The 57671-nt window shown below is 40.7% G+C and carries 65 protein-coding genes, 2 tRNA genes and 1 other annotated feature (2 of these 68 running past the window's edge); of the genes, 13 read left to right on the top strand and 54 right to left on the bottom strand.

The genetic code is table 11. From position 1 onward, the window contains the following. The 3 genes from FFM66_RS03780 to FFM66_RS03770 all read right to left on the bottom strand — a co-directional run. A protein-coding gene (locus FFM66_RS03780) for a dihydrofolate reductase family protein (protein ID WP_137605026.1) crosses the window boundary here: on the bottom strand, positions 1-337 show its 5' end (the start). The gene continues 389 nt to the left of window position 1, outside the view; 337 of the gene's 726 nt are visible here — the first part of the coding sequence; it begins with the start codon at positions 335-337; its stop codon lies off the left edge, out of view. A gap of 180 nt (positions 338-517) precedes the next feature. Continuing rightward, positions 518-1492, bottom strand: coding sequence for an AraC family transcriptional regulator (locus tag FFM66_RS03775; RefSeq protein WP_137605025.1), 975 nt, complete (start codon positions 1490-1492; stop codon positions 518-520). Between the two features lie 20 nt (positions 1493-1512). Beyond that, entirely contained in the window at positions 1513-2373 is an 861-nt protein-coding gene (locus FFM66_RS03770) for an SDR family NAD(P)-dependent oxidoreductase (RefSeq protein ID WP_202621261.1), read from the bottom strand. A 326-nt stretch (positions 2374-2699) separates the two neighbouring features. Here FFM66_RS03770 and FFM66_RS03765 point away from each other — a divergent pair, with 326 nt between their 5' ends. Further along, positions 2700-2816 (top strand): DUF4044 domain-containing protein, encoded by a 117-nt coding sequence (locus FFM66_RS03765; protein WP_069959644.1) that lies wholly within the window; start codon positions 2700-2702, stop codon positions 2814-2816. Positions 2817-2874: 58 nt separating this feature from the next. Here the strand turns inward: FFM66_RS03765 and recN are convergent, their stop codons facing one another. The 28 genes from recN to rplU all read right to left on the bottom strand — a co-directional run bounded on the left by recN (position 2875) and on the right by rplU (position 26547). Further along, positions 2875-4557: a DNA repair protein RecN gene (gene recN / locus FFM66_RS03760; protein WP_048604871.1), complete on the bottom strand. Its 1683-nt coding sequence runs from the start codon at positions 4555-4557 to the stop codon at positions 2875-2877. A 15-nt stretch (positions 4558-4572) separates the two neighbouring features. Continuing rightward, positions 4573-5022 carry an arginine repressor gene (locus FFM66_RS03755; protein WP_137605024.1) on the bottom strand — a complete coding sequence of 150 codons (450 nt, stop codon included), beginning with the start codon at positions 5020-5022 and terminating at the stop codon, positions 4573-4575. Positions 5023-5050: 28 nt separating this feature from the next. Continuing rightward, entirely contained in the window at positions 5051-5866 is an 816-nt protein-coding gene (locus FFM66_RS03750) for a TlyA family RNA methyltransferase (RefSeq protein WP_137605023.1), read from the bottom strand. Between the two features lie 14 nt (positions 5867-5880). Beyond that, positions 5881-6765, bottom strand: a complete 885-nt coding sequence (locus tag FFM66_RS03745) for a polyprenyl synthetase family protein (protein ID WP_137605022.1) — start codon at positions 6763-6765, stop codon at positions 5881-5883. Beyond that, positions 6762-6983: an exodeoxyribonuclease VII small subunit gene (locus FFM66_RS03740; protein WP_048604867.1), complete on the bottom strand. Its 222-nt coding sequence runs from the start codon at positions 6981-6983 to the stop codon at positions 6762-6764. Before FFM66_RS03740 ends, FFM66_RS03745 begins: the two co-directional genes overlap by 4 nt. Before the next feature lie 43 nt (positions 6984-7026). After that, positions 7027-8364, bottom strand: a complete 1338-nt coding sequence (gene xseA, locus FFM66_RS03735) for an exodeoxyribonuclease VII large subunit (RefSeq protein WP_137605021.1) — start codon at positions 8362-8364, stop codon at positions 7027-7029. Further along, a complete protein-coding gene (locus FFM66_RS03730) occupies positions 8365-9219 on the bottom strand; it encodes a bifunctional methylenetetrahydrofolate dehydrogenase/methenyltetrahydrofolate cyclohydrolase (RefSeq protein ID WP_048604865.1) in 855 nt (284 codons plus the stop codon). A gap of 153 nt (positions 9220-9372) precedes the next feature. Further along, positions 9373-9816, bottom strand: coding sequence for a transcription antitermination factor NusB (nusB, locus tag FFM66_RS03725; protein ID WP_048604864.1), 444 nt, complete (start codon positions 9814-9816; stop codon positions 9373-9375). Continuing rightward, entirely contained in the window at positions 9809-10234 is a 426-nt protein-coding gene (locus FFM66_RS03720; protein ID WP_048604863.1) for an Asp23/Gls24 family envelope stress response protein, read from the bottom strand. The genes nusB and FFM66_RS03720 overlap by 8 nt, the downstream gene beginning before the upstream one ends. Positions 10235-10251: 17 nt before the next feature. Next, complete coding sequence (gene efp / locus FFM66_RS03715; RefSeq protein ID WP_048604862.1) at positions 10252-10809, bottom strand: elongation factor P; 558 nt, start codon at positions 10807-10809, stop codon at positions 10252-10254. 200 nt (positions 10810-11009) lie between these two features. Further along, entirely contained in the window at positions 11010-12524 is a 1515-nt protein-coding gene (locus FFM66_RS03710; RefSeq protein WP_137605020.1) for an AcpB/EbpR/MafR family transcriptional regulator, read from the bottom strand. A 65-nt stretch (positions 12525-12589) separates the two neighbouring features. After that, positions 12590-13297 carry an LrgB family protein gene (locus tag FFM66_RS03705; RefSeq protein ID WP_137605019.1) on the bottom strand — a complete coding sequence of 236 codons (708 nt, stop codon included), beginning with the start codon at positions 13295-13297 and terminating at the stop codon, positions 12590-12592. Further along, positions 13287-13715, bottom strand: coding sequence for a CidA/LrgA family protein (locus FFM66_RS03700; protein WP_137605018.1), 429 nt, complete (start codon positions 13713-13715; stop codon positions 13287-13289). The genes FFM66_RS03705 and FFM66_RS03700 overlap by 11 nt, the downstream gene beginning before the upstream one ends. A 165-nt stretch (positions 13716-13880) precedes the next feature. Further along, positions 13881-14948, bottom strand: a complete 1068-nt coding sequence (locus FFM66_RS03695) for a M24 family metallopeptidase (RefSeq protein WP_048604858.1) — start codon at positions 14946-14948, stop codon at positions 13881-13883. Positions 14949-15083: 135 nt separating this feature from the next. Continuing rightward, complete coding sequence (locus tag FFM66_RS03690; protein WP_048604857.1) at positions 15084-15326, bottom strand: GlsB/YeaQ/YmgE family stress response membrane protein; 243 nt, start codon at positions 15324-15326, stop codon at positions 15084-15086. Positions 15327-15423: 97 nt separating this feature from the next. Next, positions 15424-15795 carry a DUF956 family protein gene (locus tag FFM66_RS03685; RefSeq protein ID WP_048604856.1) on the bottom strand — a complete coding sequence of 124 codons (372 nt, stop codon included), beginning with the start codon at positions 15793-15795 and terminating at the stop codon, positions 15424-15426. Positions 15796-15955: 160 nt separating this feature from the next. Further along, on the bottom strand, positions 15956-16867 hold the full coding sequence (locus tag FFM66_RS03680; RefSeq protein ID WP_048604855.1) for a PTS system mannose/fructose/sorbose family transporter subunit IID: 912 nt from the start codon (positions 16865-16867) through the stop codon (positions 15956-15958). A gap of 20 nt (positions 16868-16887) precedes the next feature. Continuing rightward, the gene (locus FFM66_RS03675) at positions 16888-17694 is read right to left on the bottom strand and encodes a PTS mannose/fructose/sorbose transporter subunit IIC (RefSeq protein ID WP_371851510.1); all 807 of its coding nucleotides are present in this window, start codon (positions 17692-17694) and stop codon (positions 16888-16890) included. A 40-nt stretch (positions 17695-17734) separates the two neighbouring features. Continuing rightward, positions 17735-18730, bottom strand: coding sequence for a mannose/fructose/sorbose PTS transporter subunit IIA (locus FFM66_RS03670; protein ID WP_048604854.1), 996 nt, complete (start codon positions 18728-18730; stop codon positions 17735-17737). Between the two features lie 92 nt (positions 18731-18822). Further along, positions 18823-19314: a mannose/fructose/sorbose PTS transporter subunit IIB gene (locus FFM66_RS03665; protein ID WP_171000789.1), complete on the bottom strand. Its 492-nt coding sequence runs from the start codon at positions 19312-19314 to the stop codon at positions 18823-18825. 218 nt (positions 19315-19532) lie between these two features. Next, on the bottom strand, positions 19533-22370 hold the full coding sequence (locus FFM66_RS03660; protein ID WP_137605016.1) for a sigma-54-dependent transcriptional regulator: 2838 nt from the start codon (positions 22368-22370) through the stop codon (positions 19533-19535). A gap of 258 nt (positions 22371-22628) precedes the next feature. Then, positions 22629-23231: an ECF transporter S component gene (locus FFM66_RS03655; RefSeq protein ID WP_137605015.1), complete on the bottom strand. Its 603-nt coding sequence runs from the start codon at positions 23229-23231 to the stop codon at positions 22629-22631. 478 nt (positions 23232-23709) lie between these two features. Further along, positions 23710-23782 (bottom strand) — tRNA-Glu (locus FFM66_RS03650). Between the two features lie 149 nt (positions 23783-23931). Then, a complete protein-coding gene (locus tag FFM66_RS03645; protein ID WP_137605049.1) occupies positions 23932-24477 on the bottom strand; it encodes a GNAT family N-acetyltransferase in 546 nt (181 codons plus the stop codon). A gap of 74 nt (positions 24478-24551) precedes the next feature. After that, positions 24552-25436 carry a diacylglycerol/lipid kinase family protein gene (locus FFM66_RS03640; RefSeq protein WP_048604849.1) on the bottom strand — a complete coding sequence of 295 codons (885 nt, stop codon included), beginning with the start codon at positions 25434-25436 and terminating at the stop codon, positions 24552-24554. Between the two features lie 124 nt (positions 25437-25560). Beyond that, entirely contained in the window at positions 25561-25854 is a 294-nt protein-coding gene (gene rpmA / locus FFM66_RS03635; protein ID WP_048604848.1) for a 50S ribosomal protein L27, read from the bottom strand. 12 nt (positions 25855-25866) lie between these two features. Then, positions 25867-26211 carry a ribosomal-processing cysteine protease Prp gene (locus tag FFM66_RS03630; RefSeq protein ID WP_048604847.1) on the bottom strand — a complete coding sequence of 115 codons (345 nt, stop codon included), beginning with the start codon at positions 26209-26211 and terminating at the stop codon, positions 25867-25869. Positions 26212-26238: 27 nt separating this feature from the next. Further along, a complete protein-coding gene (gene rplU / locus FFM66_RS03625; protein WP_048604846.1) occupies positions 26239-26547 on the bottom strand; it encodes a 50S ribosomal protein L21 in 309 nt (102 codons plus the stop codon). A 19-nt stretch (positions 26548-26566) separates the two neighbouring features. Beyond that, positions 26567-26638 (bottom strand) — a sequence feature (ribosomal protein L21 leader region). A 132-nt stretch (positions 26639-26770) separates the two neighbouring features. Here rplU and FFM66_RS03620 point away from each other — a divergent pair. From FFM66_RS03620 to FFM66_RS03610, 3 genes are all read left to right on the top strand, one after another. Next, positions 26771-27406, top strand: a complete 636-nt coding sequence (locus FFM66_RS03620) for a uracil-DNA glycosylase (RefSeq protein WP_137605014.1) — start codon at positions 26771-26773, stop codon at positions 27404-27406. 91 nt (positions 27407-27497) lie between these two features. Then, positions 27498-28184, top strand: a complete 687-nt coding sequence (locus FFM66_RS03615) for an O-methyltransferase (protein ID WP_137605013.1) — start codon at positions 27498-27500, stop codon at positions 28182-28184. Positions 28185-28323: 139 nt separating this feature from the next. Continuing rightward, positions 28324-28397 (top strand) — tRNA-Arg (locus FFM66_RS03610). 124 nt (positions 28398-28521) lie between these two features. On the opposite strand, the gene FFM66_RS03605 is transcribed toward FFM66_RS03610, so the two are convergent. Further along, a complete protein-coding gene (locus FFM66_RS03605; RefSeq protein WP_048604843.1) occupies positions 28522-28791 on the bottom strand; it encodes a hypothetical protein in 270 nt (89 codons plus the stop codon). A gap of 152 nt (positions 28792-28943) precedes the next feature. Continuing rightward, complete coding sequence (locus FFM66_RS03600; RefSeq protein WP_231586083.1) at positions 28944-29465, bottom strand: signal peptidase I; 522 nt, start codon at positions 29463-29465, stop codon at positions 28944-28946. A 183-nt stretch (positions 29466-29648) separates the two neighbouring features. Between FFM66_RS03600 and FFM66_RS03595 the strand changes: the two genes are divergently transcribed. Next, a complete protein-coding gene (locus FFM66_RS03595) occupies positions 29649-31478 on the top strand; it encodes an ATP-binding protein (protein WP_137605012.1) in 1830 nt (609 codons plus the stop codon). 327 nt (positions 31479-31805) lie between these two features. Then, positions 31806-33245, top strand: coding sequence for a proline--tRNA ligase (proS, locus tag FFM66_RS03590; RefSeq protein WP_137605011.1), 1440 nt, complete (start codon positions 31806-31808; stop codon positions 33243-33245). 50 nt (positions 33246-33295) lie between these two features. Here proS and lplA read toward each other — a convergent pair whose 3' ends face one another. From lplA to FFM66_RS03560, 6 genes are all read right to left on the bottom strand, one after another. After that, positions 33296-34300 carry a lipoate--protein ligase gene (gene lplA / locus FFM66_RS03585; protein WP_137605010.1) on the bottom strand — a complete coding sequence of 335 codons (1005 nt, stop codon included), beginning with the start codon at positions 34298-34300 and terminating at the stop codon, positions 33296-33298. A gap of 12 nt (positions 34301-34312) precedes the next feature. Beyond that, positions 34313-35053, bottom strand: coding sequence for an MBL fold metallo-hydrolase (locus FFM66_RS03580; RefSeq protein ID WP_048604839.1), 741 nt, complete (start codon positions 35051-35053; stop codon positions 34313-34315). 73 nt (positions 35054-35126) lie between these two features. Then, positions 35127-35915 (bottom strand): DUF975 family protein, encoded by a 789-nt coding sequence (locus tag FFM66_RS03575; RefSeq protein WP_048604838.1) that lies wholly within the window; start codon positions 35913-35915, stop codon positions 35127-35129. Between the two features lie 18 nt (positions 35916-35933). Beyond that, complete coding sequence (locus FFM66_RS03570) at positions 35934-37019, bottom strand: M42 family metallopeptidase (RefSeq protein ID WP_048604837.1); 1086 nt, start codon at positions 37017-37019, stop codon at positions 35934-35936. 125 nt (positions 37020-37144) lie between these two features. Then, complete coding sequence (locus FFM66_RS03565; protein ID WP_137605009.1) at positions 37145-39193, bottom strand: FtsX-like permease family protein; 2049 nt, start codon at positions 39191-39193, stop codon at positions 37145-37147. After that, positions 39183-39950 carry an ABC transporter ATP-binding protein gene (locus FFM66_RS03560; protein ID WP_137605008.1) on the bottom strand — a complete coding sequence of 256 codons (768 nt, stop codon included), beginning with the start codon at positions 39948-39950 and terminating at the stop codon, positions 39183-39185. The genes FFM66_RS03565 and FFM66_RS03560 overlap by 11 nt, the downstream gene beginning before the upstream one ends. Positions 39951-40231: 281 nt before the next feature. Here FFM66_RS03560 and nrdD point away from each other — a divergent pair, with 281 nt between their 5' ends. After that, the gene (gene nrdD / locus FFM66_RS03555; protein WP_048604834.1) at positions 40232-42421 is read left to right on the top strand and encodes an anaerobic ribonucleoside-triphosphate reductase; all 2190 of its coding nucleotides are present in this window, start codon (positions 40232-40234) and stop codon (positions 42419-42421) included. A 28-nt stretch (positions 42422-42449) separates the two neighbouring features. Next, entirely contained in the window at positions 42450-43052 is a 603-nt protein-coding gene (gene nrdG / locus FFM66_RS03550) for an anaerobic ribonucleoside-triphosphate reductase activating protein (RefSeq protein ID WP_048604833.1), read from the top strand. Positions 43053-43102: 50 nt separating this feature from the next. On the opposite strand, the gene dinB is transcribed toward nrdG, so the two are convergent. From dinB to dnaX, 10 genes are all read right to left on the bottom strand, one after another. After that, positions 43103-44221, bottom strand: coding sequence for a DNA polymerase IV (dinB, locus tag FFM66_RS03545; RefSeq protein ID WP_137605007.1), 1119 nt, complete (start codon positions 44219-44221; stop codon positions 43103-43105). 120 nt (positions 44222-44341) lie between these two features. Further along, positions 44342-45211 (bottom strand): 16S rRNA (cytidine(1402)-2'-O)-methyltransferase, encoded by an 870-nt coding sequence (gene rsmI, locus FFM66_RS03540; protein WP_048604831.1) that lies wholly within the window; start codon positions 45209-45211, stop codon positions 44342-44344. A 59-nt stretch (positions 45212-45270) separates the two neighbouring features. Further along, entirely contained in the window at positions 45271-45618 is a 348-nt protein-coding gene (locus FFM66_RS03535) for a DNA replication initiation control protein YabA (protein WP_171000788.1), read from the bottom strand. Between the two features lie 2 nt (positions 45619-45620). After that, entirely contained in the window at positions 45621-46439 is an 819-nt protein-coding gene (locus FFM66_RS03530; protein WP_048604829.1) for a PSP1 domain-containing protein, read from the bottom strand. A 2-nt stretch (positions 46440-46441) separates the two neighbouring features. Next, positions 46442-47389, bottom strand: coding sequence for a DNA polymerase III subunit delta' (gene holB / locus FFM66_RS03525; protein ID WP_048604828.1), 948 nt, complete (start codon positions 47387-47389; stop codon positions 46442-46444). A gap of 12 nt (positions 47390-47401) precedes the next feature. Then, a complete protein-coding gene (gene darA / locus FFM66_RS03520) occupies positions 47402-47731 on the bottom strand; it encodes a cyclic di-AMP receptor DarA (protein WP_048604827.1) in 330 nt (109 codons plus the stop codon). An 18-nt stretch (positions 47732-47749) separates the two neighbouring features. Further along, entirely contained in the window at positions 47750-48388 is a 639-nt protein-coding gene (gene tmk / locus FFM66_RS03515) for a dTMP kinase (protein ID WP_048604826.1), read from the bottom strand. Positions 48389-48435: 47 nt separating this feature from the next. Beyond that, on the bottom strand, positions 48436-49032 hold the full coding sequence (gene recR / locus FFM66_RS03510; protein ID WP_048604825.1) for a recombination mediator RecR: 597 nt from the start codon (positions 49030-49032) through the stop codon (positions 48436-48438). 24 nt (positions 49033-49056) lie between these two features. Further along, complete coding sequence (locus FFM66_RS03505) at positions 49057-49371, bottom strand: YbaB/EbfC family nucleoid-associated protein (protein WP_048604824.1); 315 nt, start codon at positions 49369-49371, stop codon at positions 49057-49059. A gap of 16 nt (positions 49372-49387) precedes the next feature. Continuing rightward, the gene (gene dnaX / locus FFM66_RS03500; protein WP_137605006.1) at positions 49388-51109 is read right to left on the bottom strand and encodes a DNA polymerase III subunit gamma/tau; all 1722 of its coding nucleotides are present in this window, start codon (positions 51107-51109) and stop codon (positions 49388-49390) included. A 185-nt stretch (positions 51110-51294) separates the two neighbouring features. Between dnaX and FFM66_RS03495 the strand changes: the two genes are divergently transcribed. Genes FFM66_RS03495 through FFM66_RS03485 form a run of 3 tightly spaced genes read left to right on the top strand, consistent with a single transcriptional unit; the run spans position 51295 to position 54459 of the window. Next, the gene (locus FFM66_RS03495) at positions 51295-52533 is read left to right on the top strand and encodes a DUF7130 family rubredoxin-like protein (RefSeq protein ID WP_137605005.1); all 1239 of its coding nucleotides are present in this window, start codon (positions 51295-51297) and stop codon (positions 52531-52533) included. 22 nt (positions 52534-52555) lie between these two features. Then, positions 52556-53662: a TFIIB-type zinc ribbon-containing protein gene (locus tag FFM66_RS03490; RefSeq protein WP_137605004.1), complete on the top strand. Its 1107-nt coding sequence runs from the start codon at positions 52556-52558 to the stop codon at positions 53660-53662. Then, a complete protein-coding gene (locus FFM66_RS03485; protein WP_048604820.1) occupies positions 53659-54459 on the top strand; it encodes a TPM domain-containing protein in 801 nt (266 codons plus the stop codon). The genes FFM66_RS03490 and FFM66_RS03485 overlap by 4 nt, the downstream gene beginning before the upstream one ends. Positions 54460-54558: 99 nt before the next feature. Here the strand turns inward: FFM66_RS03485 and FFM66_RS03480 are convergent, their stop codons facing one another. The 3 genes from FFM66_RS03480 to rpsP form a co-directional block, all read right to left on the bottom strand. After that, positions 54559-54822: a hypothetical protein gene (locus tag FFM66_RS03480; RefSeq protein ID WP_048604819.1), complete on the bottom strand. Its 264-nt coding sequence runs from the start codon at positions 54820-54822 to the stop codon at positions 54559-54561. A gap of 159 nt (positions 54823-54981) precedes the next feature. Further along, complete coding sequence (locus FFM66_RS03475; protein WP_048604818.1) at positions 54982-55230, bottom strand: KH domain-containing protein; 249 nt, start codon at positions 55228-55230, stop codon at positions 54982-54984. An 11-nt stretch (positions 55231-55241) separates the two neighbouring features. Continuing rightward, positions 55242-55517: a 30S ribosomal protein S16 gene (gene rpsP / locus FFM66_RS03470; protein ID WP_048604817.1), complete on the bottom strand. Its 276-nt coding sequence runs from the start codon at positions 55515-55517 to the stop codon at positions 55242-55244. Between the two features lie 166 nt (positions 55518-55683). Here rpsP and FFM66_RS03465 point away from each other — a divergent pair, with 166 nt between their 5' ends. Next, positions 55684-56238 carry an NADPH-dependent FMN reductase gene (locus tag FFM66_RS03465; RefSeq protein ID WP_137605003.1) on the top strand — a complete coding sequence of 185 codons (555 nt, stop codon included), beginning with the start codon at positions 55684-55686 and terminating at the stop codon, positions 56236-56238. 52 nt (positions 56239-56290) lie between these two features. Here the strand turns inward: FFM66_RS03465 and FFM66_RS03460 are convergent, their stop codons facing one another. Both FFM66_RS03460 and FFM66_RS03455 read right to left on the bottom strand, forming a co-directional pair. Continuing rightward, positions 56291-56812: a dihydrofolate reductase family protein gene (locus tag FFM66_RS03460; protein WP_137605002.1), complete on the bottom strand. Its 522-nt coding sequence runs from the start codon at positions 56810-56812 to the stop codon at positions 56291-56293. A gap of 10 nt (positions 56813-56822) precedes the next feature. Then, positions 56823-57410, bottom strand: coding sequence for a DNA-3-methyladenine glycosylase I (locus tag FFM66_RS03455; RefSeq protein ID WP_048604814.1), 588 nt, complete (start codon positions 57408-57410; stop codon positions 56823-56825). 130 nt (positions 57411-57540) lie between these two features. On the opposite strand from FFM66_RS03455, the gene FFM66_RS03450 reads away from it, so the two are divergent. Then, positions 57541-57671 carry the 5' end (the start) of a GntR family transcriptional regulator gene (locus tag FFM66_RS03450; RefSeq protein WP_137605001.1) on the top strand. The gene runs 250 nt beyond the window's last position, so the window shows 131 of its 381 coding nt (coding positions 1-131); the start codon lies at positions 57541-57543; the stop codon falls past the right edge of the window.

Here is a 57671-nt window from a genome sequence, read left to right as displayed (position 1 = left end):
GCTTGCCTAAATGCTCGAAATGACTTGTTCCCCAGTTGCATCTGCCTTTTCTGTCAAAACTGACAAAATAATGCTGATTAGGGTCTTTGATGATATAGTCCTCATAGTCTACTTCTGTGTCGCTATACTTTGAAAAATCTATTTCGGCACTGCCAACTATTTTTAACGTTTCTTCATTTGTCGCTCTACCAGTCGCCATTGCTGTTCCAAATTCAAAGAGTGCCTGATAATAATAGGGAAACACAGATGTTTCAACAAGCGGTTCCTTTTCAAAATTTCCGCTGATTTTCCCATCTATCGATGTTACCATGTGACAAATTACGTTGCTTCTTTCCATAAAAAAATTCTCCTTTGATTCGTTATTATATCAATCTCGTGTTAAAAAAGACAAAATCTAGTGAGCGCTATCAGTTCACAGCTTACACCATGTTTTGTCTTCATCTTCAAACGAGAGTGGTATTGAAGTAATTCTCACAATATGATAAACAGAGGTGTAGCAGAACTTTCTTCATACTAGTTATGAAGAAAGTCTCGCCTTATATTCCGTAACCGTCTTTCCCGTCCACTTCTTAAACGCACGAGAAAATGATGCTTGATCTTTATAGCCCACCAAATAAGATATTTCTTCCGTCGCAAGTTCATCCACATGAATATAATTGACGGCTAAAAGCTCTTGCACCTTCTGGACAAGTTGCGCGTAGGTGGTTCCCTGTTCTCCTAATTTTCGCTGCATGGTACGAACGCTGACTCCCAAAGATTTTGCAACTTCTTCTCGGGAAAACCAGTCACTCGGAATAGCAGAAAACAACGTCTTCTCTACAAGATTGATAAACATATTCTCCTCTGAAAGTTCTGCAAGCCGCCTTTTTAATTCCGGTTCCAAATATTCCCACATAACATTATTGTGGGTAATATAAGGCCGAACAACCTCATCCAATCGAAAGGTGACCGCATTTGTTGCAGACATCTCAGGAGTAATACCCAAATATTCCGTCAGCTCTTCACTATATGGATACGGACTTTTTACTTTCAATGGCTTTATATCTTTTCCGGTGCCGGTGCGGATTAGACTGACCAACACAAGCTGTTCATTAATGAGAGAAAAGCGGGGCATGGACGAATTTGGGAGATCAAAGCTCAAATGAATAGTTATTGTCTTTTCGTCCTCCTGTATATCGATCTCAAGAGGACAAATCAGTCGCTTATACCGAGCAAATCGGTGAAATCCCTCCAATGCATTTTTTGCACACAGAGCAACAAAAATGGGTGGCATAAAGGTTTGGATATTTTTCACTTCACTGAAGGCCAAGATTTGCTCATCTGTAATTTCACTATCCAGTTCAAACAAAAATTTACTATAATCTGTTGGAGAGAGTTCAACTTCCTCTTTCCATAGAAGATTAGGAATTTCGGCTCTCTGCAAAATATCATCCAAGGAAAGGCCGATACCTTTAACAAATTCTTGAAATTGCTTTGTAAGCGTAATCTTCATTTTATCAACCCTTCTTTAGTCTATAACGATGGATACTTCACGCCAGCCATCTTTTCACTCTGTTCCCAAAGCGAACGGGCTGTCTTTTCATCATAAGCCAATTTATGTGCTTTAGCGATCTTTCGCTTGTAGTAATATTCTCCTGGCTGCCAATCTTTTCCCGGTGTAGTAGTTGCAAGCCATACCGCTGTATCCGCTCCTTGTTCCGGTGGAATCATTGCCAATATTTTTTGTGCAAACTTATGTCGCTGTGCAAAACGATACATTCCACGCATCAAACCATTGGCTTCCTTCGCAAAACTTGTAAGAACGTTGCCCGGATAAAAGGCAACCATAGACATTCCCGTTTTACCATAACGCCTGTTAAATTCTTTGGTAAAGAGTATATTTTCTAGCTTCGCATTTCCGTAAGCACTGGAATTGCTGTACCTTTTCTCCATATTAAGGTCCTCAATGTCAAGTCGGCTGAGACCGCTATTGCCAACACTTGAGGTATTCACGATAGTTGCTTTGCTTGCAGCAAGCGTATCAAAAAGTATGTTCGTTAATAGAAAGTGTGCCAGATGATTGATTTGAAAAGTTTTTTCATATCCGTCCACCGTTACAACCCGGTCACCATAAACGCCACCAGCGTTGTTAAATAACACATCAATTTGTGGAAAATCAGTACGTAGCTTCTTGCCCAGTTCCCGCACCTCATCAAGTTTTGTAAAATCTGCGACATAATACGGTGCTTTTAGTTCTGTACCGACCGCTTTTGTTTTTTCAGGAGAGCGTCCAATGATGACAACATTGGCGCCTTTTTCTTTTAACTGGCGAGCCAATGCCTTACCGATTCCATCACTTGCCCCCGTAATAATGACTGTTTTATTTTTCATCATACAGTTTCCTCTCTTTCAATTACTATTTAAAGTTTACCAAACAACAGATACAATATGAATGATAATACGCGTCGTTATTTTAGCATTTCGTGCCATTTTGCAAATTTATTTGTGTGTCACCTTCAACTTCAGCTGCTCCTTTATTCCCATCTCAACTCTACTCAGCTTATCACTAGCTGTCCTATCATCAGGTTCAAGAAGATCTTCCCGAATGAAACAAATTTATTAAAAAAAAGAAAACTTTGTAAACTTTTTCAATTGTTACTTGAAGAAAGAGACGTTTGATTGTAAACTTTGAATAGCAATGATAAAAAAGGGTGGATCGTATGAACGAAAAAAAATCAACCAGCACGTTTTCCAAAGTTACAAAAGTCGTTATCTGGACTATGTTGATTCTAACAGTAGGTTCCGTATTTTTAACAGCCATTTTCAGCATTATGTAAAAAAATAGACAAAGAGAGTAGAACAAATTTTTTGTTCTACTCTCTTTCTTTTTATGGATTAACCAGCTGCTCTAGCCATCTCCAATAATTCTTTGGCATGTTGAATCGTTAATTCAGTGATTTCAGCACCTGCCAACATCCGCGCAATTTCATCCACACGTTCCTGCTCATTTAACTGTTTGACTTGCGTGATTGTACGTCCCTTTTGGATTTTTTTTACAATGTAGTATTGATAATCCGCACTTGCAGCGACCTGCGGTAAATGAGTGATACACAAAACCTGTGAATTGCGAGCAATTTTAGAGATTTTTTGTGCGATTGCTTGCGCTACTCGCCCACTTACCCCTGTATCTACTTCGTCAAAAATAATACTGGTAATTCCTTGTGATTTTGAAAAAATCGTTTTCAATGCCAACAAAATCCGTGAGAGTTCTCCTCCTGAAGCAACTTTTACCAAGGGTTTTAGCGGTTCTCCAGGATTTGTCGTCAAGAAAAATTCTACGTCATCAAAGCCGTCCTCTTTCAGCACTTTCTTTCCAGAATTAAAAACAACCTCAAATTGGCTGTTTTCCATGTAAAGATCTCTCAACTCTTGTAGAATTTCTTTCTCCAAGCGATGGGCAATCATTTTTCGCTGTGTATGGACTTTTTCAGCCAACTGCCAGACAAACGCTTCTTTTTGTTGCAATTCTTGCGCCATTTTATCCAAGGCTTCTTCAGAAAAATCCGCTTCTGTTAATTCTTCCGTAATTTTCTCTGCGTAAGCCAATATTGCGGGAATCGTCTCCCCATATTTTCTTTTTAACTGACGAATCAAATCCAATCGCTGTTCGACACTTTCCAAACGTTCTTCATCAAGCTCTAGACTATCCACCTGCCGTGAGATTTCGCCAGCGGCATCCTGCAAAAGATAATAGGCTGTTTGAATATTTTCACTAATTGCTTCATAGTCCGAGTCCAAATGAGCGATGCCTTGCATCTCACTCAGAGCAACACCGACACCATCTAAACTAGGTGCGCCTTCCGCTGCCAAGGCTTCATAGCCATGAGCCAATGCATCCACGATTTTTTGGTAATTGCTTAATTTGTCCCGTTCATCCGTCAACTGCTCTTCTTCCTCCGGTTGCAGTTGTGCCTGCTGAATCTCTTCTTGCTGAAACCGCAGCATATCCATCCGCTGCACAAACGATTGTTCATTCATTTGTATTTTGCGAATTTGCTGTTCCAACTTGCGATAGCTCAAGTAGTTTTCCCGATAGTCAGCCAACAATTCTTTGTACTTTCCATCTCCAAATTCATCGATCAAAGAAAGATGTTGTTCCGGCTGTAATAATTCTTGGTGTTCATTTTGCCCTTGGATATCCACAAGATAGGCACCGACCCGGCGTAAATTTGCCAGAGTAATCGTTCGACCATTGACTCGACAAATATTTTTCCCCGTGATTGCCATGTCTCGTTGAATTATCAATAGGTTTTCTTCCGTTTCGATTCCTAATTCCTCCATTAATGCAGAAAAATCGGGACGAATGGGCATTTCAAACAAGCCCTCCAACAGACATTTGTCGCTGCCCTGCCGAATATAATCACTAGACCCGCGGCCACCTGCCAATAATCCCAACGCATCAATAATGATTGATTTACCAGCACCAGTTTCCCCAGTCAAGGCAGTCATTCCTTTATAGAAACTCAGTTGCAATTCCGAAATAATTGCAAAATTCTTGATCGTTAGCTCCAGTAACATCTGCTGCCTCCTAGATTATAAATAATGCAAAAAATCACGGCGAATCATTGCAGCGTCTTCTTCTGTGCGGGTGATCATCAACACATTATCATCATCATTCAACGTAGCGAACAACTGCTCTTTAAACCGGCGATCAATCAAATTTGCCGCTGCCGATGCATTGCCGGGCAAGGTTCTCAGAATAACGAATTTTTCCATCTGATCCACGGCAACAAAAGCATCTTTTAAAATTTTGGCCAGTTTGGCACCCACGTCTTCCACCGTTTCTGCCGGCAAACTGTAACGGTAGCCACCATCTGGAGAAGGCACTTTAATCAGTTTCAATTCCTTGATATCCCGGGAAATCGTTGCTTGAGTGACGATGACATCCCGCTCTTTAAGCAGTTCAACAAATTCTTCTTGCTTTTGAATATTTTTTTCACTTAATAAGCGGGTAAGCAAACGGTGTCGGTCTTTTTTTCTCATCCTTATGTACTCCTCTCATTTTTTTCGACTATTTATCTAACTGCTGATGGGCTTCTTTTACTAGCTGGGAAATATCGATAGATTCCGCGATAGTTCCCAATTCATCGCTTTTTCTTAAGTGGATGATAAACTCGATGTTTCCTTCTCCACCCGTAATCGGCGAAAAGCTGAGACCTTTGACATCATAGTTTTCATTTCTTGCAAAAGCCACAATCTCTTCGACTACTTGTTGATGGGTTTTTGGATCACGAACAATCCCGTGTTTTCCAACGGCTCCTTTTCCGGCCTCAAATTGTGGTTTGATCAAGGCCATAACATCCCCATTTTCAGCTAAAATTTCATGCAACGGCGGCAGCATTAATCGTAAAGAAATAAAGGAAACATCGATTGTTGCGGCTTCCGGTCTGCCTTCACTGAAATCTTCCGGTTTTGCATACCGAAAATTGGTTCGTTCCATCACGACTACCCGTTCATCCTGCCGGATCTTCCAAGCTAGTTGATTGTAGCCGACATCTAGCGCATAGCTCATTTTAGCCCCGTTTTGCAAAGCAACATCGGTAAATCCACCCGTTGATGCTCCAATATCCAAGACAATTTTATCTCGCAATGTAAAATCAAAAATCTTCAACGCCTTCTCCAACTTCAATCCACCACGGGAGACATACGGCAACTTCCGGCCTTTAACTTGCAGCTGTGTACTCTCTGCAATTTTTTCTCCTGGTTTATCCAGACGTTCATTTTTTTCAGTATACACTTGACCAGCCATGATGCCTCGTTTTGCCTGTTCACGTGTTTCAAACAGACCTTGCTGATGTGCCAAAACATCTACCCGTTCTTTTTTCATTTGGTTCCTCTTTCTTATAGTCGAAATTGCTCAATCAGTTCCGCAAATAGTTGCGGCTGAAAATCGGCTGAATTTTGTAATTCTTTTATTTCTTCTTGCCCATACATTAACGTTTCTGATAATGCTTGCCGGGCCCCGTCGATTCCTAATAAAGAAGGATAGGTGCTTTTTTCTAAAATCGTGTCACGATTAGGATTTTTCCCAAGAACTTCGGCTGTTGCAGTCGCATCCAACAAATCATCTCGAATCTGAAAAGCTAACCCCAAATGTTTAGCAAAGCGTTGAATAGACAGAATCATGGATTCCGGTTGCTCAGCTAAGATTCCGCCGCTAATCATTGCAAAAGTCATTAAATCACCGGTTTTATGTTGATGAATCTTTGCAATCTCAGCCAACGGCAGATGCTGACCCTCTGCTTGAACATCCGCTGCTTGTCCGGCGACCATTCCTTGCGTTCCAGCCGCTTTTGCCAATTGCTGAATCAGCAAAAGCTTCGGACTTGCTTTGATATTTGCCAGACTCAGCAAATGAAAAGCCTCTGTCAGCAAACCGTCACCCGCCAACACAGCCGTTGCTTCATCAAATTTCACATGATTTGTAGGCATGCCTCGGCGTAAATCATCATTATCCATTGCCGGCAAATCGTCATGAATCAGCGAATATGTGTGCAGCATTTCCAATGCGGCCGCAGCTTGATACGCACCTTGTTCGATTTCTTTCCCAAAAGAAGCAATCGTAGCCAGAAGTATCAGCGGGCGCAAACGCTTGCCCCCAGCCTGAACGGAATACATCATGCTTGCTTTCAAGCGGTCATTGATGACATGTTCATCGATAAATCGTAGAATCTCGGCTTCGACCGCCGGCAAATGCTCACGGCGAATGGCTTCTAGATTTTTCATTCTGCCGCCTCTTCAAATGGTTTTTCTTCGTTGTTTTCTGACATCATTTTTGTTAATGTTTTTTCAGCCTTCGTCAAAGTATCCTGGCACTGCTTACTTAATACCATTCCTTTTTGAAATGCTTGTAACGCTTCTTCAAGGGGAACATCTCCTTGCTCCAAGCGGGTAACGATTTGTTCTAATTCTTGTAATGACTCTTCAAATGTTGGATTCGCCATGATTCTCCTCCTCGTTCCATCTACTGAAAATTTCTACGCGTGTTCATTTTTTGCTGTCTTTTAATTCGATTACTTGAACTTTTGCCTGTCCATCTTGATAATGGATCAGCAATTCATCTTTTGGCCGCAATCCGGCAACCGACTTTACAACTGTTTCGTCTTTCGTGGTGTAGCTGTAACCTCGACCCATGATTTTTAATGGACTCAATAAATCCAAAGACTGGATGGCTTGTTGCATTTGTTGTTGTTTTTCTTCTATTAATTGTCGACTTTGCTTAATCAGCCGTTCATTCAAATAGTTCGTTTGCTGTTGCGCAGCTTGAACTCTCGCTAAAGGAATTAGTTGCTGCAGGCGGTGAATCGACTGGGTGGCTTGTCGCTCTTTTTCAAATAGCAGCTGCTGCATTTGCTGTCTCATCCGTTGATTCAGTTGGTCCAAACGAATCGATTGTGCTTCATACAACCGCTCTGGCTGACGAAAGACATAAGAATTCAGGGCTCGTTGATAGCGTTCATTTTTTTTCTGCAATTGGAAAATAAATGCCTGTTCCAAACGTGCTTTTCGTTCTCGAATTTTTACCACTTCTTCATTTAAGACCGGTACGGCCAATTCTGCCGCCGCAGTTGGGGTCGCAGCACGAACATCAGCAACCAAATCAGCAATGGTTGTATCTGTTTCATGCCCAACAGAAGAAATAATCGGTGTTTTTGCGGCAAAAATTGCCCGTGCTACCCGTTCTTCATTGAAGGGCCACAAATCTTCGATGGAACCTCCGCCTCGCCCAATGATCATTGTATCAAAATCACCGGCTGCTTCCACCCGCTGAATATTTTTTACAACATCATCCGCAGCTTTATCCCCTTGAACAACGGTCGGAAATAAAACAATTTGGGCAATTGGATACCGACGGCGAACCGTTGTAATGATGTCTCGAATAACTGCACCGCTTGGACTGGTCAACACGGCGATTCGCTTAGGAAATCGCACCAGATTTTTTTTCGGTGCTGCAAACAATCCTTCATTCCCCAGTTTTTCTTTTAATTGTTCGTAGGCTTGATATAACGCACCGATTCCGTCCGGTTCCATGTGTTCGACATACATTTGATAATTTCCACTGGCCTCATAAAGAGAAATTCGGCCAACCACCAGAACCTTCATTCCTTCTTCTGGTTTAAATTTCACTTTATCAAAGGCACCCTTGAACATCACTGCAGAGATTTTTGCACCGTCGTCTTTTAAACTGAAATATTGATGATTGGGGCGTAAACGAAAATTGGAGATTTCTCCCGTCAGATATACCCGTTCCAAATAGGGATCTGCATCAAATTTTCGTTTCAAATATTTGGTCAGTGCTGTAACGGTTAAATAGTCTTGTGCCATTTACTCACCTGATTTCTGTCCTTTTGCTGCTTTAATCGTTTGGTACATCAGCATGGTGATTGTCATTGGACCAACACCTCTTGGCACGGGCGTGATATAAGAAGCGATTGGTTCCACTTCATCAAATTTCACATCTCCGATTAGTTTGCCTTCCTCATTACGATTCATTCCGACATCAATAACAACAGCGCCTTCTTTGACAAATTCTTTGGTGACAAAATGCCCTCTGCCGATTGCAACGACTAAAATATCGGCTTGTTTGGCTAATTCAGCCAAGTGTTTCGTTTGAGAGTGGGCAATCGTAACTGTGGCATTTTCCGCCAACAAAAGATGTGCCATTGGTTTGCCTACGATATTGCTGCGCCCGATGACTAACGCTTGTTTGCCTTTTAACGAAATATTGTACGCCTCAAACATTTTCATGATACCAAAAGGAGTGCAGGGAATCATTTCCGGTTTGCCGGCAAATAATTTTCCTAAATTCATTGGATGAAACCCATCGACATCCTTCTTGGGGTCGATTGCCAGCAATACCTTTTCTTCACTGATTTGTTTTGGTAAAGGTAATTGAACCAAAATACCGTGATATGCGGGATCCTGATTGTATCTTTCAATTTCTGCCAATAGTGCGGCTTCAGAAATATCACTGGGATAACGTTCAACTTTTGAACGAATGCCGATACGTTGTGCAGCTAATTCTTTATTTTTAACATACGTCTGGCTGGCGGGATTCTCCCCCACCAAAAGAACGACCAAACCAGGACGAATGTGTGCTTCTTCAAGTTCTTTTACTTCTTCGGCAAGGCGTTGCTGCATGGTTTCTGCCAACTCTTTGCCTCTGATCAATTCTGCCATGGAATCCGCTCCTTTTTAACCCATTTGCCTTTATTCTAGCATAGCACTTATTTTTTGCGAAAGCTTTCTTCACGAAAAAAGGAAACTTTTTCTTTCCTATAAGAAAAGCCAGAACGGGGGACCCCATTCTGACTTCGTTGATCAAACGATGGTCTATTGAACTGTTTCATCGTTGATGGTGGAAAGTACACCATTGACGAATTTTCGTGACTGATCATCGCTAAATGTTTTGGCTAATTCGATGGCTTCGTTCAACGCCACTTTGTTGGGTACTTCGGGAACATGCAGCATTTCATAGATTGCGATTCGTAAAATCGTGACATCCATTTTTGGAAGCCGCTTAATGCTCCACCCTTTTTTTAAATGGCTTTGAATAATTTCATCCAATTCTGCCTTTCGTTCACAAACACCGCCAACAAGCTGGTCTAAATAGCCTGGTACAAAGTTCTCTTGTTCTTCATCAATGATTTCATGATGCTCCAATTCAATCGCATGCATGATAGCATCCTGCTTTGATAAATCCTGATTGAAATCAAGAGGAAACAAGGCTTGGAGTGCCATTTTACGAATCTCGTGACGGGATACTTCTTTACTCATGTTCTTCCTCTTCGCTTTCAAATAATTCATCTAAATCAGGTAATTCTAGTTTTTCCGGCACAACAGCTACAACATGTACATTGACTTCAGCCAACGCAACATCTGTCATGAACAAGACTTGTTGTTTGACCCGTTCTTGAATTGCCATTGCTGCTTTAGGAACAGACACACCGTATTTGATGTAGCAATAAAGATCCACTTTGATTCCTGATTCGTCGATAGTCAGATAAACTCCTTTGCCGTGAGCAGAGCGCCCCAGCAATTCTGTTACATTATTTGCAAATGTGCCTCGCATGCCATAAACACCATCGACTTTCGATGCAGCGATACCGATAATCACTTCAATCACTTCTGGTGCAATGACGATTTCACCTAATTCTTGGTTTGCGTTCAGCACAAAATTCTTTTCATCAGCCATGTTGCGTTCCTCCATTCTTATGCCCGTGATACGTAAGTACCGTCACTGGTATTGACGATTAATTTATCGCCTTGATTGACAAAAAACGGTACATTGACCATTACGCCAGTCTCCATCTTCGCCGGTTTAGAACCCCCAGAAGAGGTATCTCCTTTGATATTTGGATCGGTCTCCGCTACTTCTAGCGTCACCGTATTCGGCAGATCAACACCTAATACTTCCGAGCCATACATGATGATATTGACTTCCATATTTTCCAACATGTATTTCAATTCATCAACAATTTGTTCTTGCGGGATTTCGATTTGTTCATAATTCCCCAAATCCATAAACACATGATTTCCGCCACTTTCGTAGAGATACTGCATCTTACGATTATCGATTTGTGCTTTAGCAACTTTTTCCCCTGCACGAAATGTTTTTTCCTGAACGGCACCTGTCCGCAAATTCTTTAATTTTGAACGAACAAAGGCTGCCCCTTTTCCAGGTTTCACGTGTTGGAAATCCACTACGCGCCAAATATCACCATCCACTTCAATCGTCAGACCAGTTTTAAAGTCGTTTACTGAAATCATTCGAATCCTCCTTGTCCTTAGTCTATTCCGGATAAAATTTTCACAAAATTTTTATCGCCGTTCTAGCTTGTCTCCAGGCAACTTTTGCAGCAGAAGAGACATCCTTCACTTTTAAGAGTTCTAGTCGTTAATAGTTTATCATTAATTTGAAGGATACGCTATATAAAACGTTACGGGACAAGGGAACATTTCGTTGGAATTCAGCGATTTTTTTGCTGGCTCTTTTCCACGTGGGCTTCAAAGACTTCCATCAAATGCAGGTAATCATCCATTTTTAATTCTTGCGTAATCAACAGCGTTTCCAATCCAGATTCCAACGGCCACAAAAGATAGCTGGTAGTCAAACACAAGTCACAGTCTTCTTCTGCTGGCTGTCGGAAAAAGATCAGCTGATAATTTCGCTTAAAAAAATGACGAAGATCACGAATCAGCACATCTTCTTCAAATAAAGGCAGATCCGTCAATAATAAAATACGCAGTTGCGGCAGATCCGGCATAAATTCCGACAACTCTTTTAAGACGGTCAGATAGCGACGAAAAAGCATCTTATTCATAGAAAAAATGGGATCATTTGTTTCTTTTTTTACCAATTCAAATTTATTTTTTACCCATTGGATCAATTCTGGATGCTTATGAACGGAAGCCGTCCAAAACGCCGTTGCATTGATTCCCAATTCCAATGTCGGAAATAATTCTGCAAATAAATGGCCACTTAAAAGATAGCCTTGTGCCTGCTGCAATAATTTTTTTCCTTGAACTGGATCTTCTCCTAAATCAGCCAGAATCAAATCCGTCAATCGCTGATGATGGAGATGGACACGGGTTTCACGACGCTGATGATCCTTTATCAATTCCGCTAAAATTGCCGGCTGTTGATAATACTCCTCTCGTGTCAAAAGAGCGAGGTAAAGATAACCCACTGCTTTTTTGGAGCGATGATACAAAGGCAAATGTGTTGTAATTTTAGCAGAAAACTCAGCAAAGAATTGATTGTCTTTCAGATAATGGGTCAGTACCTCATCGTTGGGCAGATGGTGTTGCTGGGCTTCCCGCATCAAACTTGCCGCAATCAAATATTCCAACCGTCTTTTTTTCATGTCATGAAAAGCAACGCCAAAAAATGCCATAACGGCTTTAGCTGCTTCGGCTACTTTTTTTCTGTCAATTTGTGGAAAAGGCCAGATTTTTCCGCGAAAAAGTCGCCAATAATAAATCGACAGATACATCCGTACCGCTTTTTCATCACCAATCAATTGGTAACTGCCCCGTTGAAGAGCCAGACCATACCTTGCCAGATTTTTTTTCAATTCAGTCACTTTTCGATGAGCAGTCGTTTCACTGATGTAGAAATTCTCGCTAAAATCCTGCAACGAATGTAGTTTTTCTGCTAAAATTTCCTCCAACAATTGAAAAGATAATGTTTTGCGGATCATAAAAATCAAAAACTGTTCCTGCTCCAATTCATTATCCGCAAAAAGCAGACGATAGCCCAAACGCTTGTCACGGGCAAACAAAGCCAAATCCGATCCAGTGAAAAGATGGTATTCTTTGGTCAACTCATGGATTAACCGCCCCACACTACGGGTATCTATCGATAAAATCCGGGATAAACCAGTAACAGTCAACCATTGTCCGTCTGCCAGTATCTCTAGGATTGACACTTTTCGAAAAAGTTCGTGATCGACTTCCTGCAACTCTTCTGCTGTTAAATACATAAAAAAATCCCTCCGCCAAACTCTGCATTATTGTAGCAAAAGATGGGCGAAAAGGGAAATTCAATTTAGTAGAGCATTGCTTCAACAAAACGATAGAAGACCGGCAGCAATAATACCGTGACAATACCATTCACACAAATACAAAGTCCTGACAAAATTCCTTCTACCTCACCCAACTCAATGGCACGTCCTGTACCGATAGCATGGGAGGTACTGCCTAAAGCGATTCCTCGTGCAACAGGGCTGTTTATTTTAAAAATTTTAAATACTTGACTGCCGATCAACGCCCCTAAAATTCCCGTGGAAACGACGATAGCTAACGTGACCGCCGATAAACCGCCCATTTGTTTTGAAATATCCAAAGAAATTGCTGTCGTAACTGATTTCGGCAATAAAGAAAGAATCATCGAATCCTTCAAAGAAAAAAGATGACCAATCAAAATACTCAAGGTACAATTCGTCACAATTCCAACAACTGTCGCTGCTAAAACGGGCAGGATATTTTCCTTAAGCTTATCCAAATTACGATACAAGGGCAGTGCCAGAGCAACGGTTGCCGGAGTGATCATCATAGTCAAAAAGTTTGCACCAATATTGTAATCGTCATAGCTGACACCCGTAAGTTTCAAAAAAAGGATAATCAACACAATCGTTACGATCAGCGGATTAACAAATGGAATACGAACATTTCGCAACAATCGTTCCATCAAACAAAACGTTGCTACGGTCAATGCCAATCCAAACAATGGGCTTTGCACCAGCTCAGAGGTCATTGACTTCTCCCCCTTTGACCTGCAATTTTTCTTCCAACTTGACGATTTCTTCTACTACCGCACCCCGACGCCGTGCCAGCATTTTTTCAACAAATTCAGTGGTTTTTCCTACGGTTACCAAGGTAGCCACCACACATAGTGCCACGATTCCTAATAAAATCGGCCAAGTAAATTTAATGGCATCATAATATTTCATCAAGCCCACACCTGCGGGAACGAATAAAATCGTTAAATTATTTAACAAAAACTCACAAGTTGGTTCAATTTTTTTTGCATCGACCACTTTAAACTCAAAGGCCAAAAATAATAACACGATTCCAATGATACTTCCTGGAACCGGTAGATCCAAAACCACACGAAGCCCTTCACCTAAAATAGAAAATAATAACACAATCGCAAACTGACTGAATAATTTCATTGCTTTCCCTCTTATCTTTTTAGCATGATTTTATTATAAGCTTTTTTTATTTCTGAAAATTTCATATCATCCTTTCTTCTGCCTGCATTATTTGAAATAATAAGAGAAAATTTCAGAAAAAAACAGCAGCTCTCCAAAGGAAAGCCGCTGTTTTCTAATCTAAAATTACAGGATAATTAATTCTTTGGGTGCATGGGTTAGCACTTGATTGCCCTCTGGGGTAATCAATAAGTCATCTTCGATTCGGACACCACCAATTCCTGGCAAATAAATTCCGGGTTCATCTGTGATGACATTTCCCACGACAAATTGTTTGTCCGCACGGAAGGAGACATTTGGTCCTTCATGAATTTCCAAACCAATGCCATGTCCAGTAGAGTGACCAAAGGCTTCGCCATACCCTGCTGCAGCAATGTGATCGCGAGCTACGGCATCCAATTGAATACCCGTTAAGCCTGGTTTTGCAGCTTCAATAACTTTCAATTGAGCTTCTAAAACAACTTGATAGATTTCTTTTAATTTTTCTCCGGGATCACCGACAGCAAAGGTCCGTGTCATATCTGAAACGTAGCCTTGATAGTAGCATCCAAAATCTAATGTAATCAAATCCCCTTGTTCAATGACTTTATCACTGGCAACGCCATGCGGCATCGCAGAACGCAGGCCGCTAGCAACGATAGTATCGAAAGAAACACTGGTTGCACCAAGAGAACGCATGAAGAAGTCCAATTGATTGGCAACTTCAATCTCAGTCATTCCCGGACGAATCATTTTTAAAATATGATCAAATCCTTGATCGGCAATATGACAAGCTTGTTGAATGATTGCCACTTCTTCGTCATCTTTGATTTCCCGCAGATTTTCAATCATGCCTGCCACTGGAATCAAATCGGTTTCGGCAATAATTTCTTCTAGTACCGAATATTCTGCAAAGCTAATTTGTGTTTCTTCAAATGCTAAGGCTTGGATTTCTTCTGAGTCACAGATTTTTGCTACTTCATCAAAAATCGGTCCAACATTTTTGACGATTTCAAAGCCTTGCGCTTGTGCCGCAGCTTGTTCCGTATACCGAAAATCAGTGACAAAAAAAGCTTTATTTAACGTAATAACCGCTAAACCTGTCGTCCCCGTGAAATTCGTCAAGTAACGAAGATTGTACGGACTCGTTACCAAAAAGCCGTCAATTTGTTCTTTTTTCATTGCTTCTCGCAATTTTTCTACGCGTAACATCATAGGATGATTCCCTCTTTCTTTTTTGCTTCCTGTTCATTATAACAAAATTTTCAGAAAAGCGAAAAAATTGTCCGCTTTTACAAAAAAAAGAAGTTTCCGCAGAAACTCCTTGTATTCTATCGATAACGATTCATTTTATTTTTTTGAATGACCGAAAAAGAAAGAAATTACCGCCACAAAAATCACTGCCCCGAGAATTGATGGAATGATCGCCATTCCGGCAACTTGCGGTCCCCATTCACTGAATAATGATTGCCCAATCATTGAACCTACCAGTCCGGCAATGATATCAAAAAGACAACCTCGTTTTTCTCCGGTAATTGCACCAGCAATCGTGCCGATTACTGCACCTACGATTAACGTCCACAAAAAATGCATAGGTTTCCCTCCTAAAAATGTTTCCTACTTCAATTCAAGCTTACCACAATTTAGAAAATTTGAAAAAAAGCAGCTGCTCAAAAACTGAGTCAACTGCTTACTTTTTTTGTTTTGATTGAATCGCTCGTTTTAAAACATCCAGTACACCCAATGATTGAACCATATGATCTGGGTCAACGTATTCTCGGATCGCCCGTAATACTTTTTTTGGTTCTTTAGAAGCAAAGGTGAAGGTCCCACCTTTTTTGGTTTTGATGGCATAGCGAGGAATCCATTTGCCCTTGAACATGACCGAAGCAATGACAAATTCGACCTCTTCCCACGGAACTTGGATGTATTTACGGGTATCTCTTGAATTATAAAATTCAAAAGCTTGATCACCAATCATAATTTGACCGTATTCATTGATTCCCATAAAAGAAGTGGCATTGATTGTTAAATCGACTTTTTTATTCAGTGATTGAACCATACATTCGACTCCCTTTCTTGTCGCTTTATTTATTATACGTTTTCCTGGCTGGATATGCTAGGCTTGTCCTGATTATGTAAGACTATTCTTTAAGAAACAAGCTGGAACACCGTTCACGAATGAACAATATTCCAGCCTATTCTGCATTTAATTTATCAGATTATAACAATCCGATTAAATGTCCAACCACACCAACCACGAATAATCCGAGGATGATAACAATTGGAGAAACTTTTTTCTTAAGCAACCACATGCACAACAATGTTAACAATAAAGCAGCCAAACCTGGAATCAATTGATCCAAGTTATCTTGTAAAGACGTTACTTTTACATCAGACAAAGCTTTTCCAGAAGCAACTTCTTGGAATGCTTGTTGTAACCCTTTGCCGCCTTCTGGAATTTTATCCCATTCAACATAAGCGCCTTTATCAAGTTGTACTTCAGAAACCGTTGGGGCAAACTTAATGGATACCCATCGTTGTACTAGCGATCCAAGCACGAACATCCCTAGAATGGATGCTCCTTTTGTTACGTCTTGCAAAAGTCCACCGGAAAGGTCATCCGTGATTTTAGAACCGGCTTTGTAACCAAATTCTTGTGTGTACCACATGAAAGCCCAACGAATAATATTCCAAGCTACGAAGAAAATAATTGGTCCCATGATATTGCCGGATAATGCTAGTGATGCACCTAATGCACCAAGCATTGGACGAACAGTAAACCAGAAAACTGGATCGCCGACCCCTGCCAATGGTCCCATCATACCAACTTTAACCCCTTGGATTGCTACGTCATCAACAGGTGCACCATTGGCACGTTCTTCTTCCAATGCCAAAGTAACGCCTAAAATTGGTGATGCGATATATGGGTGCGTGTTAAAGAATTCCAAATGACGTTTTAACGCTGCGGAACGATCTTCTTTTGTTTTATATAATTTTTTGATTGCTGGGATTAATGAAAATGCCCAACCACCATTTTGCATCCGTTCATAGTTCCATGATCCTTGAATGAAGGTAGAACGCCATGCAACGGCTAAACGATCTTTTTTAGATAATGTGATTTTTTCTGCCATTTCTTTCTCCTCCTTCAAGTTTAATAATCATTCAAAATGTCGCCTAATGGGTCGCCGGTGTTTCCGCCGCCGCCATTAGATGATCCGCCCATTTTAGTAATGTTCAGGTAGATCAAAGCGATTGCGACTGCCAATGCACCCAATGCGATCAATGTCAATTGTGAGATTGCTGCTACAACAAAACCGATAACAAAGAATGGCCATACTTCTTTGGTTGCCATCATGTTGATAACCATTGCATAACCAACAGCAACAACCATACCACCACCGATTGCCATACCATCTGTCAACCAAGCTGGCATTGATTCCAATGCAGAACGAACGGTTTCTGCTGGGATGAATAATAGAGCTGCAGCAGGAACTGCGATACGAACACCTTGTAAAGCAACAGCGATCATATGCCATAATTCTACTTTACGATAATTTCCTTCTTCTGCAGCACCATCCATAATATGAACGATTGGCACAGCAATTGTACGAACGATCATAGTCAAGAACAATCCAGCAACTGCCAATGGGATTGCAAGAGCAATAGCAGATGTTACGCCTTCTTTACCTTGTCCACCTAAAACTAAAATAATTGCTGATGCAACAGATGCCAATGCAGCATCTGGTGCTACGGCTGCTCCAATATTTGCCCAACCTAGAGCGATCATTTGTAGTGATCCTCCAAGAATGATACCTGCTTCTAAGTTACCGGTCACTAACCCGATTAGTGTACATGCCACAAGTGGTTGGTGGAATTGGAATTCATCTAAAATCCCTTCCATACCAGCCATAAATGCCACGATAACGACTAATATCACCTGAATGAAATTCAAATCCATGATTATTAATCCTCCGTTTTCTTCTAATTTTTTTATGCATTTATTTCGCTTTTGCTAATTCATCTTTTGCTTTTTTAAGAATTTCGTTCATATTGTCGCGAGAGTCATTTGGTACTTTACGTACATCAAATGAAATGCCTTTGTCTTTCATTGTTTCAAAAGCTTTAACATCTTCGTCACCCATTGACAACACTTTACTTACAACTACTTTTCCGACTGAGTGAGCCATAGAGCCGACGTTTACTTCTTTGATATCAACGCCACCTTCAATTGCTCGCAACATGTCTTCTGGATTTTCAAATAATAACAATGCCTTAGTGTTACCAAAACGAGGATCTTTTGCGATTTCAATCATTTTATTAATTGGAATGACATTCGCTTTAACACCTGGAGGAGCAGCTTGCTCAATCAGTTTTTTGCGAAGATCATCTTTTGCTACGGCATCAGATACAACGATAATACGACTTGGTAAAACAGATTTTGTCCATGCTGTGGCTACTTGACCATGTAATAGACGAGAATCAATCCGTGCTAAAACAATTTTTAATTTACCATCACCTAAGACTGTTCCCACAGGAATCGCGCCTTTAGGTTGTGTAGCATCCGCTGTTGCTGCAGGTGCAGCTGTTTTTGGTTCAAGTTCTTCGGGTTTGATTCGTACCCCTTCTTTTGCTGTTTCAAGGATATGTGCGGCAATTTCTTGCGCAGATTCCATTGAGAAGCGGGATGCGTACGCTTCAATAACCATTGGCAAATTCATGCCGGCAACAATTGCCCAAGTGTCTTTGTGTTGTTCGAACAAATTGTTTGCTTGGTTAAATGGTGTTCCGCCCCATAGGTCGACTAAGATTAATACTTCGTCTTGATTATCGAAAGAGGCGACTGCTTCTTCCATTTTGGCCTTCAAATCATCTGGTCCTTCGCTTGGCATCAGCGTAACAGCTTTTACGTTTTCTTGTTCTCCAAAGATCATTGCTCCGGATTGCAAGATGCCTTCAGCGAATTGTCCATGACTTGCTAGGATAATTCCTACCATCTTTATACCTCCTATTTGACTTTTTTGGTTTCAATAGCTTGTGCGTGAATAACATCGAATAAATGCGGTTTGCGACAATTGCTATTTTCCAACTACAACAACTTTTCCTTTTCTAACAGTTCCATCAAGTAGACTTTGCGGTCAGCAGGTACTTTGCGAATCTCTAGTTCGATAGCGAGTGCTGCGAGATACTTGAATGACTGAATGTCCTGATCATTCATCGAAACAAAATTGGTAATCATGCGTTTGCCAGAAGAAAAGCTCATTCCACCAATGTTTACCGAAGAAAGAACGATACCGCCTTTTATTAAGCGGACAACATCTTGTGGGTTTGTAAACAACAGCATCACCTTTTGTCCATTAAACAAATCATTCGTGTAAATCTCAATCATTTTATCGACTGTAATGACATTTGATTTGATCCCCGGCGGCGCCGCTTCACTTAATAAAAACCTCCGTAATTGATCCTTAGCTACTTCATCACTGATAACTAAAATTCGATCGACTTTCGTTTGTTTCGACCAAGCTGTTGCCACTTGTCCGTGAATCAAGCGATCATCAATACGCGCCAAACGTATATCGATGCCCATCACCATACCTCCTACTTACCAACACTGTCTCTAAATGACAAATTCATGCCACTTATTCTTGTCTTCACCTCCTGTATCCTCTTATATATAAGCAAGATGTGTGCCAACTTTCTAAGCGATACACTATTTAATAAATCCTTAACTTATAAGAAATTTAAAAAATACACTAGAAAGGTACACTGTTCTAAAGTGTATCATTCTAGTGTATTTATTTACTCCTGTTCCAATAAAAGCTGTTTTTCTTGATGGGTATGAATAATCTCCATCAAAAAGTATTCTTCCGCTTCCGGTACCTCCAAGCGCAGAAAACGTTCCAAGGATTGTACATGCAGATGCAACCGTTGATAAAAAGAATCTTGAAGTAGCTTTTCAATCGTTGCTTGATCGACAGTCAACGGCTGACGGACTAGAATCCGCTCAATCATTCCCGCGGTATGCAGCGCAAGATTGATTTCCAAACCGTATTCTTGTTGGGAAAAGCCAGCGTCCTTGACCGTTTCAACAACAAAATTCCAAATGGGTTGAAACAATTTTTGTGGATTGATGTAGGTGAAACTTTCTTCCATAAAGCGAATAGCGGTTTCCGTTGCTTTTTCCTCGTTCAACTGGAAGTCGCCTTCAATAAACGTCGGTTCCTTATCCACTAAAATCCGATCCAATAAAGCACCGACATCCTGATCGATAAAACGATCTAAAGGGATAAAAGGAGCACTAATTTTCGGATCAACGATGCCAGTTGCCGCAATCAAATGATACGTCTCCTGAATTTTCGGCAATTCACTTTTTAAATTCACCACAGATAGAGGTACAACAGTCAATTCCTGCTCTTGTTTTTTCGAAAGCGATCGCTGAATGATTTCTTTGATTCGTTGGGCGGTGCCTTCACCAGAAGCACAAATTGCTAGAATTGCTTGTTTCGCTCGATGGTTGTCTCGTTCAACGAGTACTCGTCCATACCCCTGAAATTTTTCCAATGATTCATATAAGCTCTCAAGGTCCGTGCCTAAAACAGAAGCTTTACGTACGGTTTCTAATACAACAGCCGTGGTTACCATATCAACCGTACGGACTTCGATGCCAGTTTCTCGGATAATTTCTTCATTAAACGTTGCTAATGAACCCATATCTACCAATAGCATGACACCACTTTTATCATTTACCTGCACCACTGCGTTTTTGATCTTTTCTAACGCCACTTTCGGCGACATATCCAGTGGCATATCCACTGCAGCAACTTGATCAACTTCCAACAGTTGCTGAACAACCTGCACCATGCTGCTGGCGGTGCTGTGTCCATGAGCAGCGACCACTACGCCGATTTTACCTTCTGTTTGATGCGCCCGTAGTGAAATCAAAAGAACTGCTAAATAATAATCTTCACTTTCAGGAATAATGACTTGAAACGTTTTGCCGATAAAGCGACGGATCTTTTTCGCCATAGCAAATTCTTCTGGGAATCCGGCGACCATTTGTCGAATGTTGTCATTCGTATGCCGTTCTTCTCCATCGTTGATTTTTTTCAAAAAAGAGCTAATGTGCAAACTCATGGCATAAACGAAATTTTGTTGAAACTCATACCCCAACTCTCGGCGAACATCTTCATAGATTCGGTTTGTTGCATCAATAATTTTTTGATCCACAAATTCCGACAATTTATTTTCTGCGTTAAAGGAAAAGCCATGATCTTTATAAAAAGATTTCAAATGAATATTGATATCCGTTGAAATAAAATGATTGATTGCTTCCTGATCCAGCCCATCCGCCTTCAGCAAAGCTGCCTTATCCCCAATAATATCGTAGAGATTGTAAGGTAGCTCGTAGGAATCCGTGCGAATTTCCACTAAACTTTCATTAGGCGAAATAACAATTTTAGGCTCTAAAATTTTAGATAATTCAGCTAAATTCTCCCTCCGATTGGCTAAAGAGGATAACCCTGAGCGAATTCCTTCCGGCAAATCAGTCATTGTAATCGCAATTTCTTCGTGCTGCATATGATTTAAGAACCCACGGGCACAAACCAGTTGGATATTTGATTTTAATTGTCCGATATTTCCGTAGCTGACGCTGCCAATCAATACTTTGATTACGTCCTCGGTCAAGGAGATTTTCCGCTGAATTCGGTTAGCTTCTTGCGCTACCATAATTTTAACCAAATCAACTTTTTCCGAAGCAGGCCGCTGTTCAAAGGAAGGCAGCTGGATATTGATCGGTATCCGACGGACAAAAGTATCCAGCAAGGAAGAATTTGGATCTTCTGTCGTAGCTCCTACGATCCGAACATCTGCCTGATGATTTTTTCCTGTTTCCCCCAATCGGCTATAGGTTCCATGATCCATGAAATAAAAAATCATTTCCTGTCCCTCAGGTGGTAAACGGTGAATCTCATCAAGAAAGAGCATCCCGCCGTTTGCTTGATCAATAATACCGATTTTTTCTTGTTCCGCTCCCGTAAAAGCACCCTTTACGTAACCGAATAAGTGGCTCATCAATAATTCTGGGTTGTTGGCGTAGTCCGCACAGTTAAAAACAATCAATTCTTTTTCTTCATCAATCACATGATTGCTTTTCGCAAATTGGAACATGACATGAGCAAAATAGGTTTTCCCAGACCCAGTAGGTCCGGTGATTAGACAGTTTAATCCTTTTGGCGGATATAAAATCGCCGCCTTTGCTTGCTCTACGGCATTTTTCATGCTGTTATTTGCCCCAACAATCCGTGTAAAAATATCTTGGACGGCTATTGGAGCGCTGACAAATTGTGGTTGAGCCAATTCTCGCGGTATCTGCTCTTCTTTGTAGCTAACGACATGCTTTTTTGCAGGAGGTTGAATAGCTGGGTATGCGGCGTACCGAACTGGACGACCATCGATTTTTTTCAACCGATTTTGTCTAACGAGTTCATTTAAATCTTTGCTGGCATTGGTACGTTGAATCGCCAAAACTTCCGCCACTTCCTGCGTCGTTATACCGAAGTTTCCTTCCTCCGGTCCGGAAAAACGGGCCATCTGCTGCAAAACATACTGATAAATGCGATCAATTCTCTTTGACATAGGGGACTCCTTTCTCCAACTATTTTCAGGCAATTTGACTATTATGTAGTGTATCGTTTTTTTATTATAGCTTTTTTTCATCAAAACAAAAGATATTTGCCTTTTTTGACGTATCTTTTATTTATGTATACTAAAATAAGGAGTATCATACCTATTAAGTATACCATTTATCCCAATTCTCTAATACTATTCGCTTCGAGACAAAAAATCAGGTCTCAGCCAGCGACCTGATTTTTCTCAATATTTTGATAAAACTTTTTATTTTTCTTCAACAAATCGCAGATGACGTATTCCTTGGATTGCTTTGACAAACACGGGGGTCAGAATGACCGCTGCAATAATTTCCGACACACCATTAGTTACTGCGATTGTTCCTAGAACAATCACCAAGTGAGAGGTAGTCGTTTGGTACATCGCTGCCGCAAATTCTGTATACAATGTTCCCATGAAAAATAAAACTAGAAGGGTATTAGTTAAAGTGCCTAGTACGGCAGCAACCATCGAAGAAAAAACCAGTCGCCGTCCCCTTTGGTAAAGCCAGGAAAAAATCCATCCTGCAACCAACCCCACTAATACCCGAGGTAAAACCGCAATGATCGGATTTGTAAACACCGTCGTATCAAATAGAGTCGTTGGAAAAGTCCAAACACGAATCATTGTGAAAAGTCCCCACATCAATCCGACAAACATCCCATCTTTTGTTCCCAAAACAATCGCTGCTACGATAACTGTAATGTGGATAATTGTCAGATTCGTTAACCCAAGGGGAATATATCCTAAAAAGGGGATCATCGTCTGTAGAATGATTAAGGCTGTCAGTATTGCTCGAATCGCGATACGATACGCTTTGCTTTTTTTCATTTTCTTCTCCCTTTTTCATTTATCCTTCTTATTTTTCAATAATAACATAACGTTTAATATTTTGTGTCAATTTATCGGAAAATTTCGCATAATTCTGGCCTTTTGGTTTCATCTCTAAAATGTGTTATAATTAGTGAACACGAGAAATATTTTTAAGCGACAAATTTAATTCATTTTTATGAAATTTATTCAAACTGGCGTAACTACAGGGTTACAAGGATGTACTAGTGGTTAGGGAGTACATCGTTTAAATGAGAAATAGTTAATTTTTAGTAATAGTCACCACCAACTTTAAACTAATAAATATTGATTCGTCAGATAGCCTTCTCTTAATCGAGAGGGCTATCGTTCATTTTAGGCAAAATTTAATTTTTAAAAAGAAAATTTCTGCCCCATTCTCTGCCCCACAGCCGATTTTTCGTAAAAAAAGAGAGCTGGTACACCAACAAACGTTGATGTACCAGCTCTCTTTCACTTATAGCCTGTGCCGGATTCGAACCGGCGCCTCCGCACTGAGAATGCGGCGTCTTAAACCCCTTGACTAACAGGTCAAAATGAGTACGTGTTTATTCTAGCACTTTTCAAAAAAATGTAAACCGCCAATTTTTTTCATAACTTTTCGAAAATAGCTTTCACATACTCTGTCTTAGACACATACTGTTTTCAATAAAAATAAATGACAAATTTTTTCTATCCTCTGTTATTCCTCAAATTTTGAAAAGGGAACAAACGGCACTTGTTGTTTTTGAGGTGCATTCAATGTTTTCTGCAGCCAAACAATATCGTACCATTGATCAAACTTGTAACCAACCTTTGGAAAAGTAGCCACCAGCTGATACCCGCGTTTTTCATGAAAAGCAATGCTCTGCTCATTACCCCCGGTCACACACGCAGTTGCCTGTACCACTCCTTGCCGCTTCAATTGTGTTTCTAGAGCTTGGTATAAGGCAGAACCAATTCCTTTGGCACGGATAGTTTGGCAGACATAGACGGTCACTTCAACTGTCCAATCATAAGCCGCCCGCGATTTATAGGTTCCTGCATAAGCATAACCGACAATTTTACCCATTTCATCTTCTGCAACCAAATACGGATAACGAATCAGCGTATCTGCAATCCGTTGTTGAAATTCTGCAAGTGTTGGCAGTGTATATTCAAAAGTTATGGCTGTTTCAGTTACATAGGGAGCGTAAATGGCCAGCAGCTCCACGGCATCGGCTGGTTTTGCTACTCGAATCTTTTCCATCGTGATTCCTTCTTTTTTCATTTTTTCTTATTTTACGAAATGAATCGACAAAAGACTAGCTTTTTTATCTTCTATCAACAATAGACTTCCAACTGTTTAGGCAAAACCTTTAAATGAATCGGCAAAGAACAGCCTTCATCCCCATCAACATTTGTTTTAATTGACAACTTATTTTCTAATGCAATTCTTCCTTCACGAAACGTTCGATACGCGACATTGTCATTGGTCGCATCAATTCCCTTTAACAAATCAGGAACAGATCTGACTGTTTCCAGCCAATTTTTATCCTTCAAATAAATCAGATGCAACAAGCCATCATCCACTTTCGCCTCCGGAAACAACTGCTCAAATCCCCCAACAGAATTTGTCAGGCTGACAATCACCGTGCTGCTTTCAATTTGTTCCTTTTCATCATCAAGACATAGCTGAAAAGGATAGCTCTGATTCCCCGAGAGTTGCTTTAATCCTGAAATAAAATACGCCAATTTTCCAAATCTCGTTTTTTCTTCTGCACTCACGTGATTGATTGCTTCTGGAATCAAACCGATTGCAACAACGTTCATAAAATACTGGTCGTTGATTTTCCCAAGATCAATTTTTTTCGTCTGAGAAAGATTCAATTCGTCGATTGCTTTCTTCGGATCGAGGGAAATGTGTAAAGCACGAGCAAGATCGTTCACCGTTCCTAAAGGAAAGAAACCAAACTTCGGCGGTGATTTCTGCTCTGCCAACCCATTAATCACCTCATTGACCGTTCCATCTCCTCCCATTGCAAATACACTATCGTAGTTTTCAATTGCTGCCTGCCGGGCAAAATTTGTGGCATCACCAGCTTTTTCGGTAGCTAAAATCACGACATCTGTAAAAAGCTGGGATAACTTTTCAACAACCAATTTTTCAAACTCTTTTGCTTTTTCCCCACCCGAACTTGGATTTACAATCAGCATGGCGTTTTTCACGGCGTTTCCTCCTAGCATTCCTTAGTCTCTTTAGTATAGCAAGGAAGACGGAAAAAACGGAAATAAATGGGTTTCGCGTATAAAAAAAGCCCAAACCCTTGATAAGGGGTTGGACTATGATTTCTTATGCTTCTTGCGCTACAGGATAAACAGATACTTGTTTTTTGTCGCGGCCTTTACGTTCGAAACGAACAACGCCATCAACTTTAGCAAACAATGTATCGTCACCGCCGATACCTACATTTACACCTGGGTAAATTTTTGTACCACGTTGGCGGTAAAGGATTGATCCACCAGTAACAGTTTGACCGTCAGCACGTTTAGCACCTAAACGTTTTGATTCTGAGTCACGTCCGTTAGAAGTAGAACCCCCACCTTTTTTATGAGCGAAGAATTGCAAATTCATTTTCATCAACATGAGATGCACCTCCTATTTTTCTATAATCGTAGAGATTTGGATATATTCGCTTTGTTCTTTTTCAATTGATTGAAGACCCAACAGCAAATTTTCTAATAAGATTTGCTCAATGTTGGTTTGTTCCTGAGTCAAACCGGAAACCAATGACATACGAAGGTAACCACCCTCGTCTTCATTTGCTTCAACACTTGGCTCTGTTCCTGCTAAAGCATTGATTCCATTGATTGTGCTGATTGCTAATGCAGAAACTCCTGCACAGACAATATCACTGCCATATGGTCCTGCTTCGGCATGTCCAGTCAATGTAAAAGAAACAATTTGACCAGAGTCATTTCTTTTGAATGTCCCTTTGATCATAAGTTGCAACCTTCTTTTTCGCAAAAATTATGCGTTGATTGCATCGATAACCACTTTTGTATAAGGTTGACGATGACCTTGTTTACGGTGAGAATGTTTTTTAGGTTTGTATTTGAACGTTACGACTTTCTTTTGTTTGCCGTGTTTTTCTACAGTTCCTACAACAGTTGCACCGGCAACAGTTGGGGCTCCAACCTTCGTTGATTCTCCACCAACAAGAACGACTTCGTCAAAAGTCACTTTTTCGCCTGCTTCAACGTCTAATTTTTCAACGTAGATTGCTTGGCCAACTTCGACTTTCAATTGTTTTCCACCAGTTTTGATAATTGCGTACATGCTTAACAGCACCTCCTTATAATATACTTAGACTCGCCATCCCAAGTGACTCTCGTACTTACAAACTTGTTCTGAGCGGTTGTAGCTGTGGAGTCCACAATTACAACAAGAACACTTTATCAGAAAAAAACAGCAGCGTCAATTGATTTCTGCCGTTTTCCATATTATTTTCATTTTTTCAGCAAACAATTTATACTGATGATCAGAAAGAGAGGCATCCATAATGAACTATCCTGATTCTTTAGTAGCGGACGTTTTCCAACGCTCGGTCGGCTTTAAACTAGAAGGATTCGTTCCTGGTCAAGGACCACTCCAGCCAAAATTGATGATTGTCGGTGAAGCACCGGGAAGAAAAGAAATCACCAATTTTATTCCCTTCAGTGGCCAAGCAGGAGTTGAATTAATGAAATGCTTTGACAGTGTTGGATTGACGCGAGAGGAAGTATATATTACTAGTGCGGTTCGCAGTCGTCCGTTTTCTGTTAAAGAACGAAAAAATAAACGCACTGGTGAAGAAGAAATCGTTACACCAAATCGGACGCCAAGCAAAAAGGAAGTACTTGCCCATGCACCTATTTTAGATTATGAAATAAAAAAAGTTGCCCCCCGATTGATTGCCACTGTCGGAAACATCGGCTTACAACGATTATTGGGACCAAAATATGTGATTACATCCGCCCACGGGAAAATTATTCAGCATCCGATTTTACAGTTGGATGCCGGACAGGAGAAATATAGTTGGACAAAAAACAGTTACACGATTGTTCCATTATTTCATCCCGCTGCCGTTTTCTATAATCGAAAGCTTCAACCCTTGATTGAGGAAGATTGGCGGGTAATCGGAACGCTATTGCAATAAATTGAAAGAAACATCTTTTAAAAATCTGGCTGAGAAAAAAGATTGCGGCGCTTCCCTACTCTCAGCTATAATGAACAACGAGGTGGAGCTTGTGCAAAATGAAATGATGCATCGTCCAATTGTAAAAGAAGACTTAGTGGACTTCATGCGAACAAAACAGAAACCATTAACAGACGAACTCGGAAAAATCGAAGCAGAGGCAAATCAGCAAGGCGTACCGATCATTCCCCATGAAACAGTCGTCTTTCTTCAATTTTTACTTGGTCAAATAAAACCAAAAAACATTCTGGAAATCGGTGCAGCCATCGGGTTTTCTTCCAGTTTAATGGCACAAACGATCGGCAAAGACGGTCACGTGACAACTATTGATCGCTTTGATGTGATGATTGAAAAAGCAAAAAAGACGTATCAAAGATTACATCTCGAACAAAGTGTCACGTTGTTGGAAGGACAAGCCGCAACAATTTTACCCACATTGTCTGGTCCTTATGATTTTATTTTTATGGATAGTGCCAAAGCAAAATATATTGAATTTTTACCAGAATGCTTACGACTTCTAAAAAAAGGCGGCGTTTTAATGGTAGATGATATTTTTCAAGGAGGAACGATTTTATTGCCTGATGAAGAAATTCCTCGCAAAAATCGATCCATCCATCGGAAACTGAATCAATTTCTCAACGTAGTCATGACACATCCTGATTTGACCTCTAGCCTTGTACCATTAGGTGATGGCATCATTTTGATCACCAAAGAACAAGAGCAGGTGACAATTGATTGATTGCAAACGGACTTTCCTAAAAAATAGAACGTCTAAGGAGATTTTCGAAAAGACCTTTCTTAGGAAAATGCACAGGAATTAGCGAAAATGGATTGACTTTACCGGTTCGGTTTTCTATAATTAGCTTTGTTGCTGAAATGTCATAGTAGCTCAGCCGGATAGAGCATCCGCCTTCTAAGCGGACGGTCGGGGGTTCGAATCCCTCCTGTGACGTTAATAAACCGTTAAGAATGGTGATTCTTAGCGGTTTTTTTGTCTTAACACAAGTTTATGCCAATAATTTTTTATCTTTATAAAACCCAAACAAAAACACGCCCTTGTAAGCGTGTTTTTGACTTTATTCAGGTGTGCCAATAATTTTGATGTACTCGTCAATATTTTTGATAGACATCGTTTTGATTACTAACTGCTCGCGTTTGTTCCATTTTCCGCTTACTTCAAGAATATATTTATTCAAAGGAAGCCGTAGCACGTATTTAGCAAGGTAACGATCTTTAATGATACAATTAACGATTTTTCCCTCTACCTTCAACTGTACTCCCGTCAGCATCATCGGTTTTTCTTGAAAAACATGGGTGTTGACTAGCAGACCACAATATGTCTCCATTCTGCTAACATCCTTTCCATCTTAGAAAGATTTCTTTTACGAAGGGTAAAACCTCACCGCAATAAATGACGCGGCTTATTTACCGTCCTTCTTTTATTGTATACGTACAAAAAAGATAGTCAAATAAGAATGTGTTTTTTCAAAAAATATTTTTAAAAACGACTATTGGATTGTTTCCTTTTAGGTTTCGCAGCTAATTGTTCCACCATCAATCCCAGCGTTGTAACCGTCAAAAATCCTGCAATCATCCAGAAAATAATTATGGCTATTTGGATCACCCGTCGAGAAACAAAGTGCCCCACATATGGCAGGTGCCAAACCGGCTGTCCAATCAAATTGCGGCTACTGACTAGCCCCACCTCCATCTGATCGGCGCCATCGCCTTTTGTATAAAAGGCAAATTCTTCTTCCTTTGCCACCACCCGCCGTGTTTTGATGTTTTCCCCTTGATTGACATAGTAAGTGATGATTTCTCCTACCAAAATATTTTCCGGTTTTTCTTTCTTAACAAAAATTAAACTGCCTTCTGGATATGTCGGTGCCATTTTATGGTCCTTAGCAATGGTAAAAGACATTCCTAATAAGTGAGGGAGTAAAACAACCAGCAGTGAAATTGCCATTAAAAAAATCAGACCGATAGATGTGACGACCCCGATTCGCCCTCTTCGTTTCACTTGACCACCTCACTAATCATTTTCTTTCCTATTTCTAATAATATAGTTTTAGTTATGTTTTTTCAATCATTTTAACTGTTATTTTATAACTTTAACCGCTTTAGCTCACATCTTATATATTTAGGTTGACTAACAGATGTTCTTCTAATAATCTGATATTAGAAAACGAAAGGATATTATTTTATGAATTCGTTAAATAATGAGAGTATTAAAAAAAATTATTGGCATTGGTTGCCTTATCTTCTGATTCTTCTTACCTTCTTTCTGATCATTGGTTTTTATATCAAATCGATTGTTGCCCCTTTTTCTAATTCGCAGATGGCAGAGATTACCGATACATGGACTTATTTTTCACAAGATGATCCTGAAACGGTTTTTCAAAGCCAACATTTACAAAAATTGCCCAACATTGATCCAGATGAAGTAATGGTGATGGAACGACAGATGGTCCGCAAATCGGCCCACCCGGAGATCTTAATTCAAGGAAATCATCAATGGATGAAAGTATTCTTAGACAACGAGCAATTCTTTGAATATTCTCCCGCGGATACTCACTTAATAGATGGAAAAAATCCAGGAAAATTATTAACGGAGATTCAAATGCCAAAAGAATATGTGGGTAAAACCTTACGTATTGAGATTGCTACTCCCTATCAAAAATATGCTGGATTACCTCCGCGAGTTTTTCTTGGCGAGGCAAATTCGTTGATGTCTTACGTGTTTTCCGTCTCCCTGACACAAATTCTAATTTTTATTTTAGCAGTTTCTATCGGTGTCACAGTCCTTGGTTTTGTTGGTCGTAAACTTTGGCAAGGAGAAAAATTGCATCTTCGATTGATCTTATTTGGTTGTTTTGCAATTACTGTCGGCATGGAAGCAGCAGCCGGGGATATTGTCAGTGGCCTTTTATTTAGTCCATCCGTCAATTCTACCCTTGCCAACGTATTGGCAACTTTAGTTCCGTTACTTCTTACAGCGTATTATTGCAGTCGGATGGAAGCCGTTCAGCGTCCTTATCGAATGTGGGTCTCCATGCACATTTCTATCAGCCTGTTGATTTTAGGTATCGCTGTCTTCACAAAGCGGGATTTACCGGAACTAATGTCCTTTATCGATGCCATGAACGTTTTTTCAACTCTGGCTGCCTCTCTTGCCTGTATTGCGGAAGTCATTCATAAAACCCGTTTTTTTGTCATCTGTACCCCATGGATCATTCTCATTGCGATTGCACACTGTTTTCTATATATTAGTGACATTGTTGGTGCCAATAATCACACCATCAATTGGTCAGGATTATTTTTTGTGATTATTCTATTGGTTATCACTGTATATACCGTCCTTGAATTTATCGGCGGCAACGAAGAAAATAAACGACAGATACATTTCTTAGAAATAAAAACCGCCCTGCTGGAAGAAAACCGCACCACCTTGATTCAGCACTTGAAAGAAGTCGAACATTTGCGTTTGGAATTCAAGAAAAACCTGCTGGCACTAAAACAGCTTGGTGGTGAAGGACAAACTGAAGCTGTTACCGAATATATTCAACAGCTTTTAGAAGACGCAAAAGATTTTGAAGGACTACAAACTTTTTCCGAGCACTCGCTGACGAATCTTTTACTGGCTCGTTTTCAAAAATTAGCCGATCAAAAAAGTATCACCACTCATTTTCAAGTGGCACTTCCTGAAACCTTGGCGATTCCAGATGAAGATCTGACACAGTTATTTGCGCATCTTTTCGAACATGCTTTGCGGGAAACCTATGCCATCAACGATCCAAAAAAACGACAAATCAATCTAAATATCAGCTATGAACAGGAAGTACTACAAATTTCCTGTGAGCATACAGCACATTATCACAAAAATATTTTTGACACAGGTATCACCACTGATTTGCCAGAAAAAGAAACCTTCGATCTTTGGATGATTGAATCTGTTCTCCGCAAATATGCCGGTACATTGGATAAGAAACAAACTGAGAAAACAGATCGTTTGGATATCCTGCTTTCTGCCTGATGAACATCTTTATCTTATGTTTTCTTCAACAAAGAAATAAAAAATTGTTCTTGCAATTTTTGTCTTTGCCTTTTACTATGTAAAGTAGTTGGATTAGTAGTAGTAAGATGGTCACAGAAAGTCAAACCACGGCTGTAAGTTTGATACCCGCTCTTTTTACGAACCTGCCACCTGCATGAATGACTTGTGATGAAGTCGGGGGAAAGCCCTTATCCTTTTTTGAGCAGGACTGTAAAAAACAGTCAACAAAGGTGGTACCGCGAAGTCCAAGCATTTCGTCCTTTTATTAGGATGAAATGCTTTTTTATTTTTAAAGGAGGAAACAACATGAGTAACGAACAAAAAAATGATTTTACAGAATGGTATCTACAAACGATCCAAAAGGCGGAACTGATGGCCTACTCACCCGTAAAAGGTTCGATTATTTTCCGTCCCGACGGCTATGAGCTTTGGGAACATATTCAAGAAGAATTCAATAAATTTTTACGTAGTGAAGGTATTCGCAATGCATACTTCCCAATGCTGATTCCTCAAAGCTTCTTCATGAAGGAAGCCGATCATATCGAAGGCTTCGCCCCAGAACTACCTTGGGTGACCAAAGTCGGTAATGAGAACTTAGAAGAACCTTTGGCTTTGCGACCAACCTCGGAAACGATGATTGGCTCTGCCTTTTCTGATTGGATCAATTCCTACCGCGATCTTCCTTATGAAATTAACCAATGGGCCAATGTTTTTCGTTGGGAAAAGAAGACTCTCCCATTTTTACGGACTTCAGAATTTTTATGGCAAGAAGGACACACTGCCCATGAAAATGAAGAAGACGCTCGAACTCGAACAATGAAAATTTTGGATGAGTATGCGCGACTGTGCGAAGAATTTTTAGCAATTCCTGTTTACAAAGGACAAAAAACCCCTTCTGAACGTTTTGCCGGTGCAGTAGATACTTACTCTATCGAAGCCATGATGAAAGATGGCAAGGCTGTTCAAGCCGGAACCTCCCATTATTTGGGAACAAAATTTGCGGATGCCTTTGACATCACCTATCTGACAAAAGAAAACAAACACACTTTTGTTCACACCACTTCTTGGGGAATCTCTACTCGTTTGTTAGGCTCTTTGATTATGACCCATGGTGATGACAACGGGTTGGTTTTCCCTCCAACGATTGCACCAACTCAAATCGTTTTGATGCCAGTAGGGCCTTGGAAAAAGAATCCCGCTATTTTGGAAAAATTAGAAGCTTTGTTTGCTACCTTTAAAGCGGCTGGTTATCGTGTACGTCTAGATGATACCGATAATTCACCCGGCTATAAATTCCACGAGTGGGAATTAAAAGGTGCCTGCCTACGAATTGAATGCGGTCCTCGGGATCTAGAAAACAATCATGTCATGGTTAAAGTTCGCGACTTATCAGAAAAAATGGCGGTTTCCTTTGATGATCTGAATGAGTACGTCAAAGAACAATTAGCCGTCATGCCAAAACGGTTATTGGAAGCAGCTCGCGAGCGCAACAAAGAAAATGAACATTTCGACATCGATACCTTGGAAGATCTAAAAGCCCATATCGAACGATGCAAGGAAGCAGATCAAGTTCCTGGATTTGTTCTGATTGGTTGGGATGGTACCGAAGAAACGGAAGCAAAAATCAAAGAAGAAACTGGTTTTACTACACGAAACATTCCTTTTGCACCACCAATGGAAAAAACTGTCGATATCGTCAGCGGCAAACCTGCTAAACATACTGTTTGGATTGCTCGTGCGTATTAATTAAAAAAGCGACCTGAAACTGCAACAGCAGTCAAGGTCGCTTTTTATTATCAATAAATCAATTCCAACAGGTCAGTCGGCTCAATATTGCCAAAATATTTTTTCACATCAATCGACCCAACAGCCGTCGTCAACGCATCCTTTTCATATTTGACACCCAGCAGTGCATCTTCAACATCTTTGATATCACCTAACCCAAAGAAGTCACCGAAAATTTTTGCTTCAGAAATTCTGCCATTTTCCACATTAAGACGGATATCAATGGACCCGATTGGGAATCGTTTCCGGCGTTCAATTTCAAACTCTGGAGACTTGCCGTAGTTCCAATCCCAGTTGCGATAGTATTGATCAGAAATTTCATTAACCTTTTTCCAATCTTCCTCAGTCAGTTCATAGGTTTTTATTTCATCCGTTGAAGAAACACCAAAAATTTTCAGCAGAATCTCTTGACGAAATTCTTCGGTCGTCATTCCTTGATTTTCTTTTGGTAAAAACGGTTTGATATTCGTTACTCGAGAACGGATTGATTTGATTCCTTTTGATTCAATCTTATCTTTACGTACCTTCAAGGCTTTGACTACCTCATTGATGTCACTGTCAAACATAATCGTCCCATGGGCAAACATCCGTCCGTTGGTTGCATACATTGCATTACCGGAAAACTTCATATCATCAATGACTAAATCGTTACGCCCTTTTAATTCTGCTCCTTCAACCCCCATTTCATGTAAGGCTTGAATAATCGGTTTCGTCAATTTTTCAAAGTCTCGGAAGGAATTGCCATCATCTGGCATAATAAAACTAAAATTCAAATTCCCAAAATCATGATAAACGGCACCACCACCACTGAAACGACGGATAACATGGATTCCTTGTTCGTCGACATACTCTTTATTGATTTCTTCAATGGTATTTTGATTCCGTCCGATGATAATCGATGGTTCATTGATATAAAAAAGCAGAATTGGTTCATCGACTTTCATTTCTTGAAGCAAAAAAACTTCAATTGCAAGATTGATTCTAGGGTCATTGTTTTCATTTGGTACAAAAATCACACTCTCGTCCTCCTAAATGTCGAATGTTTTTCCCACTTCTGCCAGCTCCACCGATACTTGAAAATCCGCAGCTTCTTCTGCCTGCGCTTTTAACTGTTTCAACTCTCCTTGTTGTGGCAAATGGGTTAACACCAGTTTTTTTACACGTGCCTGTTTGGCGATTTCTCCAGATTCTTTGGAAGTGAAATGGGCTTTGTGTTTTTCATTTCCGGCAAACAAGTACGTATCTGCCAAAAACAGGTCCGCATCCTTTGCAAATTCCTGAAAAGTTTCCAAATAGCCTGAGTCACCAGTGAATACAAAAACTTTCCCTGTACTAGTTTCAACAAAACGCATTGCATAGCAAGTGACTGGATGTATCGTCTTCATAAATGTAACAGAAAACGGTCCCAATTCCAACTGTTTCGTCTCAAAATAGGGACGACCCTCTGTCACTCCCGGCAACGTCAATTCGTTGTAATGAAACTCATCCAACGTATGGCCATAGATGGGTAAAAGTGGTTTGGGTTCCAACGTCGGGTACAACTGCCAATAATATTGCAATACACCCAGATCAGCAATATGGTCATAATGATAGTGGGATAAAATCACTGCATCCAGTGCCAGAGGATCTAGAATTTTTTCTAATTCAAGTAAGGTCCCGCTCCCTGCATCCAGCAACAAATGAAAATCACCTGATTCCAGTAAATATCCGGTTGTGCCCTTTCCTTGGTAAGGATAGGCACCTAAGCAGCCTAAAACCGTTAATTTCATTTTATACACGCTCCTTTTTTCTCTATGCTAGCACAAAAAAAGTGTCTCCTCAAAAAGGAAACACTTCAACCGTTTAGATTGGATCACCGATCTGTTTGCGAGAATCGTCGTAAAAAGCGGCGATGCTGACATTGGCGTAAGTCACCGCCCATAACGTACCGATAACAAAAGCCAACATTCCCAAAATATACCAGCCGATAAAGGACAGTTGCAGCAAAATGTATTGTCCGATTCGCCCTTTTAATAATTTCCAACCGTAGCTCAAGCTGGCCCCAACTTTCAAATCCGGAAAGTCCATTTTTGCCCAAGCAGCAAACTGAAAGACACCGGTAACGATGCTTGATGCCACCAACAAGACAAGAACCAACAAAAAGAAAAGTAAGACTAACAGTAAATTATCGCCAAAAATGTGTTGAAAAATTGCATCAGTATTTGTCCCGTTACTAACCACTAACGCAGCATAGACACTGGCACCGAACATTACCAATAAAGGTAAAAATACGATTAAGCCCACCAGATAACCCGCCACACTATTTAGAAAATTAATGATCATCATCGGCACATAATATTTTTTGTTAAAGATGACAAAAATCTGTCCCGCTTCTGCCTTCCCACCACGAACAACGTACAATGCTACAAAATAAGTCGCATAAGTAAAGGCAAACAACACAAGATTGCTGACCAAAAAGTCAAGAACAGTTGCCTGTGTACTTTCTGCTTTAAAGTTCGTGATGCCGCTAAAAATATTTTGGACGATTCCGCTAGCAAAAATCGATAGAAAAACGATTAAGACATTCATCCCCCATTGACCGGCCAATCTTTCTCTTGCCTGTTTTCTTAATTCTGGATTTGTTTTTTGCATGGAAAGCCTCCTAATTTTTTAATAACTTCTCAATTCATTTACTGTTTGATCGTCCAAACGACGAATTACTTCTGTTACTAATTTTACCGTATTCAAATAATCATCTTCATGGATGACTGATGTGTGAGAGTGCAGATAGCGAACAGGCACCGTGATTGCCAAAGAAGGAACACCATCACGAGTCAAGTGCATTTGACCGGCATCGGTTCCACCACCGGTAATTACTGTATATTGGAAGGGAATCTCTAATTCTTCCGCCACATTGATGACAAAATTCAATAATTTTTTGTGAGGAATCATAGAAGCGTCAAAAATCAAAATTTGCGGTCCTTTGCCCAACTCAGAATCTGCTTCCTTCGGTGTCATTCCCGGCGTATCTCCTGCAGTTCCGGTATCAAGAGCAATTGCGATATCTGGATTGACTAAGTGGGTGCTGGTTCTGGCTCCTCGCAAGCCAACTTCTTCCATCACATCACTACCGGCAAATAAACAATTAGGATGATTTTCTTTTGACAGAATTTCTAATACTCGCAGTGAAACGGCGGTCCCAATCCGATTATCCCATGCCTTTGCCAATAAAAATTTTCCATCATTCAAGCGTTGATAGTGAATATAAGGGGTAATCATATCTCCGGGACGAATGCCCCATCCTTTTGCTTCTTTGTCACTTGATGCGCCAATATCGATAAACATTTCCTTCACATCGTAAGGTTGTTTTCGTGCCTCAGGACTTAAAACGTGAGGCGGTTTTGAACCAATCACACCATGGATGATCTTACCAGCTTGGGTTTTGATTTCGACTTGTTGTGCCAACATAACTTGTCCCCACCAGCCGCCAAGGGTTTGAAATTCGATGAACCCTTTTTCTGTGATTTTGGTCACCATAAATCCTACTTCATCCATATGACCAGAAATAAAGATTTTCGGACCGCCACCTTCTCCTGTGTGTTTTGCAACAACACTGCCTAGGCCATCAAAAAAAATATCTTCAGCAAACGGTTTGGCGTACGCTTTAAATACCTCTCTTACTTCTTCTTCATTTCCCGGAACTCCCCGAGCAGAAGTAAGATCGATCAATAATTGTTCTTCTTTTCCATCTAACATTTCTGTCTCTCCTCATAAAATATTTCTACTGATAAATTATACCATTCTTCTTTCTTTTTTGTACCCACATTCCCTACTAATGGTATTCTCTCACTAAAAACCTGCGATACTTAGACCTCCATTGTTCAGCTTTCGATAATTCGTGAGTAAATTTGGGCTGTGATTATATAGAAAATCAAATAAGCACCAGCCATAATGCCACAAAACAGATAGGCAAGCCAATAATTGTCACTAGTAATAAATTGATTCAATACATAAATAGCAAACATTGCATGGCCGGTTCCTAATAAAATCGGCGGCACGAAAATCCAAGCATTTTGCTGGTAAATCAAATGGCGAATCTCTTTTTGTGACACACCTAGCTTTTTCAAAAGTTGGTAGGCATTTTTTTCGTTCTCGGCTTCTGAAAACTGTCGCAGCATCAAAATACTTGCGGTCGTAATCATCACAATTACCCCAATAAATAAAGCAACATAAATAGAGATTCCCGCCTGACGACGAGCACGTCGGATGGCCGGAAAACGACTGGTTTGGTTCATTCGAACATTGCTACCGGAAAAATCTCCGGCGGCTCCACTGATTTCTTTTTTCTGGATACTGCCAGTAAAAGAAGTTCCCTGCCGGTCGTAATCAAAATAAATTTCATCCGACCAAGTCAGAGGCAACACTGTGTTGAGCTGCTGATTTAATTTTTCCTGATCAGCAACATCCGCAACATCCACCATTGCCACCGTGTAATCAATCCCTTCAACAGTGTCAAACACCTGCTGGCTGACGACTAAAACCGACCCGCTATACCTTAAAAAGCTCTCACCTAAATAATCGGGATACATTTTCTGTAAATCCAAAGTCACTTGATCTTCTAGATAAATCTGCCGCTCCACACTAGTAATTCCTCGAAAACTATTGTAGGAGTAATCAAAGAGGACCGCAGCATTGGCGGTTTTCAACTGAATTTTTGGCAAGCTAGACTGAACGTTTCGAAATTCATTATAATTATCAATCGTCAGTAAATTAATGAGCTGTTGCTGCTGGGTTTGTTGGGTGTTCAAGACCTTCAAGCTCAAATAACTGCCGGTAGCCTTATACTGTAACAACGTCTCGTTCGTGATTTTTCCGTTATTTCCCTGAATCACCTGTTGCAAGGTTGGCAAACTTTCTTGTCGAACCTGAAAATCTGTCGGATTGCTGTTTCGAACCACTTGAGAATTTAATGCAATTAATGAAATCGTGGCACCAATGATCGCAATAGCAATCGCAGCAACAATCGTCGTTAACGAAAGGCTTCGCCAACTACGAAGCACGTGAACCCGACTGTTATTCAGCATGAACAAGGTCAATCCTTGGTAGCTTTTTTTTCGTTTTCGCAACAGATGAATCAGGCTTTTGATTGTAAAACGATAAAATAAATACGTTCCCACGACGCATAGCGTAAGAATCAGTAAAGGCAGCCAAAAAACGATCCACAAATCATGGGTTTTACCAATATAATCAAATAAAAGGTCATGAATAAAAAAGGCAAGAAAATAACCGCTGCCGATAAAAATCAGCCCCATACTGCCAAAAAGAATCGACCAGAAGGAAACCTTTGTTTGGGAGGAAGGAAAAGCCATCCCCTTTGAAAAAAGTTCTGCCAATTGTTTTTTTGATAAAATCCAAATATTTTGCAACGCCAGTACAAGATAAACAAATAGGAACACATTTGCTGTGAAAAGAATCGACGGAAAAGAGATAAAAAACTCACTGTCGATTTCTAAAGCCATGGCTTTGATTAAAATCATTGAGAAAAACTTTGACAAAATCACACCTAAAAGAATACCGATAACAAAGGAAACACTATTCAGTACAAACGTTTCCAATAGAAATTGCCCGACGATTCGCAACCGTTTCAACCCAAAAAGTTGATACAAGGCGATTTCTTTTCGTCGTTTCACGATAAAAAAGCGATTGGCACTTAGCATAAAGACTAATACAATCAGTAGCACTAAAAAATTTCCAAGATTCAGTATGCCTTCAATTTGAACGTCTTGACTGGTTCGTTTGATCAGGGCTGAATCATAGGTGATTGCCGAAAAAGAGTAAAAACTCATGACAGCCATTGTCATGCAAAGAAACGGAACCGCATAATTGCGGAATTGTTTCAAAAAACTGCGCCACGCCAATTTATAAAGCATGTCGCCGCCCTCCTCCACCAATAGTTGCCTGCATATCGATTACTTTGTCAAAAAATTCCTTTCGAGAACCACGGCGCACGACTTCCGCAAAAAATACACCGTCTTTGATGAATAAAATACGATTGCAATAACTGGCAGTGTACGGATCATGAGTCACCATCAAAATAGTTGCATCTTCTTTTAAATTGATCTCACTTAAATAGTTTAATAATTCACCTGCAGATTTTGAATCCAAGGCACCCGTCGGCTCATCGGCAAAAATTACTTCTGGATGGGTTGCCAAGGCTCGCGCCGCCGCTACCCGTTGCCTCTGCCCCACAGACAATTCTTCAGGGTATCGTTTCAAAAGCATTTGAATCCCCAATAATTCCGTCACATGCGCCACCCGCTGCTCCATTTCAGTCAGTGGCAAACGATCAATGGCTAAAGGCAGGAGAATATTGTCCCGCACATTTAATGTTTCTAATAAATTAAATTCCTGAAAAATAAAACCGATTTTTTTTCGGCGGAAATCACTTAATTCTGTTTCACTCATTTTTGTTACATCTTGCCCCGCGATATGAACCGTTCCAAATGTCGGCAGTGCAATCGAAGACAAAATATTCATTAGCGTGGTTTTTCCCGCACCGCTAGGACCCATAATCCCCACGAATTCCCCTTTATCCACTGTAAAGGACAAATTATCCAGCACTTTCGTCTGATTAAAACGATTCCCATAGGTCTTGCTTAAATGTTTGACATCAATAATCGTTTTCATCCGCGTCACTCCCTTCATAATTCATGGTAGCATAATTTCTAGTAGTTTCACGACTTTAGGTTACGAAATTTGATAGAAAATTTTTTATTCATTTTACCGTAAATTTATAAATCCTAAAAGCCTATGTTCATCAGCTTTCATACTTTTTCAACGAAAATTATACACTATATATTGTGTTGGTTTTTCTTATGAAACATTTTTACCCACTATATCTAGTTGCAGGATTTGTTCAATTCCATTATGATAATTAGTGAACAATCGTTTTAAAGGAGTGGAGCCCAATGATGAAAATCAGCAAAACCGTGGAGACGACACAACGTCATCCGCAATTAAGCAGTATGAAAATCGTAAAGCGCGACGGCCGCCTCGTTGATTTTGATGACCAAAAAATTTATGATGCACTGGTAAAAGCCAAAACACAGGTCAGCGGCGAACTATCTCCGTTAGATCATGAACGAATTTTAGAAATCGTTGAACGCGTGGACCAAGAAATTGCCGAACGTTTCACAAACAATGTTAAAATCTATGAAATCCAAAATATCGTTGAACACACACTTTTAGAAAAGAACGAATATGCTTTGGCGGAACACTACATCAATTATCGAACTCGCCGCGATTTTTCCCGCAGTAAAGCGACAGATATTAATTTTACTATCGGTAAGCTAATCAACAAAGATCAGTCAGTAGTCAATGAAAACGCCAATAAGGACAGCGATGTCTTCAATACACAACGAGACCTGACTGCCGGGATCGTCGGGAAATCCATCGGGTTAAAGATGCTTCCTCCTCATGTGGCAAATGCACACCAAAAAGGGGACATCCATTACCATGATCTGGATTACCATCCTTATACCCCAATGACCAATTGCTGTTTAATCGATTTTAAAGGCATGCTGAACAATGGGTTTAAAATCGGTAACGCCGAGGTGGAATCACCAAAATCTATTCAAACGGCAACTGCACAGATTTCTCAAATCATCGCAAATGTTGCTTCCAGTCAATACGGCGGCTGTTCCTGTGACCGTACCGATGAATTGTTGGCTCCTTTTGCTGAATTAAATTATCAAAAGCATTTGCAAGATGCCAAAGACTGGATTGAAGACACCTCTCGTCAAGAAGAATTTGCCAAAACAAAGACTCGCAAAGATATTTTTGATGCCATGCAAAGTTTAGAGTATGAAATCAATACCCTGTTTACCTCTAACGGACAAACACCCTTTACCTCCCTAGGTTTTGGGTTAGGAACTTCTTGGTTTGAACGAGAAATTCAAAAAGCAATTCTGCAAAACCGGATTAATGGATTAGGCAGCGAAAAACGGACTGCCATCTTTCCAAAATTGATTTTTTCAATGAAGCGGGGCGTCAATGCTAATCCAAACGATCCAAATTACGATATCAAGCAACTAGCTTTGGAATGTGCCACCAAACGGATGTATCCGGATATTTTGAATTACGAAAAGCTGATCGAACTGACCGGCAGCTTTAAAGTACCAATGGGGTGTCGTTCTTTCTTGCAGGGCTGGAAAGATGAAAACGGCGAAGAAATTAATGTAGGGCGAATGAATTTAGGCGTTGTCACTTTGAACCTGCCGCGAATTGCAATGGAAGCCCAAGGCGATCAAGACAAATTCTGGCAAATTCTGGAAGAACGTTTAGGTATCGTAAAAGATGCCTTGGTTTATCGTGTGGAGCGCTGTAAAGAAGCAGCCCCGGCGAACGCTCCCATCCTATATATGTATGGTGCTTTTGGCAAACGTTTAGGTCGAAAAGATTCCGTCAACGAATTATTCAAAAATAAACGTGCCACGGTTTCTTTGGGCTATATCGGTCTTTATGAAGTGGCTTCTGCCTTCTTTGGCGGCGAATGGGAAAATAATCCTGAAGCAAAAGAATTCACTCTTTCAATTCTTAAAGAATTAAAAGCCCATGCAGATAACTGGGGAAATGAATATGGCTATCACTTCAGCGTATATTCCACCCCAAGTGAAAGCCTAACGGATCGTTTTTGCCGTTTGGATACAGAAAAATTTGGATTGGTTGAAAATATTACCGACAAAGAATATTACACAAATAGTTTTCATTATGATGTCCGTAAAAATCCAACTCCCTTTGAAAAACTTGATTTCGAAAAAGATTACACGAAATATTGTTCCGGCGGCTTTATTCATTATTGTGAATATCCTGTCCTGCAACAAAATCCGAAAGCATTGGAAGCAGTTTGGGATTATTCCTACGATCGCATCGGCTATCTTGGAACAAATACGCCAATCGATCATTGTTACGAATGCGGCTTCGAAGGAGATTTTACACCAACTGAACGAGGCTTTGAATGCCCACAATGCGGCAACCATGATCCCAAAACCTGTGATGTGGTCAAACGTACTTGTGGCTATCTAGGAAACCCCCAAGCCCGTCCTATGGTTCATGGTCGTCACAAAGAAATTTCCTCACGGGTCAAACACATGAAATAATCAATCAAGCAAAAAAAGGAAGTTTTTCATGAATAATCCGAAACCTAAAGAGTGGCAAGCAGCCGATTATAGTCAAAATTATGTGGCAGACTATAAGGCCTTTAATTTTGTTGACGGAGAAGGTGTTCGCAACAGTTTGTACGTCAGCGGCTGTTTGTTTGCCTGTGAAGGCTGTTTTAACAAAGCCGTGCAAAATTTCCGTTACGGCGTCCCTTTCTCCCAAGAATTGGAAGAGCGGATCATTACCGATCTAGGGCATGATTACGTACAGGGATTGACCTTGTTAGGGGGAGAACCCTTTTTAAATACTGCTGTCTGTTTACAAGTAGTCAAACGGGTGCGGAAAGAATTTGGTTCAACAAAAGATATTTGGAGCTGGTCAGGCTATACCTTTGAAGAACTGCTGGCAGAGACCGACGACAAGTTGGAATTGCTAGGAGCCATCGATATCTTGGTAGACGGCCGTTTTGAACTGGCCAAACGGGATTTGAATCTTCAATTTCGCGGTAGCAGTAATCAACGGATTATTGACGTGCAAAAATCATTAGCTGCCGGAAAAGCCATCATCTGGGATAAATGTACCGACGCTGAAAAAAGCTACGAGCAGGTCAAGCGTCGCAAGTTGATCTAACAAAAAAGTATCGTCAAACATGGATTTATGATCCATTGTTTGGCGATACTTTATTCTTTTTCTCCCCAGAGAGGCAATCGGATATTTTCATAGGTTAAAGGATCAAGATTGGTGACGGTGATTCCTAAGAGACGAATTCCTTTTTCCAATCCAAGAATTTCTTCCCAAATCAAACTTGCTTGTGAAAAAATGGCTTCTTTTTTATTAACGTAAGTTGGCAGCGTTACACGTTTTGTAATCGTGGTGTAATCCGCATAGCGGACTTTTAGAACAACTGTCTTTCCATGTTTTTGAACCCGTTTAAGAGAAAACTCCACCTTCTCTGCTAACTGTCGCAATTGTGTCAAGACAGCTTCTTCAGTGGTCAACGGATTGCCATATGTGTGCTCTTTTCCTACAGATTTTCGTTCACGGGTGACATTGACAGTAGACTCATGAACCCCACGAACCTTTCGATACAGGGAATACCCCATTTTACCAAAATGCTGAATCAAGTCCATTTCACTGCGTTCATAAAGATCCGCTCCGGTAAAAATATTCAATTCGTGCATTTTAGGCACTGTCTTTTTTCCGACACCGTGAAATTTCTCGATGGGTAATGCTTGTAAAAATTCAAGGGCATCTTCTGGCATGACAGCAGTCAAGCCCCGAGGTTTTTTAAAATCCGACGCAAGTTTCGCTAGAAATTTATTGTAGCTGACACCTGCTGAACAGGTTAACTGAGTTTCCTGCCAAATATCTCGTTGGATCATGCGAGCGATTTTGATCGCAGAACGACTATTGATTTTATTTTCTGTCACGTCCAGATACGCTTCATCAATCGACATCGGTTCGATTACATCAGTATAGCGTTGAAAAATTCCGCGAATTTGTCGGGAAATCTCTCCATATTTCTCATGGTTTCCCGGTACAAAAACTGCCTGTGGACACAATTCATAGGCTTTTTGTGCGCTCATTGCAGAATGAATACCATACTGCCGTGCCAAATAATTAGCAGTTGTAACGACACCGCGACCACCGGTATCACTAGGATGACGCGCAATAACTAATGGGTGTTTGGCTAATTCGGGGTTATCTCGTTCCTCAACAGATGCAAAAAAAGCATCCATATCGATATGAATAATTTTTCGCGACGTATCATTTTTTAACGGAAAGCGTAATTCAGCCATTTTCCCACCCCACTTCCTCTCTATTATACCCAAACGAACGTTCCCATACAATTTTTGCTTTTGATTTTTAATAAAAAGAAACGTTTATTCAAAAAAAAGAAGACTTCCGCCTTCTTCTCGTTACTCTTCAAGTTCATGGTATTCTTTGTACACCACTTGCTTTTTGACTTGATTTCGTTGTGCGACCTCTTTGATTGCCGCATTGGGTTTAGCACCTTCTGCTACTAAATTTTCGACCTGTTCTTTTAAGGAACGGGTTTCTGTAATCGTCACTTCAGATTGTCCATCATGACCGGCGACCAACAAGCAGCATTCCCCTTTAAGTTCATTTTCTCCTAAGTAAGCAGACAGTTCCTCCAGGCTTCCTCGCAAATATTCTTCATGAATTTTTGTCAGCTCCCGACAAATCACCGCTTGCCGATTTTTGCCAAAAACGGCTGCTATTTGCTGAATAGTTGCTGCAATTCGGTAAGGTGACTCATAAAAAATCAAGGTACTGGTTTGTTGCTTTAATTTTTCCAACGCTTCTACTTGTTCTTTTTTCTTGCGGGGTAAAAACCCATAAAATAAATTAGGTTGTGGAGATAATCCCGATGCAATCAGTGCCGTCAATCCCGCCGTCGGTCCCGGTAAAGAAACCACGGGAATCTCAGCTTCAACACAGGCAACCACCAACTCATGCCCCGGATCACTGATAGAAGGCATCCCGGCATCACTCACCTGTGCGATGGAGGCACCCTGTGTTAATAATTGTAGTAATTGTGGGATACGTTCTTTATAGTTATGCTCGTGTAAACTTTTCTGAGGGGTTTCGATGGCAAAATGATTGAGCAATTTTTGCGTATTGCGTGTATCTTCACTGGCAATCCAGTCAACTTCTTTTAGCAGACGAACACTGCGAAAGGTCATATCCTCCAAGTTACCGATTGGCGTAGGAATCAAATACAGTATTCCTGATCCTTGATCTTTAAAACTCCGCTGTTTTTTCATAAACAACTCCTCTCTGAAAAAAGGATTGATCGTCCTCAGACATCAATCCTCCACTCTTTTTATTTTCCGCTTTCTCGATAGATAACTTCCAAACAAAAGGCACAGGGTTCATCATGCTCCCGACGAGAACCGTAAAGATCATAACAAACATGAAAGCCTTCTTCATAGATTTTTTCTAAATTCATGCGGGATTTCGACAACTCTTGTTTGATTTTTTCTGCTGGTGCTTCGGCCACTTGATTCAGCTCGCGAACATGATCCCGCAGTTTTTGATTCTCCAACTCAAGGGTCGTATTTTTTTCAACAATTTCTTGCAGCGCCAGCTTCATTTCTCCTAACTGCTGCAAAGAATTTTCCAATTCCAGTTCAAGCTTGTTCAGCCCATCATACAAGGATCGCTTATCCATAGTCATCGTGAATCACCTGCTTTAACAAGTTCTAATTCTTCGTAGTCATATTCCACAGGCGTTTCCCGACCAATCAACCGTACTTTGACCACACGATTTAAAAGATTGAGTCCTACGACCTTCCCTTTGCCATCTGGAGTCACGATTTCTTTGCCGTAATCCGGCATTTCTTTTTTCGCTGCTTCATAAGATTCGTTTTCATATTTCAAACAGCACATCAACCGCCCGCAAAGACCGGAAATTTTCGTGGGGTTTAAGGAAAGTCCTTGATCTTTTGCCATTTTGATTGAGACTGGAATAAAGTCGCCTAAAAAAGTTGAACAACATAACGGCCGCCCACAAGGACCGATGCCCCCTAAAACTTTGGCTTCATCCCTCACACCGATTTGTCGCAGCTCGATTCGGGTGCGAAACTCGCTGGCCAAGTCCTTGACCAATTCCCGAAAATCCACCCGTCCATCTGCTGTAAAATAAAAAATCATTTTACTGCGGTCAAAAGTATATTCAACTTGCACCAATTTCATTTCCAGATGATGGTCGCGAATTTTTCGTTTGCCGATTTGCAGCGCTCTTTGGGCATCCTCACGATTGTGTTCGGCTTTTTCAATATCTTTGGTGGTTGCTTTTGCCAAAATCGGTTTTAATTCATCCGGCAAATCAGCAGTGTTCATTTCTTTTTTAGGAACCGCAATCGTTGCCAGTTGTTTGGCTTGTTGAGATTCCACTAAAACTTTTTCATTATATGTGTAATCAGATTTTCCAGGAGAAAAATAATAGATATGACCCGCTTCTCGATAACGGACGCCTACCACTTCTACCATTTTCATCCTCCTTTCTTCTGGAACTCTTGATAAATGATCCGCAAAGCAAGCTGTTCCGCAACATTTTGGAAGGAAACGTTGGCTGTCAGTTTCTGTTCTGCCTGTAAAAGCAGCTCCAGCATCCTATTAATACTGACGGTCATTTGCGTTTCACGATCCCGCATCCGGCGAAAATAAAATAACAACATTTGCAAAATCATCGTCTGTTGCTCTTTTTCTTTTGCTAAGGGTAAAATACGCTTTTGGACATAAATAAATGCTTGTGGATCACGTTTTTCTAAATAAGAAAACCATTGTCCAACGGCATCCTTAGCACCATTAAACCATTCATCATGGTAGATTTCAACTGCTTTTTGATAACCATTCGTCAAACTAGCCAGAAGTTGTGCGGATTCTTTGCCGATTCCTTCTTCTTGCAGTTTTTCAATCAAATGATCCGGAGCCAAAGGCAGAAAATGGATCACTTGACAGCGAGATTGGATCGTGGGCAAAATTCTGCCCAACGCATCGGTTTCTAAAATTGCTAAAAAGCTGCCCGGCGGCTCTTCTAAAAATTTCAACAAACTATTGGCAGCGCTGGCATTCATTTTATCGGCAGCTTTGATAATAAAAATTTGACGACGGCTTTCAAAGCCGCTTTTTGAAAATTCCGTCTGCAATTGACGAATCTGGTCCACTTTAATCGTTTGTCCATCTGGTTGGATTACTTGAACATCGGGATGTTCCCCATTTGTGATCCGTTGGCAGTTGTTACACTGATTACAAGGCTCTTCTCCTTGTAAATCAGTACAAAATAAACGTTTAGCCAGCCATTGACTCATGGTTCCTTTGCCGGTTCCCTGATCGCCTTCAAAAAGATAAGCATGGGCCAGACGCCCATGCTTCACACTTTTCTTTAATTGCGAGAAAACAAGCGGCTGATATTCAGCTAAAAAAATGCGTTCTTCCATCATTTTCTCCTATTAATATTGATGAAACCCTTCGACTGGTAAAACAAATACCGTCGCTCCGCCGACTTCCACTTCCACGGGATAAGGAACTTGTCCATCCAATGAAATATCTAAGGACATCGGTGTAGAAACATATTGTTTCCGTGACTGACAGGTTTTCTTGATCAATTCAAGTGCTTCTTCGACACGATCGTCATCGATCCCGATAATAAATGTACTGTTGCCGGCTTTTAAAAATCCACCGGTGGAAGAAAGCTTTGTCGCACGAATATTCGCGTCGATAAATTCATTTGCTAAACGGTTGCTGTCCTTGTCTTGTACGATAGCCATAATTAGTTTCATCATTTTGTCCTCCTATAATTAGAAATATTCGGGGTAGGTCTCAGTAATTGCCATAAAACTTGCATCAACAACTTCCTGCAGGCTCATACGGGCATCAACTTTATGGATACGAACAGGATCTTCCTCCGCCAATTTCAAATAGGCATGACGAACACGTTGGTGAAATTCCAAGCTTTCGGTTTCTAAGCGATCTGCTTTTTCATAACGTGTGCGGGCAATCCGTTGCAGTCCGGTATCTGAGTCTACATCTAAGTATAACGTAAAATCCGGTTTTGTGCCTTCAATTGCAAAATTATTGATTTTTTCAATCTCAGGAATTCCAATTCGACGTCCAGCTCCTTGATACGCCAATGAACTATCAACAAAACGGTCACAAATGACGATCTTTCCTTCATTTAATGCGGGGATAATAACCTCCACTAAATGTTGACGGCGAGCAGCAGCATACAACAGTGCTTCTGTCCGTTCATCCATCTCTTCATTTGCAGGATCTAAAATAATTTTGCGGATCTTTTCTGAAATGCGTACACCACCCGGTTCTCTCGTTTTAACGATTGGTCTTTTCGCCAATAATTGCAACCGAGGATATAATTCGTTCAATACGCTGGTTTTTCCCGCGCCGTCTGGTCCTTCAATCGTGATAAACAATCCGTTCACTTTTTTCCTCCATACTATCCAGTTTCCCCTGGAAAATTACTGATTTTCTAAATTTCTCTGCGTCCTTCAACCGCTTTAAGCAAAGTGATTTCATCTGCATATTCGATATCACTACCGACAGACAATCCATGAGCCAAGCGTGTCACTTTGATACCCGCAGGTTTAATCAACCGCGATAGATACATCGCCGTTGCTTCTCCTTCGGTTGTGGCGTTGGTAGCAATGATTACTTCCTTCACCGTATCGTCATGCAGCCGCTGGATCAAAGACGCAATATTAATATCGTCTGGACCAGTCCCTTCCATTGGGGACAAGACGCCATGCAACACATGATAAAGCCCATGGTATTCCCGCATTTTTTCCATCGCCATCACGTCTTTTGGTTCTTCAACAACTAAGATCGTGCTACGGTCGCGGGTGGTATCCTTGCAGATTTCACAGGGATCTTCTTCTGTGATGTTTCCGCAGATACTGCAAAAATGCAGATCCCGTTTGACACTTAATAATGACTTAGCGAATTCATTGACGACTTCATCTTTCATATCAATCGTATAAAAAGCTAATCGTGTCGCGGTTTTTTGACCGATTCCCGGTAATTTCATGTAACTGTCGATCAATTTTGCAATTGGTTCTGGATAATGCATTCGTTCTTACTCCTAACGAAAGGATTAAAATCCGGGCAGACCTTTCGTGTATTTACCCATTGTTTTTTCTGTTTCTTTTTCCACTTTAGCCAATCCGTCATTCACTGCCATAACAATTAAATCCTGCAGCATTTCTGGATCTTCTGGATCAATAACATCTGGAGTAACCATCAGTTCTTTCATTTTGCGATCCCCAGTAAAGGTTGCTTTAACGTAGCCGTTCGTGGATTCACCAACGAACTCTTGCATATTTAATGCTTCCTGCGCTTTTCCCATTTCTTTTTGCATTTTTTGTACTTGCTTCATCATGCCTTGCATATTTCCCATGCCTCGCATCATTTTTCTTCACTCCTAATTAATCATTTTGTATTTGTGCGAAATCACCAAATAATTCCTTGGCCTTCACAACAATTTCTTCTGGTTCCGGTTCCTTTTTCTCCGTTGGTTCAATCGTACCACCAATTTCGGTCGTGTGGGAAACAAAATCTCTTCGCAAAACCGGCCAACTGTCTTCAGTAATATAGATTGGTTTTGGTGCATAATCAGGAATCATACGACTGATATTATTGTGAATCGCCAATTCCAGCTCCTGATCACTTGCTGCCTTTTGGCAAACAATCTCATAATCAAAAGCGATCACTAAGCTATTAGGTCCGGCTGCTTTCGGTTCGCTGGAGCGCAAAACTGCCCGTTGTGTCACAGACAAGCTCATCAGCAAATCTTCCCAAACATTTTTCACATTGATCAAATCAGCCTTCGTTGCTTCCCGCAAGACACCAAAGACTTGCTCTTTTGGTACTCGATAGGTCGTTGTTTTCCCCCGATGAGGTTTGTTATTTGCAGCAACGGGTTCTGCGTTAGAGGTAGCAGACTGTCCTTGTTTCAATTGCCGGATTTCATTTTGCAATTGATTCAGTTGTTGCTTCAATTCTTGGAGCTCTGCGGAATTGGTTGGTGAATCTTCTCCACTTGTTGGAGCCGCTATTTTTTCTTGTGTTTCGCTATTTGCCAGCTTGACGGTTGCTACTTCCAGATAAATCGTTGGGCTGTTCGTAAAACGAACTTCATTTTGCGTTTCGTTTAAGACGTTGATCCAATGATAAATAACCGTTGCAGCAACTTCTTGCGCCAGTCTCGTAAAGGCTTCGGTCAAATGCCCTGATTTTTCCTCTAATAATTTAGGCGCTTTTTGATAAATCAGCAAATCCCGACAATAAACCAATAAATTTTCTAGCAAACGACGGGCTTCTTTGCCGGCTGCCAACATTTCTTGCAAATCTGTCAGCGCTTGGGTCACATCCTGCTCATAGCAGGCTTGAATAAAATGGTCCATCATTTCGTAAGTAAGACTGCCGGTGACCTCCATCGCATCCTTCAGTGTCACCTTTTCATCACTAAAAGAAATGGCTTGATCCAAAATACTCAGCGCATCCCGCATCCCGCCTTCTGCCGCTCGAGCGATCACATAAAGCGCTTCTTCTTCGTACTCGATTTGACTCGTTTGCAGCACATGAGCTAAATGAGCAGCGATATCTTGGGTATCGATTCGTTTAAAATCAAAGCGTTGTGTTCGAGAAATAATCGTTGCCGGAATTTTATGAGGTTCAGTCGTTGCCAAAATAAAGACGACATTTTTTCGCGGTTCTTCCAAAGTTTTCAATAAAGCATTAAAGGCTCCTGTCGAAAGCATATGGACTTCATCAATAATATAAACTTTATATTTCGCTTTTGTTGGAGCGTAATTGGCACGCTCTCGAATAAAACGAATTTCTTCCACGCCATTGTTGCTGGCAGCATCGATCTCAATAACATCTTCTTGCGTTCCCGTAGTAATGGAACGACACATGTCACATTCATTGCAGGGCTCCCCGTTTTGACTGTTGGGGCAATTGATGGCTTTGGCGAAAATTTTGGCAGCACTGGTTTTCCCGGTACCTCTTGGCCCTGTAAATAGGTAGGCATGTGAGATTTGATCTTGAAGGATCGCATTTTTTAACGTTTGGGTGATTGCTTTTTGACCGACGACATCGTCAAATCTTTGAGAACGCCAAACGCGGTAAAGTGCTTGATAGGCCATACTTTTTCTCCCCTTTTTCAAAAAATTCGCTAGTTACTATTATACGGAATTTTTAACTAAAAAACTAGGTTTCCTACGTTCTTTTAATAAATTCTCTGAAGCTTTTGCGTCATAAGTTTTAGAAATCAGCGCCTATGGTATAATGAATTAACACTTTGTAACTTTTTTAAAGGAGGAAGACAATCATGGGAATCATTAAAGCAGCGACAAGTATGGTGGGCGGCGGACTTGCCGATCAGTGGCTAGAGGTCATTGAACCAGAAGAGATGAGCGACACGACAGTAATGACAAAGGGTGTCAAAGTTCGGCAAGATGACAAACGAGGCTCAAACCGTAAAGGAACGACAGATGTTATCACAGACGGTTCAGTGATTCATGTTTATCCAAACATGATGATGTTGTTAGTCGACGGTGGGAAAATTATCGACTTTACTGCTGAAGAAGGCTATTATACGGTAAAAAATGATCTTGCACCTTCCATGTTCAATGGCTCTTTAAAAGATGCAATCAAAGAAACCTTCGATCGATTTAAATTCGGCGGCGTGACTCCGCAAAAGCAACAAGTTTTTTATATCAATTTGCAAGAAATCAAAGGAATCAAATTTGGTACCGCCTCACCGATCAACTATTTTGACAATTTTTACAACGCAGAACTTTTCTTGCGGGCTCATGGTTCCTATTCGATGAAAGTCACCGACCCGATTTTATTTTATACCAATGCAATTCCTAAAAATAAAACGCAGGTGGAAATCGACGACATCAATGAACAATACCTTAATGAATTTTTGACCGCTTTGCAGGCATCCATTAATCAAATGTCCGCTGACGGTCAGCGAATTTCTTATGTTCCGTCAAAAAGTATGGAACTAAGCAAATATATGGGAGATGTCTTAGACAGCAGCTGGACGGAGCTACGAGGAATGGAAATCGTTTCAGTGGCGGTGGCCAGCATTTCTTACACGGATGATTCTGTGAAATTAATCAACATGCGCAACCAAGGAGCCATGTTGGGAGATCCTGGCGTACGGGAAGGCTATGTACAGGGTTCCGTTGCCCGAGGAATGGAAGCTGCCGGTAAAAATGAAGGCGGCGCAACCACCGGATTTTTCGGAATGGGCATGGGTATGAACGCAGGCGGCGGCTTTTTAAATCAAGCTTCCCAAGCAAATAATGAACAAATCCAGCAATCCCAACAAGCGCAACAATCAGGAAACAAAGACACATGGACCTGTCCACAGTGTGGTACAGAAAATACAGGGAAATTCTGCAGTAATTGCGGGACACCGAAACCAGAAACCCAAGCTGCAGCAAATCTCAAAATGAAATGCAGCGAATGCGGAGAAATCATTGATCTTTCTAAAGGAATTCCTAAGTTCTGCCCAAATTGCGGCAAACCATTCAAAGGCGTGCCTTTGGACAGCTGATGGTTAGAAGAGGAGAATGATTATGGATGTCCTAACACACAAATGTCCCAATTGCGGCGGGGCATTGACTTTTGACCCTGACGACCAGAAATTTCACTGTCCCTATTGTTTGAGTATTTTTACAGTTGATGAAGTCAGCGCCTTTGAGGAAAAACAAAAACAAGCGCAAATGGTGGATGAAACAACAGCCGCTAGTGATCCAAAAACCGAAACAACTGAAACGACGGAAGCCGATGATGGATTAGCGGAGCCGATGGATTTATTTCTCTGCCCCAGCTGCGGCGCAGAAATCGTAACTGATGCAACCACCGCTGCCACCTACTGCTACTACTGTCATAACCCGGTGGTCTTGCAGGGGCGCTTAAGCGGGAAATTTCTGCCTAGCAAAGTTTTACCTTTTTCAGTCGGCAAAAAAGCGGCAACCGAAAAATTTTTAGCTTGGGCACAGAAGAAATGGTTTGTGCCGAAAGACTTTTTCAGTCAAGCTCAAGTAGAAAAACTTACCGGCGTTTACTTTCCTTATTGGAATGTCGATGCCGAAACCAAAGGCGAAATCACCGGAACCGGTACTTCTTTGCGGGTTTGGCTCGTGGGAGATATTGAATACACCGAGACCAAGCAATATGAGATTGAGCGAGCCGGTACCATCAAATTTAAGAACTTGGTTAAAAATGCACTTTCAAAAAATGTCCAACAAAAAATGGTTAGTGGGGTACAACCTTTTCCCATGGATAAAGCGGTGGCATTTAAAAACCAATACCTTGCTGGCTTTCAAGCAGAAAAACGTGACATTGAGTATTTGGAAATGAAGCCTGCAATTGAAAAAGAATTATCTTCCTACAGCGAAGATTTGCTAAAGGAAACTGTCGGCAGCTTCTCCACTTTTGTGACGAAACAAAAGCAGGTTGAACTGACCGCAGAAAAGGAAGATTATTTGCTGTTACCGGTTTGGCTTGTCACTTACCGCAGCAATGAAGCGGATAAAAAAATCTACTATTATGCAATGAATGGTCAGACCGGAAAAGTCAGCGGTATTTTACCCATTAGTTATAAAAAATTGGGCGCTACCGCATTTGGAATTTTTCTGATCGTCTTACTGCTCTTCTTAGTTGGGGGGTATTTCATTTGAAAAAGCTTGGGCTTCTTTTATTCGGTATCGTCGCCAGTCTTCTTTTTGCCCATCCGGCTATTGCAGCCAGCGATTTAGTAGAAGATGATGCACAGTTATTTACCGACTCACAAATCACCCAGCTCAACGAAACCGCAACAAAAATCGGTGAAACCATCAAAGGCAATGTTTTTATCGTAACCACCTATGACAATCAGGAGGAGCCTCGTGATTTTGCTGATGATTATTTGCGGGAAAAAGTCGGCAACAATCAAAATGGTGCTGTGTTGTTGCTGGATATGAATCAACGACAAATTTATATCTCGACATCTGGAAACATGATCGATTATTTAACCGATCGGCGGATCGACACTATTTTAGATGCGTTAGAAACAGAGATGGGTGATGAAAATTATTTTGAAGCGGCAAAAACGTACCTAGAAAAAACAGAAACCTTTGTTGCAGAAGGAGTTCCCGGCGGTCATTACCGGGTTGATGAAGAAACTGGAAAAATCACTCGTTATAAAGTGATTACTCCTCTTGAGATTGGTATTGCTGTAGCAGCGGCGCTCGTTGCAAGTATCGCCTTCTTCTTGGTTACAAAATCAACGTATCAGCTAAAACGAGGGGGCTACACCTACGCATATCATGAAAATGCAGATGTCCAGTTAACAAAAAAAGAAAATCGGCTGGTTCACTCCTTTGTTACAACTCGCCGAATTCCGAAAAACAACAATTCCGGCGGTGGATTTGGCGGCGGCAGCACCACCCACTCCAGCGGCGGCGGAACGTTTGGCGGCGGTGGCCGAGGATTTTAAGAAAATAAAAAAAAGCGGGATACAATCATGTAGTAACCTCCAAAAGTTAGATTTTTTGGTCTAACTTTTGGGGATTGCTTCATCATACCCCGCTTTTTTCTATGCCAGTAATTGTTGAAACCATGCAACGACTTGATTGAATTTTTCAACGATAAAATCAGCCGCTTGTTTCAAAAAACTGCCAAGATCGTCGCTATCAAAATTGGAGACCCACTGATTAACCTGAGAAAAAATATCCTCTCGAAAGATCCAGAGCAAAAATACAATGGCTAAAAAGCCAATCAGTCGCCAGATAAATGAGCCGATTTTAAAAATAAAGTAGATAAGTAGTGCAATAGCTAACCAAACAAAAATTTGGGTCATTGGATTTTCCTCCTATCCTTACTTTCATTATCCTCAAAACTCGTCGAAATAACATGCGGCTTGCGACGGATTTTTCCTTCTTCTATAAAAGTGTACCTGATTTCTTTCCGTGAAGAAAATAAAAAATCCCAACGATTGAAAAATCGCTGAGATCATTTCTCACTCTTTGCCGTCTAGAATATTCAAGCGGACTTTCTTGGGTCCTTCTGTACGCACGCCGTAAACAATCGTGCGAATCGCTTTAGCGACCCGACCTTGTTTGCCGATGATACGACCGATATCTTCTGGAGCAACAGATAAGTTGTATTCATAGAAATCATCTGATTCAACTACATCAAGCGTAATTTGATCAGGATGCGTAACCAATGGTCGGACGATTGTTAAGACTAAATCTTTCAAATCTGTCATAATTGGTCCCCTTATTTCTTAGTGAATTTTGCTTCGTGATGTTTTTTCATAACGCCTTCTTTTGAAAGGATGTTACGAACTGTATCAGAAGGTTGAGCTCCTTTTGATAACCAATCTAAAACTAGATCTTCTTTTAAAGTTACTTCTGCAGGGTCTTTCAAAGGATTGTAAGTACCTACTGTTTCGATGAAACGTCCGTCACGAGGAGAACGTGAATCTGCTACTACGATACGATAAAAAGGACTCTTTTTAGAACCCATGCGTTTTAAACGAATTTTTACTGCCATTACGATTACACCTCCATTAGTCTTAATCACAAAAGATAGTTTACCAGTTTTTTGATAAGGTGTAAAGAGTTTTTTCTTTACAGTCCAAATTATTTTGGCGTATCTTTTGTCATTTCAGACTTTTCTCGCTAAGATAGAGATAGAACCAAGAAATGGAGGAAGGAACATGACAAAAAAAATTGGTATTTTAGTAGGTAGTTTACGAGAAGGCTCCTACAATAAAATCGTTGCAAAAAAACTTGCTGCGCTTTTACCCGAGGGCTATGAAGCAGTATTCATCGACTTCAGCACACTCCCATTTTATAATGAAGATTTGGAAGTTGAAGGAAAGGTTCCGGAAAGCTGGCAAGCCTTTCGTCATGAATTGCAACAAGTGGACGGCATTTATTTCTTTACACCAGAATACAATCGTTCCGTGCCTGGCGCATTGAAAAATGCGTTGGATGTAGGCTCTCGTCCTTATGGGCAAAGTTCTTGGGATGGCAAACCTGCTTTGGTGGTCAGCGTTTCTCCTGGAGCAGTTTCCGGCTTTGGTGCAAACCATCACCTGCGTCAGTCCTTAGTTTTCTTGAACATGCCAACGTTGCAACAGCCTGAAGCTTATATCGGCAATATTTTAAATCTTTTAGATGAAAACGGGGAGATTGTACCTGATACGGTTAGCTACTTCCAATTGATTACCGATAAATATATCGAGTTTTTTGAAAAATTAAAAGGCTGAGAACTTTCTCTCAACCTTTTCCTAGCACGCACTCTTCGGATGGCGTGCTTTTTTATTTGTGAATTTTGCGGTAATGCAGTTCATAAAGTTGTTCCATTTGTGTTGTATCAACCAATTCAAGGCGTTGGTGATAATTTCCATCTTCAAACAACCGCTTGCCTTTTCCTAATAGGACAGGGGCGATTTGAATCCACCATTCATCAATCATATCTGCCTCCAACAATGGCTTTAAAAGATTGCCGCCGCCTACAAACCAGATCATTTTCCCTTCTTGCTGCTGCAATTGTTTCAAATACGCAACAGGATTTTCCGAAACGACCGTAGCATCTGGAAGTTCTTTCAATTTACGGGAAAACACAATGACTTCCTTGTCTTGATAAAAAGGCGTGCCTTCCGTCAGTTTTTTTGATTCTTCATAGGTTTTTCGTCCCATGACCAATGTATCTGTCAATTGATCAAAAGCAGCATACGTTGTTTCTCCTGTGGGGGTATCAAAAAGCCACTGCAAATTATCTTCGGTATCTGCTAAATAACCATCCAAACTAATGGCTCCATAAAAAACAAGTTTACGCATCATTTTCCTCCTAATGTTTATTTTTCGTCAAACTGACTTCTTTTACGGTTTCATGACAGGGACAAGTGAGTAAATGGTCATTGACCATACCGATCGCCTCCATAAACGCATAAATGATGGTTGTCCCAACAAATTTGAATCCTCTTTTTTTCAAATCCTTGGAAATCTCATCTGACAAAGGCGTTTTTGTTGGGACTTCTTCTGCTGTTGCAAACTGATTTTCGATGGGATGAAAATCAACAAATTTCCAAAGATAATCAGAAAAACTGCCAAATTCCTTTTGAATCGCTAAAACACATTGGGCATTGGTGATCGCTGCTGCAATTTTTAATCGATTCCGGATGATGCCACTATTTTGCATCAACGAGTCGAATTTCTCCTGATCAAAACCAGCGACGGTTTCAATATCGAAACCTTCAAATGCTTCGTCAAAAGTTTCGGTCTTGTTTAAAATCGTGTTCCAGCTTAATCCGGCTTGATTGAGATCAAGGACTAATTTTCGAAAAAGCTGTTGGTCGCGAAATTCCGGTACACCCCACACTTTATCGTGATACACCTGCATTTTTTCATTGGCTTGTGACCAAGGACATCGTTGCATTTTATCCCTCCTTTTCTATTGATTTTGCTACAGTCAGTTTACCAAATAATTACAAAAAAAGATTGCATTTCAAACTGTACTATGTATACTAGTACACATAGATACACTTTGAGGGAAAGGAGTTTTTCAGATGGTTTTAATTAATAAAGGCAGCAGCAAACCCTATTATGAACAACTAGTGCTGGGGATCAAAGAAGATATTTTGCATGGCGTATTGAATGCTGGCGATCAGTTGCCTTCTGTCCGTGAGATGGCAAAACA

This window comes from Enterococcus songbeiensis, assembly GCF_005405265.1.
In the GTDB taxonomy this organism is placed as follows: domain Bacteria; phylum Bacillota; class Bacilli; order Lactobacillales; family Enterococcaceae; genus Enterococcus_C; species Enterococcus_C songbeiensis.
The sequence above is the reverse complement of the archived record's forward strand: the minus strand, read 5'-3'. Positions and strand labels throughout refer to the sequence as shown.

Coding starts and splice junctions, on each gene's coding strand:
- FFM66_RS03775 (WP_137605025.1), bottom strand. CDS start 1,492: ATGAAGATTACGCTTACAAAGCAATTTCAAGAATTTGTTAAAGGTATC.
- FFM66_RS03770 (WP_202621261.1), bottom strand. CDS start 2,373: ATGATGAAAAATAAAACAGTCATTATTACGGGGGCAAGTGATGGAATC.
- FFM66_RS03765 (WP_069959644.1), top strand. CDS start 2,700: ATGAACGAAAAAAAATCAACCAGCACGTTTTCCAAAGTTACAAAAGTC.
- recN (WP_048604871.1), bottom strand. CDS start 4,557: ATGTTACTGGAGCTAACGATCAAGAATTTTGCAATTATTTCGGAATTG.
- FFM66_RS03755 (WP_137605024.1), bottom strand. CDS start 5,022: ATGAGAAAAAAAGACCGACACCGTTTGCTTACCCGCTTATTAAGTGAA.
- FFM66_RS03750 (WP_137605023.1), bottom strand. CDS start 5,866: ATGAAAAAAGAACGGGTAGATGTTTTGGCACATCAGCAAGGTCTGTTT.
- FFM66_RS03745 (WP_137605022.1), bottom strand. CDS start 6,765: ATGAAAAATCTAGAAGCCATTCGCCGTGAGCATTTGCCGGCGGTCGAA.
- FFM66_RS03740 (WP_048604867.1), bottom strand. CDS start 6,983: ATGGCGAATCCAACATTTGAAGAGTCATTACAAGAATTAGAACAAATC.
- xseA (WP_137605021.1), bottom strand. CDS start 8,364: ATGGCACAAGACTATTTAACCGTTACAGCACTGACCAAATATTTGAAA.
- FFM66_RS03730 (WP_048604865.1), bottom strand. CDS start 9,219: ATGGCAGAATTGATCAGAGGCAAAGAGTTGGCAGAAACCATGCAGCAA.
- nusB (WP_048604864.1), bottom strand. CDS start 9,816: ATGAGTAAAGAAGTATCCCGTCACGAGATTCGTAAAATGGCACTCCAA.
- FFM66_RS03720 (WP_048604863.1), bottom strand. CDS start 10,234: ATGGCTGATGAAAAGAATTTTGTGCTGAACGCAAACCAAGAATTAGGT.
- efp (WP_048604862.1), bottom strand. CDS start 10,809: ATGATTTCAGTAAACGACTTTAAAACTGGTCTGACGATTGAAGTGGAT.
- FFM66_RS03710 (WP_137605020.1), bottom strand. CDS start 12,524: ATGTATTTAACAGCAGAAGAGTTGCAGGAAGTCGATCACGAACTTTTT.
- FFM66_RS03705 (WP_137605019.1), bottom strand. CDS start 13,297: ATGACCTCTGAGCTGGTGCAAAGCCCATTGTTTGGATTGGCATTGACC.
- FFM66_RS03700 (WP_137605018.1), bottom strand. CDS start 13,715: ATGAAATTATTCAGTCAGTTTGCGATTGTGTTATTATTTTCTATTTTA.
- FFM66_RS03695 (WP_048604858.1), bottom strand. CDS start 14,948: ATGATGTTACGCGTAGAAAAATTGCGAGAAGCAATGAAAAAAGAACAA.
- FFM66_RS03690 (WP_048604857.1), bottom strand. CDS start 15,326: ATGCATTTTTTGTGGACGTTAATCGTAGGTGCAGTAATCGGCACGATT.
- FFM66_RS03685 (WP_048604856.1), bottom strand. CDS start 15,795: ATGGTTCAATCACTGAATAAAAAAGTCGATTTAACAATCAATGCCACT.
- FFM66_RS03680 (WP_048604855.1), bottom strand. CDS start 16,867: ATGGCAGAAAAAATCACATTATCTAAAAAAGATCGTTTAGCCGTTGCA.
- FFM66_RS03675 (WP_371851510.1), bottom strand. CDS start 17,694: ATGGATTTGAATTTCATTCAGGTGATATTAGTCGTTATCGTGGCATTT.
- FFM66_RS03670 (WP_048604854.1), bottom strand. CDS start 18,730: ATGGTAGGAATTATCCTAGCAAGTCATGGACAATTCGCTGAAGGCATC.
- FFM66_RS03660 (WP_137605016.1), bottom strand. CDS start 22,370: ATGTCAAAGAGAATTGATCGCATTTATCAGTATGTTTTGCAGCAGATG.
- FFM66_RS03655 (WP_137605015.1), bottom strand. CDS start 23,231: ATGAAAAAAAGCAAAGCGTATCGTATCGCGATTCGAGCAATACTGACA.
- FFM66_RS03645 (WP_137605049.1), bottom strand. CDS start 24,477: ATGGAAAAGATTCGAGTAGCAAAACCAGCCGATGCCGTGGAGCTGCTG.
- rpmA (WP_048604848.1), bottom strand. CDS start 25,854: ATGTTGATGAAAATGAATTTGCAATTCTTCGCTCATAAAAAAGGTGGG.
- FFM66_RS03630 (WP_048604847.1), bottom strand. CDS start 26,211: ATGATCAAAGGGACATTCAAAAGAAATGACTCTGGTCAAATTGTTTCT.
- rplU (WP_048604846.1), bottom strand. CDS start 26,547: ATGTACGCAATTATCAAAACTGGTGGAAAACAATTGAAAGTCGAAGTT.
- FFM66_RS03620 (WP_137605014.1), top strand. CDS start 26,771: ATGAACTATCCTGATTCTTTAGTAGCGGACGTTTTCCAACGCTCGGTC.
- FFM66_RS03605 (WP_048604843.1), bottom strand. CDS start 28,791: ATGGAGACATATTGTGGTCTGCTAGTCAACACCCATGTTTTTCAAGAA.
- FFM66_RS03595 (WP_137605012.1), top strand. CDS start 29,649: ATGAATTCGTTAAATAATGAGAGTATTAAAAAAAATTATTGGCATTGG.
- proS (WP_137605011.1), top strand. CDS start 31,806: ATGAGTAACGAACAAAAAAATGATTTTACAGAATGGTATCTACAAACG.
- FFM66_RS03580 (WP_048604839.1), bottom strand. CDS start 35,053: ATGAAATTAACGGTTTTAGGCTGCTTAGGTGCCTATCCTTACCAAGGA.
- FFM66_RS03575 (WP_048604838.1), bottom strand. CDS start 35,915: ATGCAAAAAACAAATCCAGAATTAAGAAAACAGGCAAGAGAAAGATTG.
- FFM66_RS03570 (WP_048604837.1), bottom strand. CDS start 37,019: ATGTTAGATGGAAAAGAAGAACAATTATTGATCGATCTTACTTCTGCT.
- FFM66_RS03565 (WP_137605009.1), bottom strand. CDS start 39,193: ATGCTTTATAAATTGGCGTGGCGCAGTTTTTTGAAACAATTCCGCAAT.
- FFM66_RS03560 (WP_137605008.1), bottom strand. CDS start 39,950: ATGAAAACGATTATTGATGTCAAACATTTAAGCAAGACCTATGGGAAT.
- nrdD (WP_048604834.1), top strand. CDS start 40,232: ATGATGAAAATCAGCAAAACCGTGGAGACGACACAACGTCATCCGCAA.
- nrdG (WP_048604833.1), top strand. CDS start 42,450: ATGAATAATCCGAAACCTAAAGAGTGGCAAGCAGCCGATTATAGTCAA.
- dinB (WP_137605007.1), bottom strand. CDS start 44,221: ATGGCTGAATTACGCTTTCCGTTAAAAAATGATACGTCGCGAAAAATT.
- rsmI (WP_048604831.1), bottom strand. CDS start 45,211: ATGAAAAAACAGCGGAGTTTTAAAGATCAAGGATCAGGAATACTGTAT.
- FFM66_RS03535 (WP_171000788.1), bottom strand. CDS start 45,618: ATGGATAAGCGATCCTTGTATGATGGGCTGAACAAGCTTGAACTGGAA.
- FFM66_RS03530 (WP_048604829.1), bottom strand. CDS start 46,439: ATGGTAGAAGTGGTAGGCGTCCGTTATCGAGAAGCGGGTCATATCTAT.
- holB (WP_048604828.1), bottom strand. CDS start 47,389: ATGGAAGAACGCATTTTTTTAGCTGAATATCAGCCGCTTGTTTTCTCG.
- darA (WP_048604827.1), bottom strand. CDS start 47,731: ATGAAACTAATTATGGCTATCGTACAAGACAAGGACAGCAACCGTTTA.
- recR (WP_048604825.1), bottom strand. CDS start 49,032: ATGCATTATCCAGAACCAATTGCAAAATTGATCGACAGTTACATGAAA.
- FFM66_RS03505 (WP_048604824.1), bottom strand. CDS start 49,371: ATGATGCGAGGCATGGGAAATATGCAAGGCATGATGAAGCAAGTACAA.
- dnaX (WP_137605006.1), bottom strand. CDS start 51,109: ATGGCCTATCAAGCACTTTACCGCGTTTGGCGTTCTCAAAGATTTGAC.
- FFM66_RS03495 (WP_137605005.1), top strand. CDS start 51,295: ATGGGAATCATTAAAGCAGCGACAAGTATGGTGGGCGGCGGACTTGCC.
- FFM66_RS03490 (WP_137605004.1), top strand. CDS start 52,556: ATGGATGTCCTAACACACAAATGTCCCAATTGCGGCGGGGCATTGACT.
- FFM66_RS03480 (WP_048604819.1), bottom strand. CDS start 54,822: ATGACCCAAATTTTTGTTTGGTTAGCTATTGCACTACTTATCTACTTT.
- FFM66_RS03475 (WP_048604818.1), bottom strand. CDS start 55,230: ATGACAGATTTGAAAGATTTAGTCTTAACAATCGTCCGACCATTGGTT.
- rpsP (WP_048604817.1), bottom strand. CDS start 55,517: ATGGCAGTAAAAATTCGTTTAAAACGCATGGGTTCTAAAAAGAGTCCT.
- FFM66_RS03465 (WP_137605003.1), top strand. CDS start 55,684: ATGACAAAAAAAATTGGTATTTTAGTAGGTAGTTTACGAGAAGGCTCC.
- FFM66_RS03460 (WP_137605002.1), bottom strand. CDS start 56,812: ATGCGTAAACTTGTTTTTTATGGAGCCATTAGTTTGGATGGTTATTTA.
- FFM66_RS03455 (WP_048604814.1), bottom strand. CDS start 57,410: ATGCAACGATGTCCTTGGTCACAAGCCAATGAAAAAATGCAGGTGTAT.